The 57,671-nt window shown below is 59.6% G+C and carries 39 protein-coding genes and 1 riboswitch (1 of these 40 running past the window's edge); of the genes, 23 read left to right on the top strand and 16 right to left on the bottom strand.

Going from position 1 to position 57,671, the window contains the following annotated elements:
• Positions 1-2,319, bottom strand: partial view of a trifunctional transcriptional regulator/proline dehydrogenase/L-glutamate gamma-semialdehyde dehydrogenase gene (gene putA, locus AO068_RS04070; protein WP_058407722.1) — the 5' portion only. The gene continues 1,635 nt to the left of window position 1, outside the view; 2,319 of the gene's 3,954 nt are visible here — the first part of the coding sequence; its start codon is at positions 2,317-2,319; its stop codon lies off the left edge, out of view.
• A gap of 448 nt (positions 2,320-2,767) precedes the next feature.
• Between putA and putP the strand changes: the two genes are divergently transcribed.
• Complete coding sequence (gene putP, locus AO068_RS04065; protein WP_058407721.1) at positions 2,768-4,255, top strand: sodium/proline symporter PutP; 1,488 nt, start codon at positions 2,768-2,770, stop codon at positions 4,253-4,255.
• A gap of 96 nt (positions 4,256-4,351) precedes the next feature.
• Here the strand turns inward: putP and AO068_RS04060 are convergent, their stop codons facing one another.
• Positions 4,352-5,023, bottom strand: coding sequence for a polysaccharide lyase family 7 protein (locus tag AO068_RS04060; protein WP_058407720.1), 672 nt, complete (start codon positions 5,021-5,023; stop codon positions 4,352-4,354).
• A gap of 314 nt (positions 5,024-5,337) precedes the next feature.
• Between AO068_RS04060 and AO068_RS04055 the strand changes: the two genes are divergently transcribed.
• Both AO068_RS04055 and AO068_RS04050 read left to right on the top strand, forming a co-directional pair.
• Complete coding sequence (locus tag AO068_RS04055; protein WP_058407719.1) at positions 5,338-7,476, top strand: two-component system response regulator; 2,139 nt, start codon at positions 5,338-5,340, stop codon at positions 7,474-7,476.
• 33 nt (positions 7,477-7,509) lie between these two features.
• Positions 7,510-8,034 (top strand): M48 metallopeptidase family protein, encoded by a 525-nt coding sequence (locus AO068_RS04050; RefSeq protein ID WP_058399866.1) that lies wholly within the window; start codon positions 7,510-7,512, stop codon positions 8,032-8,034.
• Positions 8,035-8,048: 14 nt separating this feature from the next.
• Here AO068_RS04050 and AO068_RS04045 read toward each other — a convergent pair whose 3' ends face one another.
• Positions 8,049-8,345 carry a winged helix-turn-helix domain-containing protein gene (locus tag AO068_RS04045; RefSeq protein ID WP_058407718.1) on the bottom strand — a complete coding sequence of 99 codons (297 nt, stop codon included), beginning with the start codon at positions 8,343-8,345 and terminating at the stop codon, positions 8,049-8,051.
• A 61-nt stretch (positions 8,346-8,406) separates the two neighbouring features.
• A complete protein-coding gene (locus AO068_RS04040; protein ID WP_002551760.1) occupies positions 8,407-8,865 on the bottom strand; it encodes a GNAT family N-acetyltransferase in 459 nt (152 codons plus the stop codon).
• A 227-nt stretch (positions 8,866-9,092) separates the two neighbouring features.
• Between AO068_RS04040 and AO068_RS04035 the strand changes: the two genes are divergently transcribed.
• Positions 9,093-9,848, top strand: coding sequence for a substrate-binding periplasmic protein (locus tag AO068_RS04035; protein WP_058399867.1), 756 nt, complete (start codon positions 9,093-9,095; stop codon positions 9,846-9,848).
• On the opposite strand, the gene yccS is transcribed toward AO068_RS04035, so the two are convergent.
• The 5 genes from yccS to aceE all read right to left on the bottom strand — a co-directional run bounded on the left by yccS (position 9,811) and on the right by aceE (position 19,616).
• Positions 9,811-12,009 (bottom strand): YccS family putative transporter, encoded by a 2,199-nt coding sequence (yccS, locus tag AO068_RS04030; RefSeq protein ID WP_058407717.1) that lies wholly within the window; start codon positions 12,007-12,009, stop codon positions 9,811-9,813. The genes AO068_RS04035 and yccS overlap by 38 nt on opposite strands.
• A gap of 136 nt (positions 12,010-12,145) precedes the next feature.
• The gene (locus AO068_RS04025; RefSeq protein ID WP_058407716.1) at positions 12,146-13,324 is read right to left on the bottom strand and encodes an NAD(P)/FAD-dependent oxidoreductase; all 1,179 of its coding nucleotides are present in this window, start codon (positions 13,322-13,324) and stop codon (positions 12,146-12,148) included.
• A gap of 176 nt (positions 13,325-13,500) precedes the next feature.
• Positions 13,501-14,880: an ATP-dependent RNA helicase DbpA gene (dbpA, locus tag AO068_RS04020; RefSeq protein ID WP_004654486.1), complete on the bottom strand. Its 1,380-nt coding sequence runs from the start codon at positions 14,878-14,880 to the stop codon at positions 13,501-13,503.
• Between the two features lie 301 nt (positions 14,881-15,181).
• Positions 15,182-16,828: a dihydrolipoyllysine-residue acetyltransferase gene (gene aceF, locus AO068_RS04015; protein WP_058407715.1), complete on the bottom strand. Its 1,647-nt coding sequence runs from the start codon at positions 16,826-16,828 to the stop codon at positions 15,182-15,184.
• Between the two features lie 142 nt (positions 16,829-16,970).
• Positions 16,971-19,616, bottom strand: a complete 2,646-nt coding sequence (aceE, locus tag AO068_RS04010; RefSeq protein ID WP_058399871.1) for a pyruvate dehydrogenase (acetyl-transferring), homodimeric type — start codon at positions 19,614-19,616, stop codon at positions 16,971-16,973.
• A gap of 384 nt (positions 19,617-20,000) precedes the next feature.
• Here aceE and glnE point away from each other — a divergent pair, with 384 nt between their 5' ends.
• From glnE to AO068_RS03970, 8 genes are all read left to right on the top strand, one after another.
• On the top strand, positions 20,001-22,958 hold the full coding sequence (gene glnE / locus AO068_RS04005; RefSeq protein WP_058407714.1) for a bifunctional [glutamate--ammonia ligase]-adenylyl-L-tyrosine phosphorylase/[glutamate--ammonia-ligase] adenylyltransferase: 2,958 nt from the start codon (positions 20,001-20,003) through the stop codon (positions 22,956-22,958).
• Positions 22,959-23,087: 129 nt separating this feature from the next.
• A complete protein-coding gene (gene waaF / locus AO068_RS04000) occupies positions 23,088-24,122 on the top strand; it encodes a lipopolysaccharide heptosyltransferase II (protein ID WP_058399873.1) in 1,035 nt (344 codons plus the stop codon).
• Between the two features lie 2 nt (positions 24,123-24,124).
• Positions 24,125-25,189: a lipopolysaccharide heptosyltransferase I gene (gene waaC / locus AO068_RS03995; RefSeq protein ID WP_058399874.1), complete on the top strand. Its 1,065-nt coding sequence runs from the start codon at positions 24,125-24,127 to the stop codon at positions 25,187-25,189.
• Positions 25,189-26,310, top strand: coding sequence for a glycosyltransferase family 4 protein (locus AO068_RS03990; RefSeq protein WP_058399875.1), 1,122 nt, complete (start codon positions 25,189-25,191; stop codon positions 26,308-26,310). The genes waaC and AO068_RS03990 overlap by 1 nt, the downstream gene beginning before the upstream one ends.
• On the top strand, positions 26,310-27,116 hold the full coding sequence (gene rfaP, locus AO068_RS03985) for a lipopolysaccharide core heptose(I) kinase RfaP (protein ID WP_058399876.1): 807 nt from the start codon (positions 26,310-26,312) through the stop codon (positions 27,114-27,116). Before AO068_RS03990 ends, rfaP begins: the two co-directional genes overlap by 1 nt.
• Positions 27,116-27,850, top strand: coding sequence for a lipopolysaccharide kinase InaA family protein (locus AO068_RS03980; RefSeq protein ID WP_058407713.1), 735 nt, complete (start codon positions 27,116-27,118; stop codon positions 27,848-27,850). Before rfaP ends, AO068_RS03980 begins: the two co-directional genes overlap by 1 nt.
• Complete coding sequence (locus AO068_RS03975; protein ID WP_058399878.1) at positions 27,847-28,626, top strand: lipopolysaccharide kinase InaA family protein; 780 nt, start codon at positions 27,847-27,849, stop codon at positions 28,624-28,626. Before AO068_RS03980 ends, AO068_RS03975 begins: the two co-directional genes overlap by 4 nt.
• Positions 28,626-30,071 carry a lipopolysaccharide kinase InaA family protein gene (locus AO068_RS03970; protein ID WP_058407712.1) on the top strand — a complete coding sequence of 482 codons (1,446 nt, stop codon included), beginning with the start codon at positions 28,626-28,628 and terminating at the stop codon, positions 30,069-30,071. The genes AO068_RS03975 and AO068_RS03970 overlap by 1 nt, the downstream gene beginning before the upstream one ends.
• Positions 30,072-30,081: 10 nt before the next feature.
• Here the strand turns inward: AO068_RS03970 and AO068_RS03965 are convergent, their stop codons facing one another.
• A complete protein-coding gene (locus AO068_RS03965) occupies positions 30,082-36,180 on the bottom strand; it encodes a membrane-targeted effector domain-containing toxin (RefSeq protein ID WP_058407711.1) in 6,099 nt (2,032 codons plus the stop codon).
• Positions 36,181-36,482: 302 nt separating this feature from the next.
• Between AO068_RS03965 and AO068_RS03960 the strand changes: the two genes are divergently transcribed.
• From AO068_RS03960 to AO068_RS03930, 7 genes are read left to right on the top strand one after another with little or no spacing between them, the layout of a single operon-like run.
• Complete coding sequence (locus tag AO068_RS03960; RefSeq protein ID WP_002551776.1) at positions 36,483-38,240, top strand: carbamoyltransferase family protein; 1,758 nt, start codon at positions 36,483-36,485, stop codon at positions 38,238-38,240.
• Positions 38,224-39,354, top strand: a complete 1,131-nt coding sequence (locus tag AO068_RS03955; RefSeq protein ID WP_058407710.1) for a glycosyltransferase — start codon at positions 38,224-38,226, stop codon at positions 39,352-39,354. Before AO068_RS03960 ends, AO068_RS03955 begins: the two co-directional genes overlap by 17 nt.
• Positions 39,354-40,250: an antimicrobial resistance protein Mig-14 gene (locus AO068_RS03950; RefSeq protein ID WP_058407709.1), complete on the top strand. Its 897-nt coding sequence runs from the start codon at positions 39,354-39,356 to the stop codon at positions 40,248-40,250. Before AO068_RS03955 ends, AO068_RS03950 begins: the two co-directional genes overlap by 1 nt.
• A complete protein-coding gene (locus tag AO068_RS03945) occupies positions 40,247-41,656 on the top strand; it encodes a PIG-L deacetylase family protein (RefSeq protein ID WP_058407708.1) in 1,410 nt (469 codons plus the stop codon). Before AO068_RS03950 ends, AO068_RS03945 begins: the two co-directional genes overlap by 4 nt.
• 30 nt (positions 41,657-41,686) lie before the next feature.
• Positions 41,687-42,643 (top strand): glycosyltransferase family protein, encoded by a 957-nt coding sequence (locus AO068_RS03940; protein ID WP_058407707.1) that lies wholly within the window; start codon positions 41,687-41,689, stop codon positions 42,641-42,643.
• A gap of 31 nt (positions 42,644-42,674) precedes the next feature.
• On the top strand, positions 42,675-43,448 hold the full coding sequence (locus AO068_RS03935) for a hypothetical protein (protein WP_058399884.1): 774 nt from the start codon (positions 42,675-42,677) through the stop codon (positions 43,446-43,448).
• Positions 43,438-44,607, top strand: coding sequence for a hypothetical protein (locus AO068_RS03930; protein WP_058407706.1), 1,170 nt, complete (start codon positions 43,438-43,440; stop codon positions 44,605-44,607). The genes AO068_RS03935 and AO068_RS03930 overlap by 11 nt, the downstream gene beginning before the upstream one ends.
• 45 nt (positions 44,608-44,652) lie before the next feature.
• Here AO068_RS03930 and AO068_RS03925 read toward each other — a convergent pair whose 3' ends face one another.
• Entirely contained in the window at positions 44,653-45,291 is a 639-nt protein-coding gene (locus tag AO068_RS03925; RefSeq protein ID WP_058407705.1) for a hypothetical protein, read from the bottom strand.
• A gap of 178 nt (positions 45,292-45,469) precedes the next feature.
• Between AO068_RS03925 and msbA the strand changes: the two genes are divergently transcribed.
• Positions 45,470-47,272 (top strand): lipid A export permease/ATP-binding protein MsbA, encoded by a 1,803-nt coding sequence (gene msbA / locus AO068_RS03920; protein ID WP_058399894.1) that lies wholly within the window; start codon positions 45,470-45,472, stop codon positions 47,270-47,272.
• Between the two features lie 127 nt (positions 47,273-47,399).
• Positions 47,400-48,824 (top strand): bifunctional D-glycero-beta-D-manno-heptose-7-phosphate kinase/D-glycero-beta-D-manno-heptose 1-phosphate adenylyltransferase HldE, encoded by a 1,425-nt coding sequence (gene hldE / locus AO068_RS03915; RefSeq protein ID WP_058399886.1) that lies wholly within the window; start codon positions 47,400-47,402, stop codon positions 48,822-48,824.
• Positions 48,825-48,871: 47 nt separating this feature from the next.
• On the opposite strand, the gene AO068_RS03910 is transcribed toward hldE, so the two are convergent.
• Genes AO068_RS03910 through AO068_RS03895 form a run of 4 tightly spaced genes read right to left on the bottom strand, consistent with a single transcriptional unit; the run spans position 48,872 to position 52,233 of the window.
• Positions 48,872-49,828, bottom strand: a complete 957-nt coding sequence (locus tag AO068_RS03910) for a hypothetical protein (protein ID WP_002551786.1) — start codon at positions 49,826-49,828, stop codon at positions 48,872-48,874.
• Positions 49,829-49,864: 36 nt separating this feature from the next.
• Complete coding sequence (locus tag AO068_RS03905) at positions 49,865-50,680, bottom strand: aldo/keto reductase (RefSeq protein ID WP_019742281.1); 816 nt, start codon at positions 50,678-50,680, stop codon at positions 49,865-49,867.
• Entirely contained in the window at positions 50,677-51,852 is a 1,176-nt protein-coding gene (locus AO068_RS03900) for an NAD(P)/FAD-dependent oxidoreductase (protein ID WP_005778848.1), read from the bottom strand. Before AO068_RS03900 ends, AO068_RS03905 begins: the two co-directional genes overlap by 4 nt.
• A gap of 48 nt (positions 51,853-51,900) precedes the next feature.
• On the bottom strand, positions 51,901-52,233 hold the full coding sequence (locus tag AO068_RS03895) for an SMR family transporter (protein WP_003431961.1): 333 nt from the start codon (positions 52,231-52,233) through the stop codon (positions 51,901-51,903).
• Between the two features lie 69 nt (positions 52,234-52,302).
• On the opposite strand from AO068_RS03895, the gene waaA reads away from it, so the two are divergent.
• Entirely contained in the window at positions 52,303-53,583 is a 1,281-nt protein-coding gene (gene waaA, locus AO068_RS03890) for a lipid IV(A) 3-deoxy-D-manno-octulosonic acid transferase (RefSeq protein WP_058407704.1), read from the top strand.
• Positions 53,584-53,705: 122 nt separating this feature from the next.
• Here waaA and AO068_RS03885 read toward each other — a convergent pair whose 3' ends face one another.
• Positions 53,706-55,145 (bottom strand): TolC family outer membrane protein, encoded by a 1,440-nt coding sequence (locus AO068_RS03885; protein ID WP_058407703.1) that lies wholly within the window; start codon positions 55,143-55,145, stop codon positions 53,706-53,708.
• A gap of 161 nt (positions 55,146-55,306) precedes the next feature.
• Positions 55,307-55,411, top strand: a riboswitch (TPP riboswitch).
• Positions 55,412-55,566: 155 nt separating this feature from the next.
• Here AO068_RS03885 and thiC point away from each other — a divergent pair.
• Entirely contained in the window at positions 55,567-57,456 is a 1,890-nt protein-coding gene (gene thiC, locus AO068_RS03880) for a phosphomethylpyrimidine synthase ThiC (protein ID WP_005743016.1), read from the top strand.
• Positions 57,457-57,671: the final 215 nt, after the last annotated feature.

Genomic DNA, 57,671 nt, shown 5'->3' with positions numbered 1-57,671 from the left:
GATGCAGACCACCGGCCCCAGCGGACGATGGGCGTCGTTGGTGAAATCATTGCGCGCCTGTACGGCGTAGTAACGCAGGAAGTCGACGGCTTCGCGCACCTCGGCGATGGCGTTGGCGAAGGTCTTGCCCGCCTCGCGGACCAGCAGGCCCATCAAGGGCTGGATGTCGCTTTCCATCAAATCGGCAGCACGTTCCAGAATTGCGGCGCGTTCGGCAGGCGGTGTTGCCTGCCAGATCGGGCCAGCGCTCAAGGCGCACTGGATGGCGTTCTCGACATCCTGCAGCGAGGCTTCCTGAATATGACCGACCACATCACGCAGGTCGGATGGGTTCAACGCGGCAGTCAGTGTGCCTGCGCTGGCCGGGCAGCCGAGCATGGGAGCAGCTTTCCAGTCATTGTGCGCTGTGGCGAGCAGGGCCGAGGACAGCGAAGCCAGACGATGCTCGTTGGCCATGTCGATGCCGCTGGAGTTGGCGCGCTCGGTGCCATACAGGTCGCGCGGCAGCGGAATGCGCGGGTGCGGCAAGCCGAAACCGCCTTCCTGTGTTGCCATGCGTTCGATCTGGCTGACCGGGTCGGCCACCAGTTCCTGAATGGAGATCGAATGGTCGGCAATCCGGTTGACGAACGACGTGTTGGCACCGTTTTCCAGCAGACGACGGACCAGATAGGCCAACAGCGTTTCATGCGTGCCGACCGGAGCGTACACGCGGCATGGACGGTTCAGCTTGCCGTCTGCGACCTTGCCTACGACCTGCTCGTACAAAGGCTCGCCCATGCCGTGCAGGCACTGGAACTCATACTGACCTGGGTAATAATTCTGCCCGGCGATCTGGTAAATAGCCGCCAGGGTGTGGGCGTTGTGTGTGGCGAATTGTGGGTAAATGACTTCTGGTGCCGCCAGCAGCTTGCGGGCACAGGCGATGTACGAGACGTCGGTGTACACCTTGCGCGTGTACACCGGATAGCCTTCCAGACCTTCAACCTGGGCGCGCTTGATCTCGCTGTCCCAATACGCGCCCTTGACCAGACGGATCATCAGGCGGTGACGGCTGCGCCGAGCCAGATCGATCACGTAATCGATCACATAAGGGCAGCGCTTCTGGTAAGCCTGAATCACGAAGCCAATGCCGTTCCAGCCAGTCAGCTGCGGTTCGAAGCACAGGCGCTCGAGCAGATCCAGTGACAGCTCCAGACGATCAGCCTCTTCGGCATCGATGTTCAGGCCGATGTCGTACTGCTTGGCCAGCAGGGTCAGCGACAGCAGGCGCGGGTACAGTTCTTCCATCACGCGCTCGTACTGGGCGCGGCTATAGCGCGGGTGCAGTGCCGACAGCTTGATGGAAATGCCCGGGCCTTCGTAGATACCGCGGCCGTGGGAGGCCTTGCCGATGGAGTGTATGGCCTGCTCGTAGGACGCGAGATACTTCTGCGCATCATGCTCGGTAAGCGCCGCTTCACCCAGCATGTCGTAGGAATAGCGGAAGCCCTTGGCTTCAAAACGGCTGGCATTGGCCAGGGCTTCGCCGATGGTTTCGCCGGTGACGAACTGCTCGCCCATCAGGCGCATGGCCATGTCGACGCCCTTGCGGATCATCGGTTCGCCGCTCTTGCCGATGATGCGGCTCAGCGAAGATGTGAGACCTGCCTCGTTGTGAGTGGCGACCAGCTTGCCGGTCAGCAGCAGGCCCCAGGTGGCAGCGTTGACGAACAGCGACGGGCTGTTGCCCAGATGCGGCTGCCAGTTTCCGTTGCTGATCTTGTCGCGAATCAAGGCATCGCGCGTGCCCTTGTCCGGAATGCGCAGCAACGCTTCGGCCAGGCACATGAGTGCAACGCCTTCCTGCGAGGACAGCGAAAATTCCTGCAACAGGCCTTGAACAATGCCAGCGCGGCCGCCAGCGCTTTTCTGGTTACGCAGCTTTTCGGCAATCGACGCGGCCATCTTGTTGGTGGCTTCGGCAACAGGTGCGGTCAGGCGCGCCTGCTCCAGCAGCATCGGCACCACTTCCTGCTCGGGGCGGCGGTAGGCGGAGGTGATGGCGGCCCTCAGTACCGACTGCGGTTGAATGCTCTCGGCAAAATCAAGAAAGCATTGCAGGCCAGTGTCTTCCGCCACTTCGCCACGGTCTTCGCTGTCTTTGCCAGTCGCGCCATTGAGCTCCAGCAAGGTTGCACCACTCTCCAGTTTTTCCAGGTAATTGAAAATCGCCTGCTTGATCAACCAGTGCGGTGTGCGGTCGATCGAATGGGCGGCGGCTTTCAATCGCTCGCGGGTCGGGTCGTCAAGTTTGACGCCTAGAGTAGTGGTGGCCATGTGTTGTCCTCATTATAGCCACGCGGCGGTGGCATCGGCTTTGGCAAAGATTAGCGCCGTGACGGGGTCAGGTGCAACCGAGTGCAACCCTGTTTCGACAATATTTTGTGACATTCCCGGCAAGCAGGCCGCAATAGCGTTGCTTTGCCCAGAGCTGGTGCGTGATTGTTTGTAGATAGGGCCGAAAACGCCCTAAAATGGCGCAGAAAAACGCCTTTATTGGTTTTTTTGTAACAGGTGCAACTTGCACGTTGAAATGGGTTGCACCTTGTTTGGTTTGTTTAATAGGATTCATTCCCGCGGTGCAACCGCCAGCAATTGATTGCCGATCCTTGCGGAGCGATCAGTCAACGCGGTGTCGGGTGCAAAAGTATGGATGCGCCGAATATCGGTCGCTATTCCCTTTGGCACCGGGTGCCAACATAAAAACAATGCCAAGGCAGAACTCATGAGTGTCAGCAACCCTACCTTGATCACGTTTGTGATCTATATAGCGGCAATGGTCTTGATCGGCCTGATGGCCTATCGCTCTACCAACAACCTTTCGGATTACATCCTCGGCGGGCGCAGCCTGGGCAGCGTGGTAACAGCGCTTTCAGCAGGAGCCTCGGACATGAGCGGCTGGCTGTTGATGGGGTTGCCGGGGGCTATCTATATGTCCGGCCTGTCGGAAAGCTGGATCGCCATTGGTCTGATCATCGGTGCCTACCTGAACTGGCTGTTCGTGGCCGGTCGTCTGCGCGTGCAGACCGAGCACAACGGTGATGCCCTGACCCTGCCGGATTACTTCAGCAGCCGCTTCGAAGACAACAGCGGCCTGCTGCGCATCATCTCGGCCATCGTGATTCTGGTGTTCTTCACCATCTATTGCGCCTCGGGCATCGTTGCTGGCGCGCGTCTGTTTGAAAGCACCTTCGGCATGTCCTACGAAACCGCCCTGTGGGCTGGCGCTGCGGCGACCATTGCCTACACCTTCGTCGGTGGTTTTCTGGCCGTGAGCTGGACCGACACCGTACAAGCCACGCTGATGATCTTCGCCCTCATCCTGACGCCGATCATCGTCCTGCTGGCGACAGGCGGGGTAGATACCACCTTCCTGGCCATTGAAGCGAAAGATCCGACCAGCTTCGACATGTTCAAGAACACGACTTTCATCGGCATCATTTCCCTGCTTGGCTGGGGTCTGGGTTATTTCGGCCAACCGCATATTCTCGCGCGCTTCATGGCGGCTGATTCGGTCAAGTCGATTGCCAGCGCCCGACGCATCTCCATGGCCTGGATGATCCTGTGTCTGGGCGGTACTGTGGCGGTAGGCTTCTTCGGTATCGCTTACTTCTCCGCGCACCCGGATGTGGCCGGGCCGGTGACCGAGAACCCCGAGCGGGTGTTCATCGAGCTGGCCAAGCTGCTGTTCAATCCATGGGTTGCCGGTGTGCTGCTGTCGGCCATTCTGGCTGCGGTGATGAGTACGCTTAGCTGTCAGTTGCTGGTGTGCTCCAGCGCGCTGACCGAAGACTTCTACAAGGCTTACCTGCGCAAGGGCGCTTCGCAGCTTGAGTTGGTATGGGTCGGGCGTGCGATGGTGTTGCTGATCGCGATCATTGCCATTCTGCTGGCCGCCAACCCCGAGAACCGCGTGCTTGGGCTGGTGAGCTATGCCTGGGCAGGGTTCGGCGCAGCATTCGGCCCTGTGGTGCTGATATCTGTGCTGTGGAAAGGCATGACACGCAATGGTGCGCTGGCCGGGGTAATAGTCGGTGCGGCGACTGTCGTACTCTGGAAACAGTTCAGTACCCTTGGTCTGTATGAAATCATCCCGGGTTTCATCCTTGCCAGCATCGCCATCGTGGTATTCAGCCTGATCGGCAAGCCTGCGTCGGCGTCCATGCAGACACGTTTCCTGGCGGCTGAGCAGGAGTTCAAAGCCAACCGCTGATAGCGCTGCTTAATGAACTGATGAAATAAAAGCGGCCCGCACTTTCTGCAAGTGCGGGCCGTTTTTTTAGCGCTTGATTCAAGGCCTGCGCGCGGCTCAGCTCTTGTTGTGATCAATATCGAGATTATAAAAAGTGGCCCTGCCACCTTCGGAGGTATACCCGGTATTGTCTTGGGTATAAACACCGGCCTTGAAATACAAAGGCTTGTCGCGCCAGGTCTCGCTGATGCGCTTGCTCCAGTCGGTGTCATTGACACTGACAGTCAATTTCCCGCCCTTGCTCAGGTGAATGACGTAATTGAATGTCTGATTGAGCTTCACACCGTCGACTATCTTATAGACCTTGCTTTCGTCGTCATCGAAACGATTGCGAACTTTCGCAACGATTTCTCCACTCTTGGTGTCTTCCTTGTATTGATACTCGACTTTCAGAAGAGGCTCGGTGCTTTCATAGGCATGTATCTGGCCGATCACGATCTTGCCGGAAGAAGGCACCTGATCGACTTCCAGTTTAGCGTTCAGATAGTTGTCCGCATCGGGATATACCCAATTGTGCAGTGATCCATCTGACCATGTTTCCCGTAACTCGCTGCGTGAATATTTGGCGTTTTCGGTTTTGGTCCCGGTTACCGGAGACCAGAACACAATGGAGTCCGATTTCGATTTGAAGTATTTGCCGTCATAACCTTTCACAAGCTGAGCGGTCGTAATGGTCCTGGGAGGTGAGTCCACTGGAATGCTGAGTTGGTACGATCCAAGATCGATCATTTTTAATCCTTCCGCGCATGTCTTTTTCTACCAAGGGGGCACCTCTAGCAAGAGGGTTTGATCACGTTTTATACGGATTGTAGGGCGATTTGTTAATGAAAAATTGTCGAACCAATGACGTCAAAGTGCTGTCACTTTTCCTGCAGGGCAGAGCCTGCAACGCGTGCAGAGAATGACCGTTAGTCGGGTAGATCGAACTTTGATGGTAGGGAAGGGGTGCCTTGCTTCTGCTTTTTGCGAGACGGGGCTAGAGTTATTCCAAAGTATGACGGTCGTCCTGAAACTCAGGCGTCATGCCCACACAGAGAAGCAGCATGGAACGCGTGCCAACACAGCCACATGATGGCTCTTCGGTTTTACTGGTTGTAGACGATTATCCGGAAAATCTGGTGACGATGTGCGCTGTTCTACAAAGAACGGATTGGCATATTGTGACTGCGAGTTCAGGAATCGAAGCATTGACGGTGCTTCTTGAACAGGAAGTCGACCTGGTTCTGCTGGATGTGCAGATGCCGGGCATGGACGGCTTCGAAGTTGCCCGGTTGATGCGAGGCAGTCAGCGCACCCGCCTGACGCCCATTATCTTTCTCACGGCCAATGAGCAGACCCAGGATGCCGTGCAGAAAGGGTATGCAAACGGCGCGACGGATTACCTGTTCAAACCCTTCGACCCGAACGTTCTCAAGCCCAAGGTGCAGACCCTGCTTGAGCAACAGCGTAACCGTCGTGCGCTGCAGCAGCTTTCGCTGGAACTTGAATCGGCGCGTGCGTTCAACGCGTCAGTGCTGGCCAACGTCGCCGAAGGCATTCTGGTCGTTGATGAGGCGGGCACCATCAGTTTTGCCCATCCCGCCATCTGCCAGTTGTTGAACGCTTCGGTCGATCAACTGCGCGGTACGCAAGTGCTGGATTACATCATCGAACCGCAAGTGGGCGACTGGCTGGAGTCAGGCTTCTACAAACACTATCGCAAGGCCGACACCTACCGGGTGCACGATGCCATTCTGCGTACCGCACAAGGCACGCAGTTGCCGGTTGCCTTGTCTTGCGCGGCGCTGCCTGCGGAGCAGAAGGCGATGGTGCTGACGGTTCTGGATATGTCGGTAGTCCGTGACCTCTATCAGCAACTTGAAAAACAGGCTGTTACCGACGCGTTGACAGGCCTGCTCAATCGCCGCGGGCTTTATCAGGCCGTTGAAGGCATGCTCCTGCGCAAGGAGCAGACAGACAAATACCTGGTTGTGCTGTTCATGGACCTGGACGGCTTCAAGCAGATCAATGATGCGCTGGGTCATGACGCCGGTGATCAGGTATTGCTCTGGGTCGCCGAGCAGTTCAAGGACAGCATGCGTCCCTATGATGTTCTGGCGCGCATTGGCGGCGACGAATTCACGGTTGTGATCGACGGGCTTGATTACCCCGAACAGGCGGCCAAAATCGCTGAAAAACTCATTGAACGGGTGTCGGGAAGGCGCCAGGTCGACGGTGTCGAAATCACCCTGGGTGCCAGTGTTGGTATCGCGACCTTTCCGGACTGCGGCTCGAATCTGGACGGTTTGCTGCGTGCGGCAGATATCGCCATGTATGAGGCCAAGCGTGCAGGGCGTCAGCAATACCGGTTCTACGACCAGAATATGAACGGACGCGCCCGCTCACGGCTGATGCTTGAGGAAAGTGTGCGCACGGCCATCGACGGCAAGGATTTCTCGGTGGTGTACCAGCCCCAGATCCATGTCGCGGATGGTCGCCTGCGTGGTTTCGAAGCGTTGCTGCGCTGGCAGCATCCGGCGGTCGGCGAGGTACCTCCTGCGCTGTTCATTCCCTTGCTTGAAGAGACCCGACTGATCAACCGGCTCGGCAGCTGGATTTTCGATCAGGGCGCCGAACAGCGTCAGGCGTGGAGCCGGGTATTTGCTGCCGATGTGGTGCTGAGTGTCTGTGTCAGCCCCACGCAATTCTGCATGCCCAACCTGGCTTCGGAGCTGAAGCGTGCCATGGATCGCTTCGAGCTCAAGCCAGGACAGATCGAGGTGGAAATCACTGAAAGCGCTCTGGTGCATAACCTTACGCATAGCCATAAACAGCTGAAGTCACTGCATGACGTCGGCGTGCGTATTGCGCTGGACGACTTCGGCACTGGCGAATGCTCGCTGTCGCACTTGCGCAATCTTCAGCTCGACACCTTGAAGCTGGACAGGCGTTTTGTCGCCAATATCGTCGAGTCCAGGCGCGAGGCGGCGATGGCCAGCAGCATCATCGACCTGAGTCGCAACCTCGATATGCTGGTCATTGCCGAAGGGGTGGAGACCTGCGAGCAATACCAGTGGCTGGCGGACAATGGCTGTCAGGTCATGCAGGGCTTTCTGATCGCGCATCCGATGGTGTCCGAAGACGCGCTGCACTTTCCAGGGCACTTTGAGGTGGCAGGCTTGAGGTCGGGTGGATTGTTGTAGAATGGCGTCTTTCGTCATCATGCAAAAGGCCCCATGACTGCCGCCAGCCATGCTCCACTCAAATACCTGCAGGCCTATCCGCAAGCCCTGCAGGATCAAGTGCATCAGTTGATTGCCCAGAACCGTCTGGCGGACTATCTGGAGCAGCGCTACCCGGAGCGTCATCAGATACAAAGCGACAAGGCTCTTTACGCCTACGCGCTGGCGCTCAAGCAGGATCACCTGCGCAATGCGCCGGCCATCAGGAAGGTGCTGTTCGATAATCGCCTGGACCTGACCCATCGCGCGCTTGGGTTGCACACCAAAATATCCAGAGTGCAGGGTGGCAAGCTCAAGGCAAGCAATGAGATTCGCGTGGCCGCCTTGTTCAAGGAAGCCCCTGCTCAATTCCTGAAGATGATCGTGGTTCACGAGCTCGCACATTTTCGCGAGTCAGACCATAACAAGGCGTTCTACCAGTTATGCGAGCACATGCTGCCCGGGTATCACCAGCTGGAATTCGACCTGCGCGTCTACCTGACCTATAACGAGCTGCAAGCTTCGAACGGCAAGCTTTAAGCTCGCAACTGCTGCTAGGGATACCCGAGCACGGCCTTGATGCTGTTCAGGTTGCGGGCGATCCATGTTTTGTCGATGGCGCCCCAATTACGAATACGGTAACTGCCTGCGTGATTGCGGGCACCTTCCTGCTGTTCGAACTCACACACGATGTCCAGATCGGAGAGCGCGCTGATGGTGTCCTGAGCGGTGCGACGTGGCATGCCGGTCACGGCTGTCAGCTCGGGTACGCTGCTGGCGAGCTTCGAATCAATCAGGTACGCCACATACAGGCGGCGATAGAAACTGCTTTTGGTCTTGCTGACCTCCATCGACGAATCCCTTTTCAATGCTTTCAACGTGCAGCTTGCAGCTCAAGGCGTGCAACTGCTCTTAGTCCAGATCGCGGCGCATGCCGATGTGGGGGATGTCGTCTTCCAGATAGACCTCGCCCACCGGGTTGAAGCCGTAGCGGCTGTAGTAGCCTTGCAGGTGGGCCTGTGCCGACAGATAGATGGGCTGGTCAGGCCATTTGCGTTCGGCATTTTCCAGGGCCTGCTCCATCAGCTCATGGCCAATGCCCCGGCTGCGAATCGAAGGGGCTGTCACGACTCGCCCGATAGTGACGTCGCCGCCCTGCTGGATAGGGTCCAGCAAGCGCAGATAGGCGACCAGCTTGTCTTCCTGCCAGGCCATCAGGTGGCAGGTATCGCCCGTCAGGTCCTGCCCGTCCACGTCCAGATACACGCATTGCTGCTCGACCACAAACACCTCGGCGCGCAGTTGCAGCACGGCATACAGCTGCTGGATGCTCAGCTCGGTGTGATGTTTGCAGATCCATTTGATAGACATGTCGCAGACTCGCAGGGAAACCAGAAGCGAAGTCTAAACGTATCCGCCGACATTCCCAATAAACGCTGTCAACGATGTGCGTGCAGCTTTACTGAGCATGTTCCCCTCCCGGCTTGTCTACTGACTGCTTGAGGTCTTCAATTAAAAGCTGCAGGCACTCTCATGAGTGATGGTTTTGCTGCCGATAGGATTAAATCGGGAATGCCGCCCTTTTCAGGAACCTGAGTATGTCGCAGTGGCTTCGAGCGGTTGGGTTGCTGGTCTTTTTGCTGATGGCGCACGCCAGTGCAGCCGAGAAACTGCGCCTTGTCGCTGACCCCTGGCCACCTTTTACCGATGCGCTGCTGCTCAACGGCGGACTTGCGACCGATATCGTCAATACGGCGTTGCGCCGCGCCGGATACACCACCCTGTATGAGCAAGTGCCTTGGGCGCGGGCAATGCTGGGGTTGGGTGAGGGGCGGCACGATGTGCTGATCAACGCATGGTTCAGCGACGATCGCACAAAAATTGGTCAGTTTTCAGCCGAATACCTGCTCAATCGGGTGCGCTTCATTAAACGCAAGGAATCGGCTATCGAGGTTCGGAGCCATGAACAACTGCACAATTACATGATTGCGGTTGTACGCGGTTATGCCTATTCCCCAGCGTTTGACAGCGACAGCCTGCTCAAGAAGGTCCCTGTACAAAACTTTTCCACAGCTGTTCGCATGCTGGCTGCCGAACGTGTGGACCTGACACTGGAGGACGAATACGTCGCTCGCTATAACCTGGCGATGGAGCCCGACGAGGTTCGCGACCGTGTCGAGTTTCTACCCGGCTCGTTGAGCGAGAACAGTCTGCATATTCTGGTCAGCCTGAAAAATCCTCACCACGCAAAAATCGTCGCCGATTTCGATCGTGAAATTGCCGCCATGAAGGCCGACGGCACCTACGACGAGCTGTTCAGACTGCATGGACTGCAGCAGCCTCCGGAGCTTTGATCAGGTGTGCGGCAAGGGTGCGCAGCGGTGCCAGCTGGCGGCAGATCAAGGCTAGCTGTGCCTGTACCAGACGCTGGCTTTCGTCCATCTCTTCCGGCAGCTGTTCCAGTTGCGCAGCCAGTGCTTCCTCTGCGTCACTCTGTACAGCGACCGGTTTCTTCTCGGCCAGCCCTGCGGCGATTTCGTCGATGCTGGCGGCCAGCGTGGCGCCGACGTTATCGATCAGGTGTTCGCGGACATCGCCGGGCAATTGGGTATCACGGTGCGCGCCGAGGCCGGAAAGGTAGCTCAGCAGCGTATGTGACAGCACCAGAAAGCGGAAGCCGACATCGGCCTCCTTGCGGAAGTGACCGGGCTCCATAAGCATGTTTGCCAGTGTGGTCGACAGCGCGGCGTCGGCATTGTGGGCGTTGCGCCGTGCCAGTCGATAGGTAAGGTCGTCACTCTTGCCCTTGGCGTACTGCTGCATGATCTGGCGCAGGTAAATGCTGTTGCAGGTCAGGGTGTTGGCCAGCACCTTGTTCAGGCGTCGCCCTTGCCAGTCCGGCAGGAACAGGAACACCGCGAGCCCGGCGATCAGGCTGCCCAGCAGCGTATCGAACAGCCGGGGCAGGAACAGCCCGTAACCGTCGCCGACCTGATTGAAACAGAACAGCACCATGACCGTGATGGCGGCGGTCGACAGGGTGTAGCGCGTGGTGCGATTGACGAAGAACACCACACCGGCCAACACCGCGCACATCGATTGCAGAATCGGACTGGTAACCAGATCGAACAGTACCCAGCCGACCGTCAGACCTATTGCCGTGCCAATGATCCGCTGGCCGAGTTTACGCCGGGTGGCGCCATAGCTCGGCTGGCAGACAAATACCGTGGTCAGGATGATCCAGTAGCCCTGTGACGGGTGAATCAGGTGCACCATCGCATAACCGATGGTCAGCGCCAGCGGCAGGCGCAGGGCGTGGCGGAACAGCAGCGAGGTCGGGGTCATCTGCAGGCGCAGGCGGGTCCAGACATCCTTGAGGTTGCGCGGTGAGCGGTCCAGCAGGCTGCTGTCGGTGGCATCGGCCACGGCATCCGGGTTGCTGGCGTCGCTGATCAGGCGATCCAGCGTGCCGAGGTTGGCAGCCAGCGCGCGCAGCGAACGTAACAGGCCGCGCCATGCAGGATTGCTCTGGATGCGCAGGTGTTCCAGGGAGGCGTGCAGGTCTTCCATGGCTTCTGCAAAGCTTGGGTCGTATACGAACGGCTGACGCAACTGGATGGATTCCGACAGGGCCTGACAGGCAACGCCCTGTTGACGCAGCAGGCGCTGGCAGCGGAACAGCACATCGCTGTGGAAAAAGGCGTCGGCCAGCGAGTTGTAGGGGTAGTGCGACGAGCTGGCGCGCTCGTGGATGTCCTGGGCGATGAAATACAGCTTCAGGTAGCGGCTGACTTTCGAACCGGGGCGGCCGCTGCCGACACGGTGCAGGATGATTTCCTTGGTGGAGTTCAGTGCGGCGACCACTTTGCCGTTCTGCTGCGCCAGTTCCAGGCGGCGGGCCTCCACATTGAGCGTGCGGATCGGCTCAAACAGCGTCGACTTGAGTTTCAGGTACTGCCCCAGCTCACGGAACAGTCGGGCCAGCGCCTGTTGCACCGGCTGGTTGGAAAACAGCATCTGCCACAGCACCGACAGCAGGCCGTACCAGGCTGCACCCGCCACCAGCAGCATCGGCTCATGCCAGAAGTCCAGCACCTCGCCGCCGCGCTGATCGACGCCGATCATGGTGTAGACCGAGAGAATCAGCGTGCCATAGGCAATCGCGCCATAGCGTTCGCCCAGCGCGCCGAGCATGGTCAGGCAGAAGCTGGCCAGCGCCAGTGAGCAGACAAACAGCCAGGGGTAGGGGAACAGCAGTTCTACGGCGAGTGCGGCAACACTGAAGCACACCAGCGTCACGGCCAGAGCATTGAGCCGGCCTTGCCAGCTGTCGTCGGTCTCTGCCAGTGCGCAGGCAATAATCCCCAGAAACAGCGGGATCAGCAAGGCCATCTCGTTTTGGTACCAGCACAGCGCCATGCTGCCGGTCAGTGCGATAAAGACTCGAACGCTATAGCTGAATTTATCCAGCGCCCACAATCGACGGAATGTATGACGGAGAGATTTCGATGCCATGGGTAAGCTGACGGCCCTGTTCGCAATTGATCAATTCTGCAGGAGGATATGTACAGACCAAATGACTGGCTGTACATCCGCCTGGCAAAATTTATACCGGTTTGCAGTGTCGTGATGTTACGCCACGCGCACTACGTCACACGTACTGCGCCGCTGCGTAGGCCGAGGCCCACGCCCACTGAAAGTTGAAGCCGCCCAGATGACCGCTCACATCGAGCACTTCGCCGACGAAATAGAGGCCGGGGGATTTCAGTGACTCCATGGTCTTGGACGACACTTCACGGGTATCGATGCCGCCCAGCGTCACTTCAGCGGTGCGATAACCCTCGGTGCCTGCCGGGACCACCTGCCAGCTCGCCAGCTTTTCGGCGATGTCGGCCAGTTCGGCATGGGTGTACTGCTTCATGGGTTTGGACACGAACCAGTGTTCGGCGATCAGATTGGCCATCTTCTTGGTGAAAATCTCGCCCAGCAGGGTTTTCAACTCACTGTTGGGACGCTCGGCCTGTTGCTGACTGAGCCAGGTGGGCACATCGTGATCGGGCAGCAGGTTGATTTCCACGGTGTCACCGGGCTGCCAGAACGATGAGATCTGCAGGATCGCCGGACCACTGAGGCCGCGATGCGTGAACAGGATGTTTTCGCGGAAGCTGGTGTCATTGCAACTGACCAGGCAATCCACCGATGTGCCTGAAAGCTCTGTGCACAGCTCCTTGAGCTGATCGGTGATGGTGAACGGCACCAGGCCTGCGCGGGTGGGCAGCAGCGTGTGGCCGAACTGCTTGCCGACCTGATAGCCGAAACCGGTTGCGCCCAGCGTCGGAATCGACAGCCCGCCCGTGGCGATGACCAGTGCCTTGCAGCTCAACGTGCCCAGCGTGGTTTGCAGGCTGTAGCCAGATTCGGTCTTTTCGATCTGCTGCACGGAGGTATCCATGTGCAGGCTGACACCGGCCTGTCGACATTCCTCCAGAAGCATTTCCAGAATGTCGCTGGACTTGTTGTCACAGAACAGCTGACCGAGCTTCTTCTCGTGATAAGGCACGCCATGTTTGGCGACCATCGCGATGAAATCCCACTGGGTGTAGCGCGCCAGGGCCGATTTGCAGAAGTGCGGGTTCTGCGACAGGAAGTTGGCCGGCTCGGTGTACATGTTGGTGAAGTTGCAGCGCCCGCCACCGGACATGAGGATCTTCTTGCCGGGTTTGTTGGCGTGATCGATCAACATCACCCTGCGCCCGCGAGCGGCAGCGGTGAACGCACACATCAGACCTGCGGCGCCAGCGCCAATGATTACAACGTCGGTAACGGGCACAGCGTGTTTCCTCGATCTGTAGGTCACGATCGTTCCCATGCTCCGCGTGGGAATGCCTCTCGTGACGCTCTGCGTCACATACCTGCGCCGCACCACCTATTCAAAATCGGACGCAGAGCGTCCAGAACTGCGTCCCCACGCAGAGCGTGGGGACGATAACCCAGCTAACGACTATTTCAGAGGATTCGCACGCGCAGTGACTTGCCTTTGATCTTGCCGTTGTTCAGACGCTCCAGCGCCTGTTTGGCCATGCTGCGTTCGACGGCGACGTAAGCCTGGAAATCGAAGATCGCGATCTTGCCCACCTGAGTGCCCGCAATACCCGCTTCGCCGGTCAGCGCGCCAAGAATGTCGCCCGGGCGCAGTTTGTCCTTGCGACCCGAACCGATGCACAGCGTCGTCATGGTCGGCAGCAGCTTGCCGCCTTCCTTGATACTTAGCTGATCGTACTGCTGCCAGTTCAACGGGGCTTTCTGCAATTCTTCGATAGCGCGGGCGCGCTGGCTTTCCGACGGAGCCACAAGGCTGACCGCGATGCCTTTTTCGCCTGCGCGACCGGTACGGCCTACGCGGTGAATGTGGATTTCCGAATCACGCGCCAGCTCGACGTTGATCACCATGTCCAGCGCGTCGATGTCCAGACCGCGCGCGGCCACATCAGTGGCGACCAGTACCGAGGTACTACGGTTGGCGAACATCGCCAGCACCTGATCGCGGTCACGCTGTTCCAGATCGCCATGCAGACCGACGGCAGACATGCCTTTGGCGGTCAGGTGGTCGACCACTTCCTGAACCTGCTGCTTGGTGAAGCAGAACGCCACACAGGACGCCGGACGGAAATGACCGAGTACCTTGACCACCGCTTCCAGACGCTGCTCCGGAGAGATTTCATAGAAAATCTGCTCGATCTGGCTGTCGGCGTGCAGTGCTTCGACTTTCACGGTCTGTGGATCACGCATGAATTTCGAGGACAACTGCTTGATACCGACCGGGTAGGTCGCCGAGAACAGCAGCGTCTGGCGGCGCTGCGGGGTCTGCTCGATGATGTCGGCGATGGCGTCGTAGAAACCCATGTCCAGCATGCGGTCGGCTTCATCGAGAATCAGCGTGTTCAGGCCGTCCAGCACCAGCGAGCCCTTGCGCAAGTGCTGCTGTATGCGACCCGGAGTACCGACGATGATGTGTGCGCCATGCTCCAGCGAGCCGATCTGCGGGCCGAATGAAACGCCGCCACACAGGGTCAGGACCTTGATGTTGTCCTCGGAACGCGCCAGACGGCGGATTTCCTTGGCCACCTGATCCGCCAGTTCGCGGGTCGGGCACATGACCAATGCTTGGCAACCGAAGAAACGCGGGTTGATAGGGTTGAGCAGGCCGATGCCGAAGGCAGCGGTCTTGCCGCTGCCGGTCTTGGCTTGCGCGATCAGGTCCATGCCCTTGAGGATCACCGGCAGGCTCTGCGCCTGAATCGGTGTCATTTCGGCATAACCAAGCGACTCCAGGTTAGCCAGCATGGCAGCGGACAGAGGCAGAGAATTGAAAGCGGTGTTAGTCACGACGGTGGACCTGCAAAACAAAAATGTCGCGTAGTGTATCACCCGCCAGCCAGACCTCACACCGCGATAGAGGCTGTGGGAGCGAGCTTGCTCGCGAAGGGGCCCGTACAGCACCAGAAGATGGTTCGTGAGCAATGCGGATCGCCGCCCCGGTCACTCCCACAGGATCCAACAATGAGCGCGGAGCATGGGCGCAATAGCCAGGCAAAAAAATCCCCGCTGGAGGGCGGGGTTGAGGTTCGAGCGTGGCAGCTCGCAAAGGTGTACGGCAAGGCCCGTCGTGGTGACGGGCCTGGCTGGCTTACAGCAGGATTGTGCGGATATCCGCCAGCAATTCGCTCAAGCGCTTGGTGAAGCGGGCGGCGGCTGCACCGTTGATCACGCGGTGATCGTAGGACAGCGACAGCGGCAGCATCAGTTTCGGCTGGAAGGCTTTGCCGTCCCAGACTGGCTGAATGGTGGCCTTGGAAACACCGAGGATAGCCACTTCCGGCGCGTTGACGATCGGCGTGAAGCCGGTGCCGCCAATGTGGCCGAGGCTGGAGATGGTGAAGCACGCGCCCTGCATGTCGTTTGCAGTCAGCTTTTTGTTGCGCGCCTTTTCAGCCAGTGCTGCGGCTTCGGCGGCCAGCTGCAACAGGCTCTTCTGATCGACGTCGCGGATAACCGGCACCAGCAGGCCATCCGGGGTGTCCACGGCAAAGCCGATGTGCACGTACTTCTTGCGGATCACCGCCTTGCCGCTTGGTGCCAGCGAGGCGTTGAAGTCCGGCAGCTCCTTGAGCAGGTGGGCGCAGGATTTGAGCAGCAGTGGCAGAACGGTCAGCTTGACGCCAGCTTTCTCGGCAGCGCCTTTCTGCGCCACACGGAAAGCTTCCAGGTCGGTAATGTCGGCCTGGTCGAATTGCGTGACGTGCGGAATGTTCAGCCAGCTGCGGTGCAGACCCGAAGCGCCAAGTTGCATCAGGCGCGTCATCGGTACTTCTTCGATCTCGCCGAAACGGCTGAAATCGACTTCCGGGATCGGCGGGATGCCCGAGCCGCCGCTTGCGCCGCCAGCTGGAGCTTCCTTGGCCTTCTGCATCATGGTCTTGACGTAGACCTGAACGTCTTCTTTCAACACGCGACCGTGTGGGCCGGTGGCGCTGACTGCGCTCAGCTCGACGCCGAACTCGCGTGCCAGCTGACGAACAGCCGGGCCTGCGTGAACCTTGGCGCCGTCTTTGGCCGGTGCAGCCGGAGCAGGTGCTGCTTCGGCTTTCGGCGCTGGAGCAGCGGCCGGTGCAGCCGCTTCAGCCTTGGCAGGAGCGGCAGCCGGTGCGCTGGCAGCAGGTGCCGGAGCAGCGGCGGGCGCTGCGCCTTCGACTTTCAGTTTGAGGATCAGGTCGCCGGTGCCGACTTCCTGGTCCAGCTTGACTTCGATGCTCTCGACAACGCCTGCTGCAGGAGACGGGATCTCCATGCTGGCCTTGTCGGATTCCAGGGTGATCAACGACTGATCAGCCTGAATGGAGTCACCGACCTTGACCATCAGCTCGATGATTTTGGCCTTGCCCGACGAGCCGATGTCCGGCACGTGGATGTCCTGAACGCTGGCGCTGGCTGCCGGAGCAGGCGCAGCAGCGGCAGGTGCCGGTGCAGCTTCAGCCGGTTTTTCGGCAGCAGCAGGGGCCGCGGCAGGTTCGGCTGCGGGGGCAGGAGCGGCAGCCGCTTCGCCTTCCACTTCCAGCTCGAACAGCTCGTCGCCTTCTTTCAGACGGTCGCCCAGCTTGACCTTCATGGCCTTGATGACGCCAGCCTTGGGAGCAGGGATTTCCATGCTCGCCTTGTCCGATTCCAGCGTCAGAATGCTCTGGTCGGCTTCGATGCGATCACCGACCTTGACCATCAATTCAATGACTTCGCCTTCACCGTTGCCGATGTCGGGTACGCGAATTAACTCACTCACTATGTCTCTCCTTAGGAGAACCTGTTCACTCACCAATACGCTGGTTCAGTTACAACGAAACAGCGTTGGATGCTCATTTACGGTAGGTAAATTCCGCATCCTCGGCTGTTTACGCTCTGATCAGCGCTCTTGAAGCAGACTCTTAGCAGTCCAGTGGATTGCGTTTTTCAGGATCGATGCCGAACTTGGCGATGGCTTCCGCCACCACTTTAGGTTCGATATCGCCACGATCCGCCAAAGCTTCCAGAGCTGCCAGCACAACGAAGTGACGATCGACTTCAAAGAAGTGACGCAGCTTCTTGCGGCTGTCGCTACGGCCGAAACCGTCGGTGCCCAGGACTTTGTATTCCTTGGTTGGAACCCACTGACGAATCTGGTCAGCGAACAGCTTCATGTAATCCGTCGATGCAATGACCGGACCTTTGCGACCGTTGAGGCACTGCTCAACATAGCTCAGTTCCGGCTTCTGGCCAGGGTGCAGGCGGTTGTTGCGCTCTACAGCCAGACCGTCGCGACGCAGTTCGTTGAAGCTGGTAACGCTCCAGACGTCAGCGCCGATGTTGAACTCGTCACGGAGAATCTTCGCCGCTTCGCGAACTTCACGCAGGATGGTGCCCGAGCCCAGCAACTGGACGTGGTGCGCCGCTTCCCGGGTGTCTTCTTCGAGCAGGTACATACCCTTGACGATGCCTTCTTCCGCACCGGCCGGCATGGCTGGCTGGGCGTAGGACTCGTTCATCACGGTCAGGTAGTAGAAAACGTCCTGCTGCTCTTCGAACATCCGGCGCATGCCGTCCTGGATGATCACTGCCAGCTCGTAACCGTAAGTCGGGTCGAAGGTGCGGCAGTTCGGGATGGTCGACGCCAGAATGTGGCTGTGACCGTCTTCGTGCTGCAGGCCTTCGCCGTTCAGCGTGGTACGGCCGGCGGTGCCGCCGATCAGGAAACCACGGGTGCGGCTGTCGCCAGCAGCCCATGCCAGGTCGCCGATACGCTGGAAACCGAACATCGAGTAGAAGATGTAGAACGGAATCATCGGCTGGTTGTGGCTGGAATACGAAGTACCGGCAGCGATGAAGGAGGACATGGCGCCCGCTTCGTTGATGCCTTCCTCGAGAATCTGGCCTTTCTTGTCTTCGCGATAGAACATCACTTGTTCTTTATCGACTGGCTCGTAGAGCTGGCCGACCGAAGAGTAGATGCCCAACTGGCGGAACATGCCTTCCATACCGAAGGTACGCGCTTCGTCCGGGATGATCGGCACGATGCGCTGACCGACTTCCTTGTCCTTGACCAGCTGCGCCAGGATGCGCACGAAAGCCATGGTGGTGGAGATTTCACGGTCGCCCGAACCGTCAAGGATGGCCTTGAGGGTATCGAGTGGCGGCGTCGGCAGGCTGAAGCTCTGCGCGCGACGCTGAGGTACGAAGCCACCCAGCGCAGCACGACGCTCGCTCAGGTAACGGGCTTCGGCGCTGCCTTCTTCCGGCTTGTAGAACGGCAGGGCTTCGAGTTCGGAGTCCTTGACCGGGATGTCGAAACGGTCACGGAAGTGACGCAGGCTGTCGACATCGACCTTCTTGGTGTTGTGTGCAGTGTTTTTCGCTTCGCCGGCGCCGGTGCCATAACCTTTGATGGTTTTGGCCAGAACCACGGTCGGTTGACCCTTGTGGTTGACGGCTTCGTGGTAGGCCGCATAAACCTTGTACGGGTCGTGGCCGCCACGGTTGAGTTTCCAGATCTCGTCGTCGGACAGATCGGCAACCATTGCCTTGAGTTCAGGCGAGTTGAAGAAGTGCTCGCGGACGAACGCGCCGTCCTTGGCCTTGTAGTTCTGGTATTCGCCGTCGATGACTTCGTCCATGCGACGCTGCAGGATACCGTCGACGTCCTTGGCCAGCAGTGGGTCCCAGAAACGGCCCCAGATGACTTTGGTGACGTTCCACTGAGCACCACGGAACACGCCTTCCAGTTCCTGAATGATCTTGGCGTTGCCGCGAACCGGGCCGTCGAGGCGCTGCAGGTTGCAGTTGACGACGAAGATCAGGTTGTCGAGCTTCTCGCGACCGGCCAGAGCGATGGCGCCCAGGGATTCCGGCTCGTCGGTCTCGCCGTCACCCAGGAAGCACCAGACTTTCTGCTTGCCTTCCGGGATGTAACCACGGTGCTCCAGGTACTTCATGAAGCGCGCCTGGTAGATCGCCTGGATCGGGCCAAGGCCCATCGATACAGTCGGGAACTGCCAGAAATCCTTCATCAGCCACGGGTGTGGGTAAGACGACAGGCCATTGCCGTCGACTTCCTGACGGAAGTTGTTCATCTGGTCTTCGGTGATGCGGCCTTCGAGGAACGCACGGGCATAAACGCCTGGCGATGCGTGACCCTGGAAGTAGATCAGGTCGCCGCCGTGCTCGTCGGTCGGGGCCTGGAAGAAGTAGTTGAAGCCGATGTCGTACAGCGTTGCGCTGGAGGCGAAGCTGGAGATGTGGCCGCCCAGATCCGGGTCGTTCAGGTTGGTTTTGACGACCATTGCCAATGCGTTCCAGCGCACCAGCGAGCGAATGCGGCGTTCCATGAACAGGTCGCCAGGCATGCGTGCTTCGTGGGTGACAGGAATCGTGTTGCGGTATGGCGTAGTGATGGCGTACGGCAGCTGCGAACCACTACGGGTGGCCAGCTCGCCCAAACGGGTCATCAGGTAGTGAGCGCGGTCTTCGCCTTCTTTGTCGAGAACCGATTCCAGGGCGTCCAGCCATTCCTGGGTTTCGACGGGATCGAGGTCTTGCATGGCTTGCTCCAGGGCGGAAAGGCTTCCAGAATCGGTTGCCTGAGTTTGCGACTGGCCTTGTGGGCAGACGACATAAATTCTTGGATTACCGGAGGGTGGGATCCGGCGGCGTGTAGTTTTACTACAAATCGACGACGATTTCAGCCCTCCGAGTATCGGACCCAGTAGTAAAACTACAGAGAAGCGACTCAATCGCTCCTGTTGTCTTGTAACTTAAAACGTTACTGTTGATTGCTATTGAATATCTTGCAGGGAAAAAGCGGATTTTTATGCTTCTAATTTGATTTTTCCAGCAATTTATAACCTTTGTTCGACAAGCGGTGCTGGCAGACGCGTCTTGCCGTCATGAAAGACGGGCGTTTGCACGCCGATCAAGGATAGACCATGAGCCTACCTTTACTGGCTGAATTTCCGGCCATTCTGCTGCCATTGATTACCCGTGCCCGCCAGACGTTCCAAGCCGCGCTCACTGCTTTGTCAGAGGACGCGCTGGCGTCTTTCGAGGCCTGGCCCGAGGCGCGCCGCAAGGCGTTCGACCGGGTTTGCGCAGCCAGTGATTTTGTCACCGAGCAAGTTTGCCGTGACCCGCAGATGCTCCTGCAACTGGCCGACTCGGGCGAGCTGGAGCGTAGCTTCTCTGCTGGCCAATTGCGCGGTCAGATTGCCGATGCCCTGTCGAGCGCCGCCAGTGATGACGAGTTGGGGCGTAATCTACGTCGGCAGCGCGCACGCCAGCAAGTGCGAATCATCTGGCGCGATCTGACCCGCCAGGCAGATTTGATCGAAACCTGCCGCGACCTGTCGGAAATGGCCGATGCCTCGATCGACCTTGCCTACCAATGGCTGTATCCACGGCACTGCGAGCAGTTCGGCACACCTACCGGTCGTCACTCGGGGCAGCCGCAGCACATGGTCATTCTGGGCATGGGCAAGCTAGGCGCGGTAGAACTGAACCTTTCGTCGGACATTGACCTGATCTTTGCCTACCCGGAGGGCGGCGAGACGCAGGGCACCAAGCGTGCGCTGGACAATCAGGAGTTTTTCATTCGCCTGGGGCAACGGCTGATCAAGGCGCTGGACCCGGTGACTGTCGATGGTTTCGTGTTCCGGGTCGACATGCGCCTGCGGCCCTACGGTTCTTCCGGGGCGCTGGTGCTCAGCTTCAACGCGCTGGAGCAGTATTATCAGGATCAGGGCCGGGACTGGGAACGTTACGCGATGATCAAGGCGCGAGTGGTCGGCGGCGATCAGACCGCAGGTGCCGAGCTGCTGGATATGTTGCGCCCGTTTGTGTATCGCCGTTACCTGGACTTCTCGGCCATTGAAGCGCTGCGCACCATGAAGCAGCTGATTCAGCAGGAAGTGAAGCGCAAGGGCATGGCGGAAAACATCAAGCTCGGTGCCGGGGGTATTCGCGAAGTCGAGTTCATCGCCCAGGCGTTCCAGCTGATCCACGGTGGCCGCGACCTGAGCCTGCAACAGCGCCCGCTGTTCAAAGTGCTGAAAACCCTTGAAGGGCAGGGTTATCTGCCTTCGGCGGTGACTGAAGAGCTGCGCGAGGGTTACGAATTTTTGCGTTACACCGAGCACGCCATTCAGGCGATTGCCGACCGTCAGACGCAAATGTTGCCGGACAACGATCAGGATCAGGCACGCATTGCCCTGATCATGGGCTTTGCCGACTGGGTCAGTTTTCACGAGCGCCTTATGTACTGGCGCAGTCGGGTGTCCTGGCATTTCCGTCAGGTCATCGCCGACCCCGATTCTGATCCTGACGATGAGCAGCAGGACGACAGTGAGGTTGCAGTGGGTGGCGAGTGGCTGCCCCTGTGGGAAGAGTCCCAAGACGAAGAAGCCGCAGGTCGCCAGCTGTTGCAGGCCGGTTTCGTGGATGCGGAAAAGGCACTGAAAAATCTGGCCAGCCTGCGCAGCAGTCCCAACCTGCGTTCGATGCAGCGTCTGAGTCGTGAGCGGCTGGATGCGTTCATCCCTCGATTGCTGGCTCAGGCGGTAGAGCATGAGAAGCCCGACCTGGTGCTGGAACGTGTTCTTCCGCTGGTAGAAGCGGTCGCCCGGCGCTCGGCGTATCTGGTGTTGCTGACCGAAAACCCTGATGCGTTGCGACAACTGCTGACCCTGTGCGCTGCCAGCCCATGGATTGCCGAACAGATCGCACGCTTCCCGCTGCTGCTCGATGAGCTGCTCAATGAAGGTCGTCTGTTCAATCCGCCGTTGGCACCAGAGCTGGCGGCCGAGCTGCGTGAGCGGCTGATTCGTATCCCGGAGGACGACCTCGAGCAGCAGATGGAAGCCCTGCGGCATTTCAAGCTGGCCCACAGCCTGCGGGTTGCGGCGTCCGAGATATCTGGCAGTCTGCCATTGATGAAAGTCAGTGATTACCTGACCTGGCTGGCCGAGGCCATTCTGGACCAGGTGCTGGCGCTGGCGTGGCGCTACAGCGTGGCTCGCCACGGCACGCCCTCGCGCCCGGACGGCACGTTGTGCGCCCCAGGTTTCGTGATTGTCGGTTATGGCAAGGTTGGCGGTATCGAATTGGGCCACGGCTCCGATCTGGATCTGGTGTTCATTCATGATGGCGATCTGCAAGCCGAGACCGACGGCGCCAAACCGATCGACAGTGCGCAGTTCTTCACCCGGCTGGGGCAGCGGGTCATCCATTTGCTGACCACGCAAACCAACTCCGGTCAGCTGTATGACGTCGACATGCGCCTGCGGCCGTCGGGTGCGTCCGGGTTGCTCGTCAGTTCGCTGGGGGCCTTCGCCCGTTATCAGGCCAATGAAGCCTGGACCTGGGAACATCAGGCGCTGGTACGTGCGCGAGTGATGACCGGCAGTCGTGATGTTGGCGAGCAGTTCGAAAAAGTCCGTGCCGATGTGCTGGGGCGCGAGCGTGATCTGGGCAAGCTGCGCGCAGAGGTCAGCGAGATGCGCGGCAAGATGCGTGACAACCTCGGCACCCGCGTGACAGCAGCCGGAAGGGCGGCCAATGCCTTCGAGGCGTCGGTGCCGTTCGACCTCAAGCAGGACGCCGGAGGTATCGTCGATATCGAATTTATGGTGCAATACGCCGCCTTGGCGTGGTCCAGAGAGCATCCCGCGCTGCTGCAATACACCGACAACATCCGGATTCTCGAAGGGCTTGAGGACGCCGGACTGTTGCCTGACACGGACGCCAGCCTGTTACGCGAAGCCTACAAGGCGTATCGCTCGGCTGCGCACCGTCAGGCTTTGCAGAAGCAGGCGGGTGTGGTCAGCGGCGATCAGTTTCATGCCCAGCGGCGTGAGGTGATGCGGATCTGGACGCAGATGGGGTTGAGCTGAGCCGCGCGGCAACGCCATATTCCGCTGCAACACTATATAAAGCTATGACAGGGAGGCGACAGGTTGTGTGGGAATGTCACGCAGTCTGATCGGCCTCCCTGATCGTTTCTGGTCGTTTCTGGATAGAACATGAAAATTCTGATCGTTGGGCCTAGCTGGGTCGGTGACATGGTGATGGCACAAACGCTGTTCCAGTGTCTGAAACAGCGTCATCCCGAGTGCGAAATCGACGTGCTGGCCCCTGAATGGAGCCGTCCGATACTGGAACGCATGCCGCAGGTTCGTGCTGCGCTCAGTTTTCCGCTGGGTCACGGTGCCCTGGAGCTGGCGACCCGTCGCCGGATCGGCAAGTCCCTGGCCGGCCAATACGATCAGGCTATCCTGCTGCCCAATTCGCTGAAATCCGCTTTGGTACCCTTTTTCGCTGGTATACCGAAGCGTACCGGCTGGCGCGGTGAATTCCGCTATGGCCTGCTCAATGACGTGCGCACCCTCGACAAACAGCGCTATCCGCTGATGATCGAGCGTTTCATGGCCCTGGCATTCGACAAGAGCACCGAGTTGCCGCGTCCTTATCCCAAGCCCAGCCTGCGCATCGACACCGCGACTCGCGATGCGGCGTTGAGCAAGTTCGGCCTGACCCTCGACCGTCCGGTGCTGGCGCTATGCCCTGGTGCCGAGTTCGGCGAATCCAAGCGCTGGCCTGCCGAGCATTACGCACAAGTCGCTGACGCCAGCATTCGTGAAGGCTGGCAGGTCTGGCTGTTCGGTTCGAAAAAGGATCACCCGGTCGGCGAGAGTATTCGCCAGGAGTTGATTCCCGGCCTGCGCGAGGAGTCCGTCAACCTCAGTGGTGAAACCTCGCTGGCTGAGGCCATTGACCTGCTGTCGTGCGCCGATGCCGTGGTGTCCAACGATTCCGGCCTGATGCACGTGGCCGCAGCGCTGAACCGTCCGCTGGTGGCTGTCTACGGTTCGACCTCGCCGGGCTTCACGCCGCCGCTGGCCGACGCAGTCGAGGTGGTGCGTCTGGGCATCGAGTGCAGCCCGTGCTTTGAGCGCACCTGCCGTTTCGGCCATTACAACTGCATGCGTCTGCTTGAGCCGGACGCCGTGACTCAGGCGCTGAGCCGCCTGAGTAGCACGCCGGTGGAGGTTGCCTGATTTTGCGGGTACTGCTGATCAAGACGTCTTCACTGGGTGATGTGATTCATGCCTTGCCCGCGCTGACCGATGCGGCGCGTGCGCTGCCCGGCATTCGCTTCGACTGGGTGGTCGAGGAGGGCTTCGCGGAGATTCCCGCCTGGCATCCGGCGGTCGACAGGGTGATCCCGGTGGCGATTCGCCGCTGGCGCAAGCACCTCTGGCAAACCTTCAGGTCCGGGGAATGGCGGCGCTTCAAACAGCAGGTGCGCGAACAGCGCTATGATCTGGTGATCGATGCGCAGGGCCTGTTCAAAAGTGCCTGGCTGACACGCTATGTCGATGCACCGGTGGCCGGTCTGGACCGCGATTCGGCACGCGAGCCGGTCGCCAGTCGCTTTTATGATCGCGCTTTTCCAGTGGCACGCGGGCAACATGCGGTCGAACGGTTGCGCCAGTTGTTCGCTCAGGCACTGGGTTATTCACAGCCGTCCGGCATGGGCGATTACGGTCTCAAGCCCCTGGCGACTCTGGATGACAATTTGCAGGCCCCGTTCGTGCTGTTCCTGCATGGCACGACCTGGGACACCAAGCACTGGCCCGAGCTGTACTGGCGACAACTGGCCGAACTGATGGCCGCTCGTGGCCTGCAGGTGCAGTTGCCATGGGGCAACCCGGCAGAAAAGGCACGCGCCGAGCGCATTGCCGACGGTCTGGACAGCGCACACGTGCTGCCCAAGCTGAATCTGGCAGGTGTAGCGCGGGTATTGGCCAGCGCACAGGCGTGCGTCGCGGTAGACACCGGCATCGGCCACCTGGCCGCTGCACTGGATGTGCCGACCATTTCCCTGTTTGGCCCGACCAATCCGGGCCTGACCGGGGCCTACGGCAAGTCGCAGGTGCATCTGGCCAGCGACTACCCGGGCTGCACGCCGTGCCTGCAAAAGAAATGCACGTACCAACCGACCGCCGACGATCAGCGCCGGTTCGACCTTAAGCGCGAGTGGCCGATGTGCTTCACTCGCTTGAATCCCGAGCGAGTAGCGAGCCAATTGGGCGCGCTGTTGCTGGCAAAGGAACCTGGCTGATGCAACTGGCTTTTGTACTCTACAAATACTTTCCGTTTGGCGGCCTGCAACGCGACTTCATGCGCATTGCGCTGGAGTGCCAACAGCGCGGCCACCAGATCCGCGTCTACACCCTGATCTGGGAAGGCGATGTGCCGCCCGGTTTTGAAGTGCTGGTAGCGCCGGTCAAGGCGTTCTTCAACCATCGACGCAACGAAAAGCTTACTGCGTGGATGGAGGCAGACCTGGCCAGGCGCCCGGTGGACCGCCTGATCGGTTTCAACAAGATGCCCGGTCTGGATGTGTATTACGCCGCCGACGGCTGCTTCGAGGACAAGGCGCAGAATCTGCGCAGCCCGCTGTATCGCAAGTGGGGCCGTTATCGCCACTTTGCTGACTACGAGCGCGCGGTGTTTGCTAAAGACTCGAAAACTCAGGTGTTGATGATTTCCGAAGTGCAGCAGCCGCTGTTCATCAAGCATTACGACACCCCGCCGTCGCGCTTTCACTTGCTGCCACCGGGCATTTCCCAGGATCGCCGCGCACCGCCGGACGCACCTGAGATTCGTGCAGGCTTTCGCAAGGAATTCGGGCTTGCCGACAATGACCTGTTATTGGTGCAGATCGGCTCCGGTTTCAAGACAAAGGGCGTCGATCGCAGCCTGAAGGCGCTGGCAGCCTTGCCTGCCGAGCTCAAGAAACGCACGCGGCTGTTTGTAATCGGTCAGGACGACCCCAAAGTATTCCAATTGCAGAGCGCGGCGCTCGGCCTGGGCGAGCAGGTGACCTTCATGAAAGGGCGCAGCGATATTCCGCGTTTTCTGCTGGGCGCCGACCTGCTGATTCATCCGGCCTACAACGAAAACACCGGGACCGTGCTGCTCGAAGCGCTGGTTGCCGGTTTGCCGGTCCTGGTCAGCGCGGTCTGCGGCTACGCCCATTACATAGCCGAAGCTGACTGCGGGCGGGTGCTGGACGAGCCGTTCGATCAGGCGCAACTCAATCGCTACCTGTCGGACATGCTTAAGGATGATGGCGCACGCAGCGCATGGGGGCGCAATGGCCTGGCCTTTGCTGATACAGCGGACCTTTACAGCATGCCGCAACACGCTGCGGATGTGATTCTGGCGGAGCACTATTGATGAAGCTGTTCCTGGCTGAACCGTTCAAGAGCCTGTGGGCCGGACGCGATGCGTTCGTCGAGGTCGAGGGCCTGAGCGGCGAGGTCTACCGCGAGCTGGAAGGACGCCGCACGCTGCGCACCGAGGTCAACGGGCGTGGCTACTTCGTCAAGATCCACCGTGGCATTGGCTGGGGCGAAATCGCCAAGAATCTGGCAACTGCCAAGTTGCCAGTGCTGGGCGCGGGCAAGGAATGGGACGCCATCGAGCGCCTGCATGAAGTCGGCGTGCCGACCATGACGGCTGTGGCTTATGGTGAACGTGGCAGCAACCCTGCCGCGCAGCATTCGTTTATTGTCACTGAAGAGCTGGCCCCGACTACCAGCCTGGAAGACGTAAGCCTCAACTGGCGCACCCAGCCGCCCGAGCCTCGTCTGAAAAGAGCGTTTATCGCCGAAGTTGCCCGCTTGGTCGGCATGATGCACCGCGCCGGCGTGAACCATCGCGACTGTTACATCTGTCATTTTCTGCTGCACACCGATACGCCGGTCACCGCTGACAATTTCAGATTGTCGGTCATCGACCTGCACCGTGCTCAGACCCGCCGTGCGATCACGCCGCGCTGGCGCAACAAGGACCTGGCCGCGCTGTATTTTTCAGCGCTGGACATCGGCCTGACCCGCCGCGACAAGCTGCGTTTCCTCAAGGGTTATTTTCAGAAACCGCTGCGCGAAATACTGCGCAAGGAAGCAGCGCTGCTGAGCTGGCTGGAGAAGAAGGCCGACAAGCTGTATCAGCGCAAAGTGCGCTACGGGGATGCGCTCTGATGGCGGGCTGGAAGCTTGAGCCCGAGTACGCTTTTCTGCAGCAGGATTTCGGCAGTCTGGATGCCGTGTTTGCCTTGCAGGGCCAGCAGTTGACCCGCGACCCGCTGTCCGACGTCATTCGCGTCGAGCGCGCCGGGGTTTACTACTACGTCAAACGCTACGTAGGAGCGGGCAAAGGCCTGCGCCGTTACATCGGCAAGCCCAGGGTCAAGTCCGAGTGGCAGAACCTCAAGCGCTTTGCCAAATGGGGCATTCCCACGGCAGAGGTGGTGGCCTGGGGGCTGGAGCGCAACGGCGCAGCGTATGATCGCGGCGCACTGATCACTCGCGGCTTGCCCAATACCGAAGACTTGTCTGCGCTGGCACAACGCAAGGATCCGCGACTGACCGACCGCCACTGGGTCGACGCTGTCAGCCGCCAGTTGGCTGCCTGTACCCGGACCATGCACGACAACCATTTCACACATAATGATTTGAAATGGCGCAACCTGTTGGTCGATGACGAAGGCAAGCTGTTTTTCATCGATTGCCCCAACGGCGCATTCTGGTGGAGCTTCATGCTGCGCTATCGGATCACCAAGGATCTGGCGTGCCTGGACAAGGTCGCCAAGTATCACTTGTCAGCTACCCAGCGTCTGCGCTTCTACCTGCAGTACCGTCAGCGAACGCGGTTGAACGCCTCCGACAAGAAACGTATTCGACATATCGTCAGCTTTTTCGAGGGCCGTGAATGAGCGTTTTTATTGCCAGTGCTGACCAGCCGTTACTGGCGCGTCACAACCTGGCTGATTTTGAATCGCTTTGGAACATCAGGCTTGATGCGGTCGACGAGCCCAATACCGGGCGCGGCGGCTGGAGCAGTGTGTTCCGTCTCGACCTGGAAGGTCAGGGGTTTTACCTCAAGCGCCAGAGCAATTACCTGACCCACACGTTGCATCATCCGTTTGGCGAGCCGTCCTTCTCTCGTGAGTTTCGTAACATCAGTCGCTACCGCAAACTGGGCATTCCAGCGCTGCAAGCGGTGTTTTATGGCGAGCGCAAGGTCGACGGGGAATACCGGGCGATCCTCATGACGCGTGCGCTGGACGGCTGGACCGATCTTGACGAACTGTTGCAGCAGTGGAACCAGATGGAGAGCGTCCAGCGTCTGGCGGTACTTCACGCCTGCGGCCAGTTGGCGCGCACGCTGCACGGTGCCGGACAGGTTCATGGCTGCTTTTATCCCAAGCATATTTTTCTGCAGGCGGTGGGAAAGGGCTACCAGGCGCAATTGATCGACCTGGAGAAAACCCGTCCGGTGATCTTCGGCAAGCGTGACCTTGCCCGCGACCTCGAACCGCTGCTGCGCCGCGCGCCGATGTGGAATGAGGCCGATCGGCGCGAGCTGTTGGCGGCTTATCTGCAAGCCACGCCGAATAGCCTGCTGGTCGACGCCTGGAATGCGCGTCTGGGCAAGCGCGGCGCTCACAAACGAGACCTTCAACACCGCGATGATAAAGAGACCCGTTGATGCGTTTGTCTGAACTCAAGACCGCTGGACGTACCCCCGAGTTGCCGATGAGCCTGACGCTGGCCGATGCTGCCGGTTCGGCTGAACTGCAATTGCTGACCCTGCTGCGTGTATTGCCGGGGCAGCGCTACGTCGGTGCAGGTGTCTGGCGAGGCCGAACGGTGCTGGCAAAACTGCTGGTGGGCGACAAGGCGGCCCGACACTTTCAGCGTGAACTGGCCGGGGTGCGCCTGCTTGCCGAACAGGGGCTGACCACACCGCTGCTGCTGGCCGACGGTTTGCAGGATGGTGAGGGTGGCTGGCTGCTGTTCGAGTTTCTGGAGCAGGCGTCAAGCCTGGGCGATGCCTGGAATACTGTCCAGGACCTGCCACCCTTGGCGGATGAGCAGCAAGCCGTGCTCGGCGAGGCGCTGAGCGCCATCGCCCGGCAACACGCCAAAGGCTTGTGGCAGGAAGATTTGCACCTCGACAACCTGCTGCGCCACAACGGGCAGTTGTACTTGATTGATGGTGCCGGTATTCGCGCCGAGCAGGCCGGCACACCGTTGTCCCGGCAAAAGGTGCTGGAAAACCTCGGTGTGTTCTTTGCCCAGTTGCCCAGGTCTTTCGAGCCCTTCACTGAAGAGTTGCTGGTGCATTACCTGCTGAGCAACGCCGAGCATGGTTTGCCGATGGAGGCGCTGCAAAAGCAGATCGACAAGGTTCGCAGCTGGCGGCTCAAGGACTTCATGAGCAAGACCGTGCGCGATTGCAGTCTGTTCAGCGTCGAGGACAGCGCTTCGGTGTTCCGTGCTGTTCGTCGCGAGGAGGAGGTCGCGATGCTGCCGGTACTTGATCAGGCTGATGCCCTGCTCGACAAGGGCCATCTGTACAAGACCGGTGGCGCTGCGAGTGTAGGCCGTGTCGAAATCAGTGGTCGTACGCTGGTCATCAAGCGTTACAACATCAAGAATTTCAGTCACTGGCTCAAGCGCTTCTGGCGTCCCAGCCGGGCCTGGCATTCATGGCGCGAAGGTAACCGCCTGATGTTTCTCGGCATCGCCACACCAAAACCGCTGGCAGTTCAGGAAAAGCGTTTTCTCGGCTTGCGCAGCAAAGCCTGGCTGGTGACCGAGTTTATCGAGGGACCGGACATCATCGAGCGCTTCGCTCCCCATGTGGCAACCGGTGATGCACCAGAGGCCGAACTGCTGGCGCTGGACACGCTGTTCGCACAGCTTATCCAGGCGCGTATCAGTCATGGTGATTTCAAGGGGCATAACCTGTTCTGGCACACCGATCGCTGGGCGATGATCGACCTGGATGCCATGCAGCAGCACAGTTCTCAATCGTCCTTTGCAGCAGCCTACGCGCGTGACCGGGCGCGGTTTATGCGCAACTGGCCGGTGCAGAGTGCGCTGCACCAGATACTGGAGCAGCGCCTGCCGAAGATCACGCCAGACTGAGCCTGGCCTCTCAGGCAATGCGGGTGAGGTTCATCGCCTCGAGGGCCGTCACCAGCGCGTCCATGTCGTCGAAGGGTTTGAGATGGATACGCGGCCAACGCACACGCTCCAGATACAGTTTGCCCTCGGCATTGCGCTGCACCGGTGTGCGATGAATCCATGTGTCACGAGCGCGATGGACGATGGTCTGCAAATCGCCTTCGCCCTGTTGCACCAGAAACATTCCCGGCTTGAAGAGGCGTTGGTCAATGCTCAAGAGTCTGGCTGACTCTGGGCGCGACACTTCCATGGCCACTCGGTAATCGCCCTTGATGTAGACCTGTTCATTGGTTATGCCTCCCGTAACAAGCTCTCCCGGATCCGGTACTACGCCGGTCGATTTGCCTGGTGCCACATCAATAACCCGCAGACCGATTCCTCCTTGCAGTTCTGCAATACCGGGTACCACGCCCTGGTAGGTATTGGAATGGCTGTTGCCCACCAGCGCGATCCATTTGTGGGAACCCATCACGTCCTGATGCCTGCGGATTGTGCGCGACGCAAAGTAATTCATCATCTGCTGGCGGGTGATGGACTCTTCCCTGGCGATGCCTTTGAGGTGATAGCTGCTTGCGCAGTCGATAGCGCGGACCTCCAGGCCGTACTGCCGCGCCTTGATGATCAGTTGTTCGAAGTTGTAGACCTTGTCCGGATCGGTGTGATGCCCACGGTCCAGGATTTTCAGGTCATGCAGCAACGTTTTGCTCATCTGCCCGGTTTCGAAGAAACGATCCAGGTCCGCCTGATGCAGGTCGGTCAGCAGGTGCTCCATGTACAACGTCTTGACGTTTTGCCGCGCCAGCAATGGCAGGTTGTCGATGATCAGTTTTTTGCTCGAAACAGAAAAATGCGACTCGCCGATAACGATGCCTTCCGTGTGACGGTACAGGGTTTCAAGCAGCCCCGCCGTGCTCGTCTGTGGCTCGATGGCTGGCAATGTCGGGCGAGGTGGCAGTTGGGCTGATCTGATCGTGGCGGCGTCCTTTTGCAGATTTTTGCGGCGCTGGGCGAACGTGTTGCGAACAGTGTCGAGTTTTGTGTCTTCAAAGAAATACTCCATGTCGAGCCCTTTCCTTTCGAAGTTCGCCAATGTATGAAGCGTCGTTCTGGTATCAAGCGGCATCTCATAGGTCGCGTCGGCCAAGGATTGCTGGATCGCTGTCATCGGGCTGTCGGCAGTCCACTCTTCGGGTGGTACGCGTAGCCAGGTAGTGTTTTCGCCGTGGACAAACCCGTACTGGCCCGCCCAATGCTCGCCCTCGGCAACGGAGCCCCTCAGCTCGCGGATCAGCATGTCATCCACAGGGGTGGCGGGGGGCAGCGGAACGCCCGGCAGCGCAGGGTCGGCAAACGCGATGGTGAAGTTACAGCGAGTCGGCGTGTTTTGATGCGACCCGTCGGTACCTTCACTTATGCGGGTCGGGCGTCCTGCCGGTATGTCCTGAACATGCACACTGACGACTCCTTGCATCTCGGCAATGCCGGGCACCTGATCATGCGTCGTGGCAAGTTTCTGGTCGAGCAGCGCGACCCAGCGTTTGGAAGAGCCCGGTGCGATGTCTTGGCTGATGAGCCTGTGCCCGAAGAAGTTGCTCATTTTGCTGGCCGCTGCCGGATCATCAGCGGCGGCCAGCACCGAATGGCCGAAAAACGGGTAGCTTATCGACGAGCTGAACGGGCGCACTTCGATGCCGTGACGGTGGGCTTCCTTGATCAGGTGGTAGTAGTCGTATTCGCTGCTCGAGTTGTTCAAGGCGCCGCGATTGACGTCGTGCAGGTAGTACTTGAGCTCATGAGAGCCAGAGCGACTCTTTTTGCCCAACTGGCGATACCTGGCCAGTTTGCGCAGGTGTTTGTCGGTCAGCAGGTGTTCGATGTACAGGACCTCGACACGCTGCTCTGCCAGCAATGGCATGTTGAGCAGGAGCAGACGCTTGCTGGCTACCGACCTGGGGGCCTCGCTGAAAACCAGCCCGTTGCTGTGCGTGAAGATGTGCTCGATGAGTGTCTCGACCTTGCCGGGCAGGCCATAAGCGGGAAGTGCTGGCCTGGGCGGCGCAGAGAATCGGGCAAAAAATGCCTGAGCGTCCTGGTAGAGCTTTTCCCGAAACGCTGTAAAGGTCTGACGTACTTCCGTGAAATAGGTCTCGAAGTAGGCTTCCAGACCTGCGCCGGTCGGGTCGAAGACTTCCTTGCGGATAACGATGTCCAGATGCGCTCTCATGGTGCTTGGCATCTCATAGTCGATCAACGTGTTGAGCGAGCCTGCGGCGGCATCTTCAGGCAGTGGCCTATAGCTCCCCGGACCGTCCAGCCCGCCGCCGCGCAAGCGCCGGTCGACGACCAGCCACTGGCCCTGTTCATTCAGGCGAACCGGCTGTTTGCCGAAGAATGCGAATGGATTGGCCGGATCGATGATCTGCCAGCAGCGCAGATGCGCATCGTATTGAACCTGAAAGGTGTGATCTGACAACCTGATGTAATTTTTTCCGTTGAGTGCGTACACGCCTTTCGCGTGGCCGTCGGTGATACGTGGCACGTTATCCAGCGAAACGTCGACTGCCAGTTCGGTGCGCAACCCTGAAGGCACGCGCGCCACGGCGTTGGGCGGTGGCAGGAGCGGCTGCCAGGCACCAGCGGCTTCTCTCAGGGCGAACTGACCGGTTGCCATCGGGGGCGCCGAGGCGACGTGGGGTGCATGGAAAACTGCGGCGTGACCATGGGCGTTGGGCTTGCCGATCAGAAAAACCTGCTCCTGCAGTTCAACCGGGTACAGGTCCTCGTAACGCGGCAGCGAGGACTGGCGCTGGAACGAGCGGAGGACCGGTGGTGATTGATGACCATGCTCAAGCTGATGCAATACGCCGCCGAAGCCTTTAATGCCAACCAACAAGTCGCTGCCTGCGCCGATGCCGTTGAATAGTGCCGAGAGCATGTATGTTGCAGCGCGTTGCTGGTCGCCTTCAGTCAAGGCGGCAACTGCCTGCCCGCTGTCATGCAATGAAAGCAGGCTGCCAACCGCAAAGCTTGCCGGTGGGAACGGCAGGGTCAAGGCGGTAGCAATTATCTCGACGCTGACCTGGATCAGCCTCGCCAGCATGTCGTTACGGCCGGTGGTGGTCTCTTCCACATCACGCAACCTGCGCTCCAGCGGCCTGTTGAAACAGGTGTCGGCGAAGTCTGCAATGAATGCCTTGGGAATGACCGGAGGTTTGTTGGCCTTGCCCTGCTGCATGTCTCGGAGCAAGAACGACAAGGTTCGGCGCGCCTTGATCCGGCAGCGATCCTTGTAGTAGTCGATCATGCCGTCGCTGGCGAGCGAACGCACAAAGTCGCTGAACAGACGAAACTCGATACCGTCAGGCGCCTGCGGCGTGTAGAGCAGCGCAGCATGGCGAGTCTGTGTCGGCAGGATCACCCGGCAGCCCTGCACGGTTTCGACGTGGGTGAGCAGCGTGCTGGGAATGACCAGTTGATCTACGCCGGTCAGCCCTGAGGCAATAAACGGTTTGTCCACATGCACTTGCAGCGGGTAGAGGGGATATCGCTCGCGGGAGGCGGTGTCGTCAAGGTGGGCGTTATCCAGAGATTGTTTCAACCACGCATAGTGCGCTGCTTCGATATGACCTTTCAGCACGCTGCGCAATGCCGCTGCCTGCATCTGCAGTTGAGTGATCATCACGCTGAACTGGCGACGATAGGCATAGCCTTCGCTTTCGCTGTTCAGCAGGGTGTTTCTGATCAAGGCAATGTACTCGTCCGCCAGCCACTGGCCGCGCACCGAACCTGCAACGGCAGCAGCTGACAGCGCGCTCACGTCGATGCCTTCCGGGCCGCTGAACGTCGCGTTGGTTGCTGCGGAAGCACGCAAGGGGTCAATGCTGTCGTCATAGCCATTGAGCAGCATGTCGGTGTAGGTCAGTGTTTCGCGCTCGGTGGTGATCACGATCAGGTCGGGGTCTGCCGTGCCGGCTGGTACGTTCAGCAGCTTGCCGATTTGCTGGCTGGCACGTTGGTGTACGTAAGCCTTGAATGGCTGAACCCCGGTGTGTGGCTGCGCCTGATAGTTGTCGAGTGCTCCGCCAATGGCCTGTTCAAGGGCCAGCAGTTCCCGGCGCTGGGCGCGGCTGGCGCGCAGGTACCAGTCCGGCGTATGCCTGGCCTGTTCGGAAAGCAACACGCCGGTCTGTTCGTCGGTAAAGTGGCGCAAGGCAGACTCGCAGTCCGCATGATCAATAAATTGAATGAAGTTTTTCGAAGGCTGGGGTTTGAGTGCCAGAGCCGTCAGTTGCTCTGCCAGTGCCGCACGGGCATCCACTTCCACCTGATCGAGCAGATAGTTGACCATTGACGGCGAAGCCGCCCAGCCGACCACTTCGTGCTGCAGTTGGGTTTCAGTGTCGAAGGCTTTGAAGTGCTGCTGCCCGGGTGCATCGGTTGCAACCATGATCAGTCGCTGCGTCCGCCCCTCGGCATCCTGCTTGCGAAACACCAGCAATCTGGCCATCACGTAGCGGTCGTTGAGTTTGATCTGTTGTACACGCAATGCTGGATCGGATGCGCGCGCTGCCGGGCCGGTCAGTGCCGCGACCATGGCGAAATCCCCGGGCTGGATATGCCCCTGCATCTTCGCCGCCCAACCCTGCGCGGTCAGTCGGGTTCGTGCCAGTGCGCAGAGCATTTGCCGGTTGTGTTCTTGCTGGTAAGCCTTGCGTTGAAACTCGCCAAACTCCGCGCGCAGATCGAGCTCATCGATCACTCCGGCAAGGTAAGCCGGATTCAATGCCGAGCAGGCTGCATCAAGCGGTTTGCCATCAAGAGTGATAAAGGTGTGATCGAGAAAGTCCGAGCCTGCACTCTCGTCGTCCGGGTGCAGGCCATAGAGTGCCAGCTCGACCAGTGAGCATGTCACGCGGTAGGTCTCGCTCGTGGATGGCAGCGTGCGACGCGTGTCGATGGTCAATGCGCGCGGGTCCAGATCATGGCCCAGGTCATCGGCCAGCCGGATGCGCAAACGGGCTTCGGCAAAATGCTCTGGAGAGGCCGCGCTGCCCAGTACGCTGAGCATCGCGGCATGTGCCTCATCGTAGTGTTGCAGATGCCTGGCGTAGGTCTGCAGGTCGGCCTCGCTGGCAATCTTCATCCAGTCCGGCAGGTTTCGATGATACTGACGTTGCCTGTTGGTCAGTTCGCGCAGTTCGAGCATGCAGGCGGGGCCGAGCAGACCGCGCATGTCGATGGCCGCCTGAATCTGCGCCTGACGTGTTGCCCTGTCTTCACTGTCAGGTCGTTCGCACGCATGGCGAATGTCATTGCGCTGCTTGTTCAGCAGACGATCCAGGGCATGCCCGAAGGGGGCGGTGGTGACCGGCTGTAATTGCAGGTCTTCAGCCGTGAACGGCTCAAGGTACAGGTCGGCGTCCTGGCTGATCTTGAAGAGCAGGTCTTGATGACGCTTTTCCATCGTGTTCAGGAGAGCATCCTGCAATGTCGCTGTATTGAGCCAGCGCGCCAGGGTTGCGAGCATCAGCGCCTGCGTGGCAAAGCCCATGATGCCCAGCCCGGGCAACATCAGCAGCGTGCGTCCCTGTTCCTGGGATATCGCCAGCACGCCGGCCATTTCGACGTGTTCGTCATCGTGCAATTGCACATGCAGCGAGGCGTAAGTGAGCGCCGGGCTTTGCGGCTGATCGGGCGAGTCCGGCAGGCAGGCCAGGTAGCCACTTTCCAGGTCACGCTCGTGAATCCTGACGCTGGCTTCATAACGCAAGGCTCGCTGCAAGGCAGGTACAAGCCGGTCGCGGCGGCTTTCAGCGTTTTTCCCAGGGTCTGTCCAGTAGTCATCGGTCTGTTGCAGCAGGCTGAATATTTCCAGCTCCCGTTCAGACTCGTCGGAACCGCCAAGCGCAGTCAACAGCGCTTCGCCCGGGCCAGGCTGGGCCTTAAGCTCGATGGCCAGAAGGGTGCGCAGTTCATCGAGCCTTTTCAGTGCGGCGGAGGCGGCAGGCCAGGTATCGACAGGTGTCAGTGGTGTAGGCGTTATAGCCAAAGGGGGCAGTGTTTGTGTCATGACAGGCGTTCCATTGCGCACTTCAGGCGCTGAGGTTTGAGCGACGGCCTTCGGGCCGGCGACGATGGGCCTCAATTAATCAGAAGCAACAGGCGTCAAGTCGTAGATAGTTATTGATGCTGAGAAATAGATGTTTCCTACGCCGTCTGGCGGGCATCCCCGATGACATTTCAGCGCGTCGAGCCAATCCTTGGTCATTACGTTATAATCCCGCCCTTTAGCTGCCCTCAGCCCGCTGTGCGGGGGCACACCTTTTCTCGGGCGCGATGCGCCTGCATGCAGACTAAAGAGGCTAGACCCTAGTGGCATTGACGATCCTTGGCCTGTCCGGCGCCCTTAGCCATGATCCTTCCGCAGCGCTTTATATCGACGGCAAGCTGATAGCAGCGGCCGAAGAAGAGCGCTTCGTTCGTGACAAACACGCGAAGAACCGCATGCCCTACGAGTCGGCGAAGTTCTGTCTGGAACAGGCAGGCATCAAGCCTTCGGACGTCGACGTGGTTGCGATTCCGTTCGCCCCCATCAGCCTGTTCGGCAAGGCGCGCTGGCATTACGCCAAGCGCTACTGGTACGCCCCTGATCGCGCCCTCGACGCGCTGCTGATGGGCAACCGCCGTTACAAGCGCTACCGCAACAAGATTGTCTGGTGCCTCGAGCAACTGGGCTTCGATCCGAAAAAGATCAAGATCGAGCCGGTCGAGCACCATCTGGCTCACGCCTCCAGCGCCTACCACTGTTCCGGTTTCACCGAGAAAACCGCGATCATGGGCATCGACGGCAAGGGCGAGTACGCCACGACCTTCTTCGGCTACGGCGAAAACGGCAAGATCCACAAGATCAAGGAATTCTTCGATCCTGACTCGCTGGGCGGCCTGTATGGCGCTATCACCGAATTCCTCGGTTTCGAGATGCTCGACGGCGAATTCAAGGTTATGGGCATGGCACCGTACGGTGATGCCAGCAAGTATGATTTTTCGCGTCTGGCCACGTTCGAGAACGGCGAGCTGATCATCAATACCGAGCTGGCCAACGTCATTGGCCTGCGTCGCTATAAAGAGAACGGCAAGGGCTTTTACTTCTCGCCGAAGCTGATCGAGTGGCTCGGCCCGAAACGCGTTGGCGACGTAGCCGACGAGCCCTACATTCACTATGCCGCGAGCATGCAGGCGCTGTTCGAAAAGCTCGCGTTGCAGATGATGGACCACTACCTGGGTGACATCCTCAAGGAAACCGGCAAGATCGCTTTCGCCGGTGGCTGTGCGCTGAACGTCAAACTCAACCAGCGCATCATCGCCCGTCCTGAAGTCAAGGAGCTGTTCGTGCAGCCTGCGTCCGGCGATGCAGGTACGGCGGTCGGTGCTGCGGCTTATGTGTCCCACGCTCGCGGTGTACCGGTCGAGAAGATGGAACACGTCTACCTCGGCCCGGCGTACAGCAACGAAGACGTGATCGCGGCCTGTGCCCGTCACCCGAGCAAGCCGGTCTGGCGTCAGATCGACAATACGCCACAGCGGATTGCCGAAATCATGGTCAAGGGCAACCCGGTTGCCTGGTTCCAGGGACGCATGGAGTTCGGTCCGCGCGCACTAGGCGGTCGTTCCATCATCGGTTGCCCGAGCGTCACCGGCGTGGCCGACCGCATCAACCATCAGATCAAGTTCCGTGAGCGCTGGAGGCCTTTCTGCCCGTCGATGCTCGACACCGTCGCCCCGCAGATGATCAAGATCGATCACCCGGCACCGTTCATGACCTTCACTTTCGAAGTGGCGGAAGAGTGGAAAACCCGTGTTCCGGAAGTCGTCCATGAAGACGGCACTTCCCGTGCCCAGGTGCTCAAGCGCGAATACAACCCGCGCTACTACGACATGATGAAGGCGCTGGAAGAACTGACCGGCAATGGCGTTTCCCTGAACACCTCGCTCAACCGCCGTGGCGAACCGATGATCTGTTCGCCGACCGATGCGCTGAACATGTTCTTCGGCTCGGACCTCGAGTACCTGATCATGGAAGACATCCTGGTGGTAAAAGAGGGCGTCGAGGCTTATGACACGCTCGGTTGAACGTCACGTACTGCAGTTCTGTCACGGCTATGATGGGCCGTTTCTGGACTGCGCACGGCAATACGCCAGCCTGTTCGCCGGCAAGGGCTATCGGGTGACGACGGTGTTTCTGACCGGCGCCGCCGATCCAGATGTCGTCGCTGACTGCGGTTCGGACGAAGTGCTGTTCATGGAATACAGCTCCAGCGCCATTCGTGGCCTGAAGCTGGATGCCATCCGTGACCTGCGCAAAATTGCCGCAACGCGCTCGTTCAGCTTTTGCATCGCGCACCGCTTCAAGCCGGTGTACATCGCCCTGTTGGCGACGAAGTTGCCGGTGATCGGTGTGCATCATGCGTTCGGCGATTACCACCGGCGCAGTCGCAAGCTGTTCGCCAACCTGTTTCGCAAGCGCCTGAGCCTACTCGGTGTTTCCGATGCGGTCCGCGACGACATGCGCAGCAGCCTGCCCAAGTGGCCGGCCGAGCGCATTCAGACGTTGTACAACCGGATCGACGTCGAGCAACTGCAGGGCAGTCAGTTTTCCGCTGAAGATGCCCGCGCAGAGCTGGGTCTGTCGGCATCGGCCTGGATTGTCGCCAACGTCGGTCGCCTGCATCCCGACAAGGATCAGGCCACGCTGTTGCGCGGTTTTGCCGAGGCTCTGCCCAATCTTCCCGAGAACAGCCAGCTGGTGATTCTCGGCAAGGGCCGCCTGGAAGAAAACCTCAAGGCGCTTGCGCTGGAGCTGGGCATTGGTCCGCAGGTGCTGTTTCTTGGGCAGGTGCCTGACGCCCGCCGCTACTTCAAGGCGTTCGATGTATTCGCCCTGAGCTCTGACCACGAGCCGTTCGGCATGGTCCTTCTGGAGGCGATGGTGGCCGGTGTGCCACTGGTTGCAACGTCCTGCGGCGGCGCGAAGGAAGTGGTCGAAGACGTGGGTCTGCTGTTCCCGCTGGGTGATGTTCACAGCCTGGCGCACGGCCTGGTACACATGGCCGGTCTTGACGCCGAGCAGCGTCAGGACTGCGCCGAGCGCATGTTGCTGCGTTTGCGCGAACGCTTTTCCGATCATGCTGTGCGCGATGTCTTCTGGCGGCTGCCGCAAGTCTCCAGCCTGACGGCGGGGGCCTGATGCTCAATCGATTCAAAGGCTGGCGCGAGCGTGGCTGGGTGCAGATCGACGCGGCTGCTTACGAGCAGGCATGGCAACGGTTGGGTGGCAGCGTAGCCACTCATCCGCTGGTCGTTGCGCGCCTGTCGGCGTTTTCCGGTATTGCTGTGCGTTATCTGGCCTGGGAGCAGGGCGGCGAAGTAAAGGCAGCGATTGCCACCTGGGGGCGTTCGCTGGCGCTGTCCAAGGACGAACTCAAGCGTCACGGCAAGAAAGGCCTGTTCGATCTGGGCAACGCCGAACTGATTTTGCCGGTGGCCGACGATATTCAGGTCCCGGTCCGCCATCGTGCCCGCTATGTGTCTGCGCTCAACGAGGGCCGCATCAGCACCTTCAGGCCGCAGACCGAATCGCTGGCGATGGCGCGTACGCCCGAAGAACTGTCCAAGAAATTTCGTTACAACCAGCGTCGTGAACTTCGCTTGCTGGAGGAGGCTGGCGGCACGGTAAGACCTGTCAGCGAGTTCAGCAGCGCCGAGCTGGCGAGTATGTATTGCGATCTGTTTCAGCGTCGCTGGGGCTTTGAGGCCACCGGTGCCCGGCACAAGGCCGACGTCATCGAGCTGTTGCGTGAACTGCTGATCGGTTCGGTGGTGTTTCTCAACGATGCGCCGATTGCCATTCAACTGGTGTATCGCGTCGAAGCGCCGCAGTGGGTCAGCATCGAGTACGTCAACGGCGGTGTCGATCCCGAAACCCGGGACTTCAGCCCAGGCAGCGTGCTGAGTTTCGTCAATACCCAGTCCGCCTGGGAGAACGCCCGCGCCTTGGGCAAATCACTGCGTTTTTCCTTTGGTCGTGCCGACCGCGAGTACAAGGACCGATGGTGCAACCCCGTTCCGGTGTTCCAGATTTGAGTCGCAAGCAACAGTTGCTCAAGCGCCATCGCCGTAACAAGCGGCTGGCGTTACTGGGTGGCCTGCTGCTGTTGATTGCCATCGGCGTGTTGACGGTCTGGTGGCTGGTGCCGCTCGTGGCTGTTTGCGCATGGGTCGCCCATGAAGCCTGGTTTGCCGATCATCTGTTTTATTCACCCACCGACGACTATCAGTACAGTTTTCCGGCCGACAGCGAAGTACCAGGCGTCCGCCTGGACGGCGGCACGTTGTTGATCGACCCCGCCGTGCAACTGACCGGCGACGAAACATTGATACTGGCACTGACCGTAAAAAGCACCTGGCTGGGACGTTTTCTCGACCCGGTCGTGGAACTGCAGGGGCAAGCCTTGAGTGACCGGCAGGCCTTCGAGCGTGGCGTCTGCGGCGTGCGTTATCTGAACCTGACCGGGCTTGGCGAGCCGCTGGCCGCGGGTGCCCTGCAACTGCGCGGTCGTTTCTGTCGTCTTGCCCGTACACCGCGCCTCTGGCTGTTTCGTCAGCCGGATGCGCGAAAGCAGCGTGTCATGGTTATCGCACCGCATGCCGACGATGCCGAACTCGCCGCGTTCGGGCTTTACAGCCAGGCCGAGGAAGCCTGGATTGTGACGCTGACTGCTGGCGAGATCGAGGCCGAACATTATCGCCAGATGGGCATGCAGCGCGCCGAAGCTGCGCGCATGAAAGGCCGCTTGCGCGCCTGGGACAGCATCGCCGTCGCCCGTTGGGGTGGTGTGCCTGAGTCGCACTGTGTGCAGTTGGGTTATTTCTGCCTGCAGTTACCCGCCATGCAGGCCGCGCCGGATACGCCGGTCGCCTCGCGTGAGGCGGACCTGACCGATACGCGGTTGTTTCGCCAGTTCAATACGCTGCCATTGCCCGGCGATGACGGCCAGCCGACCTGGAATAATCTGCTCGCCGACCTGCGCGCACTGCTCCTCAAGGCCAGGCCGCAGGTTATTGTCATGCCGCACCCGGCCATCGATCCGCATCCTGACCATGTCTGTGCCCAGGCAGCCGTGCGTGAAGCGCTGGCCGGTCTTGAATGGCAGCCAGACGTGGTGCTCGGTTACGCCAACCACTTGCACGACAACGACCGCTGGCCAATGGGCGATGCCTACAGTGGCATCAGCCTGCCGCCGGTATTCGATGCCAGTCTGCCGCTGGTGCCGTACAGCCTGCACTTATCGGTTGCGGCCCAACGCGACAAGGCGATGGCGCTGGGTATGATGCATGACCTGTTGCCACCGATGCCGTTCAAACGCCGTGTGCGCCGTGCGCTGCAACGCGTTCTGGCCGGTCGCCACTGGCCGGCCGAAGGCGAAAACGAATTCTTCCGCAAAGCTGTGCGACGACACGAGTTGTTCTGGCGCAGCCGTGACATCTGATTCAGCAGGCGCAGTACTGCAAGGAAAACCATGAAAGTTCTACTTCTGGTCCAGAAAGAGCAGCGTGCGATTCTGGACCGTCTCTATGACGGCATCGCGGCACACTGCGAATGCGACGTGCGCTGGCTGAGTTCCGGGGAGCAGCGCAACCTGCGTGGCTATTTCCGCCGCGAGGTGGACGTCAGCCGTTATGACCGGATCGTGTTTTTCCTGCGCTTCAAGCAGGAAGTGCGTCAGGTAGGGTTCATCCGCACGATCCCCAATCTGGTCATCCTCGAACACGATGCCTACCAGAACTACATTCCTTGCAAATACACCGGCAAGTTCAGTGCGCACTATCGCAAGCTGCCTTGGGCGCGGGTGATCTGCTCGGGGTTCATGGTCAGCGAGCGTCTGCGCCAGGAAGGCTTCGACGCGGTGTTCGTGCCCAAGGGCTATGACCAGAGCCTGTTGCAATTGCAGGCGCGTGAACGTGACATCGAACTGGCCTTCGTTGGCAGTACCAACAGTGTGGCCTACAGCGGCCGCAAGGCGCTGCTGGATGAGTTGGGGCAGGTCGAGAATCTGCTCGTCACGCGTACCAAGTCCGGGGAAGAGTATTGCGACACCCTTAACCGTATCCGCTTTTTCGTCAGTGCCGATGTCGGCATGGGCGAGTACATGATCAAGAATTTCGAGGCCATGGCCTGCGGTTGCGTGCTGCTGGCCTTCGACCAGGGCGCTGAAGAAAACCGCGCGCTGGGCTTTGTCGACATGCACAACATCGTGCTCTATCGCGACATTCCCCAGCTTCGTGAAAAGCTGGCGAAGTTGCGCGAAAACACCGCTCTGGCCAGCGAAATATCCTGTAATGGGCAGACTTTGGTCGAAGAACGCTTTACATTCCATGCCCTTGGAAAAGCCATCGTGGACGCAATGCATTCGCCGTTGCGCAGCATGCCGGCGATGAGCTGGCTCGATCGCCTGCGGTCACGCTTGGGATGGTAAGGAATTATGAATATTCAATGATTGGGAACGAATGATGGTATTCAGCGAAAACAGCGACATTACGCTGGTCGTCACCAGTTGTGGTCGATTCGACTTGTTGAAGAGCACCCTGGAAACGTTCGACCGTTTCAATACCGCGCCCATACGCCATGTGCTGATTACCGAAGATTCGGGTGATGCTCAGGTTCAGGCCTGCATTCCCGAACACTGGCGCCCGCATACACGTTTCATTATCAACAACCCCAAGCTGGGGCAGATGCGCTCTGTCGATGCGGCCTATTCGTTGGTCGAGACATCCTGGGTTTTCCATTGCGAGGATGACTGGGATTTCTACCGCCCGCACTTCATTGAAGAATCAATGACGCTGCTCAAGCACGATCCTCAGGCATTGCAAGTCTGGTTGCGCAGCTACAATCATGATCTGCGTATTCACAGCCCCTATGTCTATTTGAACGAGCGTGAAGTGGTCGAAGGTATCCCGTTTTACAAACTGGGTTCGCACAAGCCGGAGTGGCAAGGGTTTTCCTTCAATCCCGGGCTGCGCCGTCTGGCTGATTACCAGCAGCATGCGCCGTATGCCGGGCATGGTGGCGAGAAGAAACTTTCACAATTATTTGCCGCGCAAAACCGTTACGCTCTGATCCTGGAAAATGATGCCGTATTGCACACCGGGTTCGGTGAGCATGTGGTGGTGCCGCAGGAGCGGCTCGACAAACAGCGTCGCAAGCGTCGTGATCGCGTCAAGCTGATCATCGCTGTGCTCGCTGGTCTGGTAACAGGTTGGTTGCTCAATAATGTCAGTTGACCGAATCAAAATCCCCAGTAGCAAAGTACAGACGTATTTCACCGTAGCGATTGTTGTCTTTCTGCTGAGTTTTATTCTTAACCCGTCAGCCAAGATCACCAACAATCTGTTTTACGCATTCACCGCCTTGCCGGGCTTGTTCTTCTTGATCAAGTACCGTGGCGCCAGGGTGTTTGCAGAACCGCTGGGCATAGCCTGGGCTGTATTCATGGCGTGCTTTCTGGTGCCGGCGCTGCAAGCGCAGGAGTTCCAGTATTACAAGCACATTGTCTACGTCAGCCTGTTTGTCTTTGTCGTGGCCGGGATTACGGAAAACGGTTTCTTCCGGCGCGGTTTGTTCGTGCGAGGCATGTTCTGGGCCATCTGCCTGTACATCCTGCTCGGCAGCATTTATAGCTGGGTGACCGGAAAATTCGAGTTCGGTCAGCGTGTGGCCATTCTTCCGGCACGTATGGAGAATGTGATCTACACCAGCGCCTGGCTGGTTTGCAGCCTCGCCCTGGCACTGCCGCTATGGGCCAGAGAACGGCGCTGGATTGAAGCGGTGTGTGCTGTTCTTGTTACTCTGGTGTTAACGGCCTTTGTCGTCCAGACCCGCACCGCGCTGGTGGGTTGCGCGGTTCTGTTCGCCGTCTGCAGCGCCTATGCGCTGTACCGTTTTCCATTGCGCACGATAGTCGCCTTGTTGGCGCTGGGCGTCGTTGCGGCGGCAGCCTTCTGGTTCGTCAAGGATGAACAGTGGGTCGCCCTGCTGATGGTCAGAGGGGATTCCTACCGCATCGAGCTGTTTGAAATCATGACCGGTGAATGGCGTCGCTGCGGCTGGGTGCTCGGCTGTGGTGTCGATTTCTACACGACCCAGACCCTGACGGGCGGCATACCGATCCAGCACCCGCACAATATTTTCGTGTCGCTGGGCCTGTACACCGGCGCCGCTTCGCTGGTGATGTTTCTGGTTGTTATGGCGATGACGCTGTGGAACGCCTTGCGCAACGGCGATGCCTGGGGTCTCTACCTGGTGTGCGCGCTGGTCATGCTTAACTTCGACGGCGGCCAGTTGGTCGGTAACCCGGATGAGCTCTGGGTGCTGGTGTTGTTACCGGCAACGATGGTGCTGGGCCGTATTGTGCAGGCGCATCGGCTCCGGCAGCTGCAGTAAGATAAAAAATGGCCGCTTCGAAAGCGGCCATTTTTTGTGAAAGCGTTACTGAATAGCCTGAACCAGTTCGCTGGTGTCGCACAGGCTCTGAGCGCTCATGTAGCCATCGAGGAAGGCCGGGTTGCCGTTGTCCAGCAGCCATTGGCGATCTTCCTGATAGCGCAACATGTGCTTGAAGTTGCGCAGACGCAGGCTTTTACGCAATGCGCGGCGGTAGGTTTTCATGTCGGCAATATCGATCAGGCCGAGGGTGCCTTCCGGTGTGAGGATAACGTTGCCCAGATGGGCCGAGCGAAAGTAGATGCCCTTTTCATGCAGGTGGGCGATGAAGCTTCCCAGTTGCCTGCGCAGCTTGTCGTCGGCCACCGCACTGCCCAATAGCTGGCGCAGGGTGAAGCCTGCCAGCGGATCATAATGCACTGCATCGCGCTCGATTTCGGCGATGCGGCTTACCGAGCGTATGCGCGGGCAGGGAATGCCGCGTTTGACCAGCGTTTCACAGTTGTCTGCGAAGCGTTGGGCATAGGGATACCAGGCTGCCGAGCTGACAAGGCGTTTGCGTCGAAACAATTTCAACATGGAGCCGTCACGCAGACGTAGTACTTTGTCGCCCGTGCCATCGGCTTCAAGCACTTCGGCACCTTGAACCAGATCAAGGTAATGGGCGTGGTCAAGCGCTTGCATCGATACTCCGGTTTTTACGCCCCAAGGGCTACTGGTCGTCATACAGAAGCCTGCTTTGCCGGTTTCAAGCAGCAATCAGAAACCTCAGGGAATGGACGAGCCGCCTATGTTACCGCAGCAGGCAGCCTCGAAAACCGCTGTGATACAATTCGGCCTCTTTTTAATACGACGGATTCTCATGACAACCTCCGAATCGTCCTCGACTTCCAGCGTGAAAATCTATTTCCGTCTGTTGTCTTATGTGCGTCCGTATGTGGGCATCTTCCTGCTCAGCATCATTGGTTTCGTGATCTTCGCCTCGACCCAGCCGATGCTTGCCGGCATCCTCAAATACTTCGTCGATGGCCTGACCAACCCTGAAGCCGTGCTGTTCCCCAATGTGCCTTATCTGCGTGAGCTGCAACTGTTGCAGGCAGTGCCGTTGCTGATCGTTCTGATCGCCGCATGGCAGGGGCTTGGCTCTTTCCTGGGTAACTACTTCCTAGCCAAGGTGTCTCTCGGCCTGGTCCATGACCTGCGGGTGGAGCTGTTCAACAAGCTGCTGGTACTGCCCAATCGTTACTTCGATACGACCAACTCCGGCCACTTGATTTCGCGTATCACGTTCAACGTCACGATGGTCACCGGTGCCGCCACCGATGCCATCAAAGTGGTGATTCGTGAAGGTCTGACCGTGGTTTTCCTGTTCATCTATCTGTTGATGATGAACTGGAAGCTGACCCTGGTCATGCTCGCCATCCTGCCGCTGATTGCTGTCATGGTCGGCAGTGCGAGCAAGAAATTCCGCAAGCAGAGCAAGAAGATTCAGGTAGCGATGGGCGATGTTACGCACGTTGCCTCGGAAACCATTCAGGGCTATCGCGTGGTACGCAGCTTCGGTGGCGAGTCCTACGAACAGAACCGCTTCGCTCAGGCCAGTGACAGCAATACACGCAAACAACTGCGCATGACCAAAACCGGTGCCATCTACACGCCGATGCTGCAATTGGTGATCTACAGCGCCATGGCGGTGTTGATGTTTCTGGTGCTGTTCCTGCGAGGCGATGCCACCGCGGGCGATCTGGTTGCCTACATCACTGCGGCCGGTCTGCTGCCCAAGCCGATTCGCCAGTTGTCGGAAGTCAGTTCGACGATCCAGAAAGGCGTCGCCGGTGCCGAGAGCATCTTCGAACAACTGGACGTGGAAGAAGAAGTCGATACCGGCACCATCGAGCGTGATCGCGTGACTGGCCATCTTGAGGTGAAGAACCTCAGCTTCTTCTACCCGCAGACCGAGCGTCAGGTGTTGAACGACATCAGTTTCTCCGCAGCGCCTGGGCAGATGATCGCGCTGGTAGGCCGGTCCGGCAGCGGTAAATCGACCCTGGCCAACCTGATACCGCGTTTTTACGGGCACGAGATGGGCAACATCCTGCTCGATGGCGTCGAAATCAACGACTACCGTTTGCGCAACCTGCGCAAGCACATCGCCCAGGTCAACCAGAACGTCACGCTGTTCAACGACACGATCGCCAACAACATTGCCTATGGCGATCTGGCAGGTGCGCCGCGTGCCGACATCGAAGCGGCCGCCGCCGACGCCTACGCCAAAGAGTTCATCGACCAGTTGCCGCAGGGGTTCGATACTCAGGTGGGCGAAAACGGCGTGCTGCTGTCCGGTGGTCAGCGGCAGCGTCTGGCCATTGCTCGCGCACTGCTTAAAAACGCACCGCTGCTGATCCTCGACGAAGCCACGTCGGCGCTGGACACCGAGTCCGAACGCCACATCCAGGCGGCGCTGGATCACGTCATGAAGGGCCGTACCACGCTGGTTATCGCTCACCGCCTTTCGACCATCGAAAAGGCTGACATGATTCTGGTCATGGACGCCGGGCAGATCGTCGAGCGCGGTACGCATACCGAGTTGTTGGCACAGAACGGCTATTACGCCCGTCTGCATGCCATGGGACTGGACGAGCCGTCACCTGTCGGCGCAGTCTGATTTCGCTCTCACCGGGCGGGCCCCTGTGGCCTGCCTGCCTTCGGGCGGTGTGATTCAACAGCCTGTCGGTTATAAACCCCTGTGCTAAGATTCCGCCCCTGTCCATTTTTCAAGTACGGGTTGTTCCATGAAGCTATACATGCCGCGCTTTGATCAGGCCCCTGTCCTGGTGGTTGGCGATGTCATGCTCGACAGATACTGGCATGGTGGTACCTCGCGTATTTCCCCTGAGGCGCCGGTGCCTGTGGTCAAGGTCGATCAGATCGAAGACCGTCCGGGCGGCGCTGCCAACGTGGCCTTGAACATCGCTGCGCTGGGTGCACCGGCTTCGCTGGTCGGTGTGACGGGTGACGACGAGGCCGCAGAAAGTCTGACCAACAGCCTGAAAGCAGCGGGTGTGCTGGCGCGTTTTCAGCGCATTGCCGATCAGCCGACCATCGTCAAGTTGCGCGTCATGAGTCGCCATCAGCAGTTACTGCGTATCGACTTCGAAGAACCGTTCAACACTGACCCGCTGGCACTGAGTGCAGAGGTCTACAGCCTGCTGGATGGCATCAAGGTGCTGGTCCTGTCCGATTACGGCAAGGGTGCGCTGAAAAACCATCAGGCGCTGATTCAGGCCGCCCGCAAGCGCGGTATAGCGGTGTTGGCTGATCCCAAGGGCAAGGATTTCACGATCTATCGCGGTGCCAGCCTGATTACGCCGAACCTCAGTGAATTCGAAGCCATCGTCGGGCATTGTGAAGACGAGGCACAGCTGGTCACCAAAGGTGCGCAGTTGATGCAGGAGCTTGACCTGGGCGCTCTGCTGGTGACCCGCGGTGAGCACGGCATGACCCTGCTGCGTCCTGATCAGCAGGCGCTGCACCTGCCGGCCCGTGCTCGCGAAGTGTTCGATGTGACCGGCGCCGGTGACACGGTAATTTCCACTCTCGCGGCAGCGATTGCTGCGGGCGAGGAACTGCCGCATGCGGTGGCGCTGGCTAATCTGGCAGCAGGCATTGTGGTCGGCAAGCTGGGTACTGCAGCCATCAGCGCCCCGGAACTGCGCCGCGCCATTCAGCGCGAAGAAGGTTCCGAACGCGGCGTGCTGGGGCTGGAGCAACTGTTGCTGGCGGTCGATGATGCGCGCGCGCACAAGGAAAAAATCGTCTTCACCAATGGCTGCTTCGACATTCTTCACGCCGGTCATGTGACCTACCTGGAGCAGGCGCGGGCGCTGGGTGATCGTCTGATCGTGGCCGTCAACGATGACGCGTCTGTCAGCCGCCTGAAAGGGCCGGGCCGTCCGATCAACAGCGTTGACCGGCGTATGGCCGTGCTGGCAGGCTTGGGTGCAGTGGACTGGGTGATCAGCTTCCCCGAAGGCACTCCTGAAAATCTGCTGAGTCACGTCAAGCCGGACGTGCTGGTCAAAGGCGGTGATTACGGCGTCGATCAGGTGGTCGGTGCCGATATCGTCCAGGCGTACGGTGGCGATGTGCGTGTGTTGGGGCTGGTGGAAAACAGCTCGACTACGGCAATTGTCGAGAAGATTCGCGGGCAGGCGTAGTTTTCAGCCGCAGGCTACAAGCCAAGGCAAATCAAAAGGCTTGAGGCTCACAGCTTGCCGCTCATGGCGTGCAGCAGCTCCCGAGCTTTTCCGGTCAGGCGTTTCAGTCCTGACTTCTTCGCCGGTGGGGCCATGCCCTGCTGGCGTAGCCAGTCCTTCCAGCGAATTCGTTCCTCACGCACGATCCAGCCATCCTGCGCGGCAAAACTTTCGGCCAGGTACAGCCCTCGGGTGCCAGCCGGGATCAGTTTGTCGCGCTTGAGCGTGTACAGCTCGGGCAGCGGCACTCCATTTTCCAGCGGCATCAGGTACAGGTCGGGTTTGCTGCGGTTAAGGCGGGCGACCAGTTGATCGTTTTCCAACACTTCATCGACATGGAAAAGGCTGACCGGGCGCGCTTCCTTGGGGATTTCCAGACGCATGTCGTAAATCAGCTGCAAGGACGCGGTGGGTAAATGCACATAAGCCCGTGGGCGCTCCAGCAGTGTCAGGCTGCCGCTTCGCACCGGCCGCGCTGCGCCGGAGAGCGGGCTCAGACGAAAGGGCATGGCCTCGCGATAATGCAGTGCAGCGGCATATGGCGCAGGCAGCCAGGTCTCTTTGAACAGTCCACTCAGCCAGCCCTGAGGCGTTTCGATCATGCACTCTTCGGCCACTTCCTGAATGGCGGTATGCAGTGGCAGGGTCAGTTCGTGGGCCGGCACATAACCCGAGATCAGCTTGAGTACGACGTCGCCACGGTCCTGGCGACGCTGGCGAACCAGCACCCAGTAATCGCGATTCTGCCAGCTCACGGTCAGGCGAACGGACACCCCCAGATTGGCAAGCTCGGTGGAGAAACGTTCGGTGTCCGGCACGTCGATCTTGCGCCGCCGCTGCAAGGTTTGCGCGAAGTTCATCGGCATGCCGATGCTCTGGTAGCTCAGGCCTTCCGGCGTGGCCTCGACAAACAGCGGCAGGGTCTTGAAGTTGCTGGGGTTCTTGCGGATCAGTGTTCGCGGCATAACGGCTCCTTCTTGCGTTGGGGTCGGCCGCCTCAATCAGGCTTGACGGCAAATCACGGCAGCGGCAGTTGCAACGTTGTGCGCCAGGTGCAACGGATTGATGGTGCCGACAATAGCACTGGCAACCGCCGGATGTTCAAACAGTAGCTGGAAACTGGCCTGCACCGGGTCCATGCCCGGCGTCAGACAGACATGACCACTGGCCAGTGCTTTCTTCACCAGGATGCCTTTGCCATGGGCGGCAGCGTAATCCAGCACCGGTTTCTCGCCTTGCTCGTTGAGGTTGTAGGTGACCATCGCACAATCACCTTCGCGCAATGCCAGCAAACCGCCTTCGACTGTCTTGCCGGAAAAGCCGAAGCCGCGAATCTTGCCTTCGCGCTTGAGGTCGGCGAGCGTCTGATACACCTCGGCCTCGTTAAGAATCGCCAGATCATTGCCGTCCGAATGCACCAGCACCAGATCGAGAAAATCGGTTTCAAGACGTTTCAGGCTGCGCTCGACCGATTTGCGGGTGTGTTCAGCGCTGAAGTCATGGCTCGACTGGCCGTTATCGAATTCTTCGCCGACCTTGCTGACAATCACCCAGTCCTGGCGCTGACCGCGCAGCAACGGCCCGAGCCGTTCTTCGCTGGTGCCATAGGCGGGGGCAGTGTCGATCAGGTTGATGCCCATGTCGCGGGCCATGCGCAGCAGCATCTGCGCCTGCTGGTCATCGGGAATCTTGAAGCCGCTGGGGTATTTGACGCCCTGGTCGCGGCCCAGTTTGACGGTGCCCAGGCCAAGGGGCGATACGCTCAGGCCGCTATTGCCGAGCGGGCGATGCAGGTCGTGCAGGGTTTTCAGGCTCATGGCAGCAGCTCATCCCAGACAGGTATGGCCATCGGCGGCCGTGGCACATCAACCAGCGGTGACTGCGGTGTTGGGTGAATGCCATCTCTCGAAAGCTGCGACAGAACCCGGTCAGCGAAGTCCGGAGCCAGTGCCAGTTTGGTCGGCCAGCCAACCATCAGGCGACGCTGGCTGTCGAGAAAGGCGTTGTCTGGCCGCACCAGCCCCGACTGGGCAGGCTCGGCACGGTCCACGCGCAGGGTCGCCCATTGCGCCTGACTCAGGTCGACCCACGGCAGCAGGGCTTCAAGCTCCTTGCGGGCGACGGCGATCTGCGCGTCCGGCTCGCGTGCCACTCCCTCGGCCTCAGCCAGATCGCCGCCCAGATACCACACACACTGGCCGTCAGCCGCAGGGTGGGTGGTCACGGTGATGCGTGGCTTGGGACCGCCACCCAGGCAGTGGGCGAACAGCGGTTTCAGGGTCGGGCCCTTGACCAGCACCATGTGCAAGGGGCGGCGCTGCATCTGCGGTTGCGACACGCCAAGCGCGTTCAGCAGGTCGGCATTGCCGCCGCCAGCACTGAGTACGATGCGCTGGGCATGAATATCGCGCCCATCGACGCGCAGCCCGATCAGCTCATCGCCCTCGTACAGCGGCTCAACATTCTGACCGGCCAGCAGGCTGTCACCGGCCAGCTCGGCGAGTCGCTCGATCAGGCTCGGCACATCGACCACCAGTTCCGCGAGACGATAGACCTTGCCCTTGAATTTGGGGTTTTGCAGTGCGGGCGGTAATTGCTCGCCCTTGACCTGATCCACACGGCCGCGCACCGCCTTGCTGGCGAAGAAGCTGGTGAGATTGCCGGCGATGGTGCCTGGCGACCACAAGTAGTGGGCCTCGGATAGCAGGCGTACACCGGACAGGTCCAGCTCGCCTTTGCCATCGAGAGCTTCACGCCAGCGGCGCGGCATATCGGCGATGGCCTCGGAGGCACCGGAAAGCGCGCCGTGCAGCGCGTACTTGGCACCGCCGTGGATGATCCCCTGAGACTTGAGGCTTTGCCCGCCACCCAGGCTGGCGCTTTCTACCAGCACTGTCGAGAACCCTTGACGACGCAACCGGGCGTTGAGCCATAGACCGGCTACGCCAGCCCCGACAATCAGCACGTCAGTGGAAATAACCGATGGCATGAGCACCTCAGTGAGCAAAAAGTACGAGCATTATAAAGGATCGGCTTTTCAATGCCCGGCGGTTTTCGAGAACAGCTGGATGACCGCTACGCCAGCCACAATCATGCCCATGCCCAACAACGCGGGCAGGTCGAGTTTCTGGCCGTAGATGAAGAACGCCGCAATGCTCACCATGACAATGCCCATGCCCGACCAGATGGCGTAGGTGATGCCGACCGGGATCGTGCGCATCACCAGAATCAGCATCCAGAATGCAATCGCATAGCCGGTGATCAGCAGCAACAGCGGCAGGGGAGTGCTGAGCCCTTTCACGGCTTTCATGGAGGTGGTGGCGATGACTTCCGCGCAAACGGCGATAGCCAGCAGGTAATAAGCGTTCATGGTGCATTCCTTTTCGTCAGGCTGCGCATTCTAGCGACTTGTGATGGCGGGCTGATAAACTCCGCGCCCATGAATAGAACCCTTTATACCCTACTGTTTCATCTCGGCCTGCCACTGGTTGCCCTGCGCCTGTGGTTACGTGCGCGCAAGGCTCCGGCGTATCGCCAACGCATCGGCGAGCGGTTCGCCAGCGGTCTGCCTGCCATGCAGCGCGGGGGTATCTGGGTGCATGCGGTGTCAGTGGGCGAAAGCATCGCGGCCGCGCCGATGATTCGCGCGCTGCTGCTGCAATACCCTCAACTGCCGATCACTGTGACTTGCATGACGCCCACAGGTTCGGAACGAATCAAGGCGCTGTTCGCCAGCGAACCGCGCATTCAGCATTGCTACCTGCCGTATGACTTGCCTTGGGCGGCAGGGCGTTTTCTCGATCATGTGCAGCCCCGGCTGGGCATCATCATGGAAACCGAGCTGTGGCCCAACCACATCCACCAATGCGCCCTGCGCGGGATCCCCGTGGTGCTCGCCAATGCGCGGCTTTCGGAGCGCTCGGCGAGGGGCTATGCACGTTTTGCCAAGCTTGCCCGGCCGATGCTGGCGCAAATGGCTTGGTTCGCGGTGCAGACAGAAGTCGAGGCGCAGCGCTTTCGTGATCTGGGCGCGCGTCCCGAGTGCGTTGCAGTGACCGGTTCGATCAAGTTCGACCTGAGTATTGACCCGCAATTGCTGGAACGTGCCGCGCACTTGCGTGAGCAATGGCAGGCGACGCAACGTCCGGTATGGATCGCCGCCAGCACCCATGCAGGCGAGGATGAAAGCGTTCTTTCAGCTCATCGCACGTTATTGACGAGCCATCCTGATGCGCTGCTGATCCTGGTGCCGCGTCATCCCGAGCGTTTCGACAGCGTGCATGCGCTGTGTCAGCAGCAGGGTTTTGCGACGGTTCGGCGCTCATCCGCGCAGGCTGTCACGCCGGACGTCTCGGTGCTGATGGGCGATACCATGGGCGAATTGCTGTTTCTCTATGCGCTGGCGGATATCGCTTTTGTGGGCGGCAGCCTGGTGCCTAACGGCGGCCACAACCTGCTGGAGCCTGCTGCGCTGGCCAAACCGGTGCTCAGCGGCCCGCACCTGTTCAACTTCCTCGAGATTGCCACCATGCTGCGCACTGCCGGTGCGTTGCAGGAAATCAGCGATGCGACCACGCTGGCGACCGCCGTGCAGGGGCTTTTCGACCAGCCACAGCAGGCTCGCAGCATGGCCGATGCAGGGCTGGCTGTGATGAAGGCCAATCAGGGCGCGCTGCAACGCCTGCTCGACGGGATCGGGCGGTTGATGGGCAAACGCTGAGTCGGGGAGGACGCAGAGCGTCCGGAACGGCATGCCCACGCGGAGCATGGGCACGATAGTCGAGATTCTCGTTCCTCACGCTCCAGCGTGGTAATGCATTTCGTGACGCTCTGCGTCACCTGTCAGCGCTTTGCAGGTCGCTCGAAGTTCTTCTGTGCGGCAGTTGCCAGGTCGGGCGGAAGGAAGTCCTTGTCCGGGTTGTAATCAGCCTTCAGGTAGCGTGAAAGATCCTGCAGGTCGCCCGGGTTCAGGGTGCCTGCTGCCTGCTTGAGGCGCAGGTTGTCGAGGATGTAGTCATAGCGTGTGTTGTTGTAGTCACGCACAGAAGCATACAACTGGCGCTGCGCATCCAGCACATCGACAATGTTGCGGGTGCCCACCTGATAACCGATTTCAGTGGCTTCCAGTGCGCTCTGGTTAGAGATGATCGACTGTTTGCGGGCCTGCACCTGCTCGACATCGGTATTCACCGCACGGTGCAGGTTGCGCGTATTTTCCACCACCTGACGACGCAGGCTTTCACGGCGTTGCTCGCTCTGGCTCAGGCGCGCATAGGCTTCGCGTACCTGTGAACTGGTCAGGCCACCGCTGTAGATCGGGATATTCAACTGCACACCAATACTGCGCTGCTCGACGTCGCCGCCATAATTGCGCCCGGTGTAGTTAGGGTTGCTGAAACCCAGTGCGTCGTTGTCGCCACGCTGATAAGTCGCCACGGCATCGAGTGTCGGGGCATGCCCGGCCTTGCGCTGACGCAGGGTTTCCTCGGCAGCACTGACCGCGTAGTTACTGGCCAGCAGGTTGAGGTTCTGTTGTGCTGCGGTATCGACCCAGGCCTTGGCATCGTTTGGCGTTGGCGCCAGCACCGGCAAGGTATGCACGATGCCTTCGATGGAGTTGTATTCACGATTGGTCAGCGTCACCAGGGCTTGGAACGCATCGTCCACCTGGCGCTTGGCGAGAATCCGGCTGGCGCGCGAGGTGTCATAGCTGGCCTGCGCCTGCAACACGTCGGTCTTGTCCGACAGGCCGACATCGAAACGCTCGTTGGCCTGATCGAGCTGGCGTTTGAACGCTGCCTCCTCGGCCTTGGTCGAGGCCAGATTGTCCTGGGCGCGCAGCACGCTGAAATAGCTTTGTGCCGCTTGCAGGATCAGGTTCTGCTCGGTAGCCGACAGCTCGAGTGCCGCCTGCTCGTTGCTCGCCTCGGCGGCCTGCAACTGGAACCAGCGGTCGGCACGGAAGATCGGCTGGCTCAGGGTGGCTTGATAGACGTTACCGCTGCGGGTGGCAACGGCTCTGGGCTGGTCGATGCTGGTGCGGGTATTGTTGCTTTGCGCGCTGCCGGAAATGTTCGGCAGCAAACCTGCGCGGGCCTGCGGTACGGCTTCCTTGCGGGCATCGTAATCGGCGCGGGATGCCGCAAGGTCGGCATTGTTGTCCACCGCCTGCTGATAGACATTCAGCAGACCTGTCTGGGTCGGCAGTGGCATATCGGCTGCCCACGTCAGGCCGCTGGACGCAAACGAAACGGCCACAACCAACGAAAGTTTGCGCAGCATGAGGCATTCCCTGTTCATGAAGAAAGTAATCACGGTTCAAGAGAAACCGGGTTAGCGAGTGTAGAGCCAGACTCTTTTAGCAACAATCGGCGATTTGCGCCATTTATCGAGCCCTGTGCAAATAGGCTGGCATTGCAACCGCGCCCCGGCATAGACTGATCGCGTTCTTGTCGGGGTGCCTTGCTGTGAGGCTGAGATCGGTTAAACCGGATCCCGTTGAACCTGATCAGGTTAGCGCCTGCGTAGGGAACAAGATTTCTCGTCTCCCGGCGAGTCCTCTTGAGTATCGTCCGGGGTCGACTGTTCAAAAAATGAACAGCGTACACTTCCTTTCGATACTCAGCACCAGCACTGGTGCACCCGTCCGTCACGTCAGGTCACTCCGACAATAAATCCGCAACCGGATGTCTGGAGAGCCGTGATGAGTACAACACTAAAAAATGCAGCCCATTTGAGCGAGTCGGCACAAGTCGATTCCGGATCGGTACAGCCGTTTACCCGTTCGCAGAAAATCTACGTTCAGGGCTCGCGCCCGGACATCCGCGTGCCGATGCGCGAAATTACCCTGGACGTCACACCGACTGACTTCGGCGGCGAGATCAACGCGCCGGTCACGGTCTATGACACCTCCGGCCCGTACACCGACCCCAATGTGATCATCGATGTGCGCAAAGGCCTGGCGGATGTTCGCTCGCCGTGGATCGACTCGCGCAACGACACCGAGCGCCTGGCGGGCTTGAGTTCCAACTTCGGCCAGCAACGCCTGAGCGACGCCGAACTGACTGCGCTGCGCTTTGCGCATGTGCGCAACCCGCGCCGCGCCAAGGCGGGTGCCAACGTCAGCCAGATGCACTATGCGCGTCAGGGCATCATTACCGCCGAGATGGAATACGTCGCCATCCGCGAAAACATGAAGCTTCAGGAAGCCCGTGCCGCTGGCCTGCTGACCCAGCAACATGCCGGGCACAGCTTCGGCGCGAGCATTCCGAAGGAAATTACTGCCGAGTTCGTGCGCGAAGAGATCGCCCGTGGTCGCGCGATCATCCCGGCCAACATCAACCACGTCGAACTGGAACCGATGATCATCGGCCGCAACTTCCTGGTGAAGATCAACGGCAACATCGGCAATAGCGCGCTGGGTTCTTCCATCGAAGAAGAAGTTGCCAAGCTGACCTGGGGCATTCGCTGGGGGTCGGACACGGTCATGGACCTGTCCACCGGCAAGCATATTCATGAAACCCGCGAATGGATCATCCGCAACTCGCCGGTGCCGATTGGTACAGTGCCGATCTATCAGGCTCTGGAGAAAGTCGGCGGTGCGGCCGAGGACCTGACCTGGGAGCTGTTCCGCGACACGCTGATCGAGCAGGCCGAGCAGGGCGTTGATTACTTCACCATCCACGCCGGTGTGTTGCTGCGTTATGTGCCGCTGACCGCCAAACGTGTGACCGGGATTGTCAGCCGTGGAGGCTCGATCATGGCCAAGTGGTGCCTGGCGCATCACCAGGAAAACTTCCTGTACACCCATTTCGAAGACATATGCGAAATCATGAAGGCTTATGACGTCAGCTTCTCGCTGGGCGATGGCTTGCGTCCGGGCTCGATTGCCGACGCCAACGATGCAGCGCAGTTCGGTGAGCTGGAAACCTTGGGTGAACTGACCAAGATCGCCTGGAAGCACGACGTGCAGACCATGATTGAAGGCCCCGGTCATGTGCCGATGCAGTTGATCAAGGAAAACATGGACAAGCAGCTGGAATGCTGCGACGAAGCGCCGTTTTACACCCTCGGCCCGCTGACCACCGATATTGCGCCGGGGTATGACCACATCACGTCGGGCATCGGTGCCGCGATGATTGGCTGGTTCGGTTGCGCCATGCTGTGCTACGTCACGCCCAAAGAGCACCTGGGGCTGCCGAACAAGGATGACGTGAAGACCGGGATCATCACCTACAAGATTGCTGCTCACGCAGCGGACCTTGCCAAAGGTCATCCTGGCGCGCAGATCCGTGACAACGCCTTGAGCAAGGCGCGTTTCGAGTTCCGCTGGGAAGACCAGTTCAACCTCGGCCTGGACCCGGACACCGCACGCTCGTACCACGACGAAACCCTGCCCAAGGACTCGGCCAAGGTCGCGCATTTCTGTTCCATGTGCGGGCCGAAATTCTGCTCGATGAAAATCACCCAGGAAGTACGCGAGTACGCCGCCAACCAGCGGATCGAGGCGGTGGATGTCGACGTCGCCAAAGGCCTGGCCGAGCAGGCCGAGCGCTTCAAGCAGGAAGGCAGCCAGCTGTACAAGAAGGTGTAGGGAGCGAGACTCGGAGCGTCGCACGATCGTTGAGATTATCGTTCCGCACGCTCCAGCGTGGGAATGCAGTTCTCGACGCTCTGCGTCGTCAAGAGGACGCGGAGCGTCCAGAAAGGCATGCGACGCAGAGCGCCGCACGATAGTTGCGATGATCGTTCCGCACGCTCCCGCGTGGAAATGCAGTTCTCGACGCTCTGCGTCGTCAAGAGGACGCG

Source organism: Pseudomonas sp. ICMP 3272 (assembly GCF_001466905.1).
Classification (GTDB): domain Bacteria; phylum Pseudomonadota; class Gammaproteobacteria; order Pseudomonadales; family Pseudomonadaceae; genus Aquipseudomonas; species Aquipseudomonas amygdali.
The sequence above is the reverse complement of the archived record's forward strand: the minus strand, read 5'-3'. Positions and strand labels throughout refer to the sequence as shown.

Coding starts and splice junctions, on each gene's coding strand:
- AO068_RS03965 (WP_058407711.1), bottom strand. CDS start 36,180: ATGACACAAACACTGCCCCCTTTGGCTATAACGCCTACACCACTGACA.
- aceE (WP_058399871.1), bottom strand. CDS start 19,616: ATGCAAGACCTCGATCCCGTCGAAACCCAGGAATGGCTGGACGCCCTG.
- AO068_RS03940 (WP_058407707.1), top strand. CDS start 41,687: ATGAAAGTTCTACTTCTGGTCCAGAAAGAGCAGCGTGCGATTCTGGAC.
- hldE (WP_058399886.1), top strand. CDS start 47,400: ATGAAGCTATACATGCCGCGCTTTGATCAGGCCCCTGTCCTGGTGGTT.
- putP (WP_058407721.1), top strand. CDS start 2,768: ATGAGTGTCAGCAACCCTACCTTGATCACGTTTGTGATCTATATAGCG.
- AO068_RS04040 (WP_002551760.1), bottom strand. CDS start 8,865: ATGTCTATCAAATGGATCTGCAAACATCACACCGAGCTGAGCATCCAG.
- AO068_RS03925 (WP_058407705.1), bottom strand. CDS start 45,291: ATGCAAGCGCTTGACCACGCCCATTACCTTGATCTGGTTCAAGGTGCC.
- AO068_RS04055 (WP_058407719.1), top strand. CDS start 5,338: ATGGAACGCGTGCCAACACAGCCACATGATGGCTCTTCGGTTTTACTG.
- AO068_RS03905 (WP_019742281.1), bottom strand. CDS start 50,680: ATGAGCCTGAAAACCCTGCACGACCTGCATCGCCCGCTCGGCAATAGC.
- AO068_RS03950 (WP_058407709.1), top strand. CDS start 39,354: ATGCTCAATCGATTCAAAGGCTGGCGCGAGCGTGGCTGGGTGCAGATC.
- AO068_RS03895 (WP_003431961.1), bottom strand. CDS start 52,233: ATGAACGCTTATTACCTGCTGGCTATCGCCGTTTGCGCGGAAGTCATC.
- AO068_RS04050 (WP_058399866.1), top strand. CDS start 7,510: ATGACTGCCGCCAGCCATGCTCCACTCAAATACCTGCAGGCCTATCCG.
- waaF (WP_058399873.1), top strand. CDS start 23,088: ATGAAAATTCTGATCGTTGGGCCTAGCTGGGTCGGTGACATGGTGATG.
- glnE (WP_058407714.1), top strand. CDS start 20,001: ATGAGCCTACCTTTACTGGCTGAATTTCCGGCCATTCTGCTGCCATTG.
- AO068_RS03900 (WP_005778848.1), bottom strand. CDS start 51,852: ATGCCATCGGTTATTTCCACTGACGTGCTGATTGTCGGGGCTGGCGTA.
- rfaP (WP_058399876.1), top strand. CDS start 26,310: ATGAAGCTGTTCCTGGCTGAACCGTTCAAGAGCCTGTGGGCCGGACGC.
- AO068_RS03975 (WP_058399878.1), top strand. CDS start 27,847: ATGAGCGTTTTTATTGCCAGTGCTGACCAGCCGTTACTGGCGCGTCAC.
- AO068_RS03990 (WP_058399875.1), top strand. CDS start 25,189: ATGCAACTGGCTTTTGTACTCTACAAATACTTTCCGTTTGGCGGCCTG.
- msbA (WP_058399894.1), top strand. CDS start 45,470: ATGACAACCTCCGAATCGTCCTCGACTTCCAGCGTGAAAATCTATTTC.
- AO068_RS03980 (WP_058407713.1), top strand. CDS start 27,116: ATGGCGGGCTGGAAGCTTGAGCCCGAGTACGCTTTTCTGCAGCAGGAT.
- AO068_RS03930 (WP_058407706.1), top strand. CDS start 43,438: ATGTCAGTTGACCGAATCAAAATCCCCAGTAGCAAAGTACAGACGTAT.
- yccS (WP_058407717.1), bottom strand. CDS start 12,009: ATGGCATCGAAATCTCTCCGTCATACATTCCGTCGATTGTGGGCGCTG.
- thiC (WP_005743016.1), top strand. CDS start 55,567: ATGAGTACAACACTAAAAAATGCAGCCCATTTGAGCGAGTCGGCACAA.
- AO068_RS03970 (WP_058407712.1), top strand. CDS start 28,626: ATGCGTTTGTCTGAACTCAAGACCGCTGGACGTACCCCCGAGTTGCCG.
- AO068_RS04060 (WP_058407720.1), bottom strand. CDS start 5,023: ATGATCGATCTTGGATCGTACCAACTCAGCATTCCAGTGGACTCACCT.
- AO068_RS04035 (WP_058399867.1), top strand. CDS start 9,093: ATGTCGCAGTGGCTTCGAGCGGTTGGGTTGCTGGTCTTTTTGCTGATG.
- waaA (WP_058407704.1), top strand. CDS start 52,303: ATGAATAGAACCCTTTATACCCTACTGTTTCATCTCGGCCTGCCACTG.
- AO068_RS03935 (WP_058399884.1), top strand. CDS start 42,675: ATGATGGTATTCAGCGAAAACAGCGACATTACGCTGGTCGTCACCAGT.
- AO068_RS03885 (WP_058407703.1), bottom strand. CDS start 55,145: ATGCTGCGCAAACTTTCGTTGGTTGTGGCCGTTTCGTTTGCGTCCAGC.
- AO068_RS03955 (WP_058407710.1), top strand. CDS start 38,224: ATGACACGCTCGGTTGAACGTCACGTACTGCAGTTCTGTCACGGCTAT.
- AO068_RS03910 (WP_002551786.1), bottom strand. CDS start 49,828: ATGCCGCGAACACTGATCCGCAAGAACCCCAGCAACTTCAAGACCCTG.
- AO068_RS04045 (WP_058407718.1), bottom strand. CDS start 8,345: ATGGAGGTCAGCAAGACCAAAAGCAGTTTCTATCGCCGCCTGTATGTG.